Annotated in this window: 54 protein-coding genes (2 of these 54 only partly in view); 24 read left to right on the top strand and 30 right to left on the bottom strand. The window is 74.5% G+C overall.

Annotated features, from left to right (window positions below; all coding sequences use genetic code 11):
• Window positions 1-693 carry the 5' portion of a glycosyltransferase gene (locus ACWDD9_RS18655; protein ID WP_449812085.1) on the bottom strand. 528 nt of this gene lie to the left of the window's left edge, so the window shows 693 of its 1,221 coding nt (coding positions 1-693); it begins with the start codon at window positions 691-693; its stop codon lies off the left edge, out of view.
• A 210-nt stretch (window positions 694-903) separates the two neighbouring features.
• Between ACWDD9_RS18655 and ACWDD9_RS18650 the strand changes: the two genes are divergently transcribed.
• Window positions 904-1,707, top strand: coding sequence for a nucleotidyltransferase family protein (locus tag ACWDD9_RS18650; RefSeq protein ID WP_449812084.1), 804 nt, complete (start codon window positions 904-906; stop codon window positions 1,705-1,707).
• A 45-nt stretch (window positions 1,708-1,752) separates the two neighbouring features.
• Here ACWDD9_RS18650 and ACWDD9_RS18645 read toward each other — a convergent pair whose 3' ends face one another.
• Window positions 1,753-2,259: a hypothetical protein gene (locus tag ACWDD9_RS18645; RefSeq protein ID WP_449812083.1), complete on the bottom strand. Its 507-nt coding sequence runs from the start codon at window positions 2,257-2,259 to the stop codon at window positions 1,753-1,755.
• A gap of 197 nt (window positions 2,260-2,456) precedes the next feature.
• Here ACWDD9_RS18645 and ACWDD9_RS18640 point away from each other — a divergent pair, with 197 nt between their 5' ends.
• The 3 genes from ACWDD9_RS18640 to ACWDD9_RS18630 all read left to right on the top strand — a co-directional run bounded on the left by ACWDD9_RS18640 (window position 2,457) and on the right by ACWDD9_RS18630 (window position 5,007).
• Entirely contained in the window at window positions 2,457-3,122 is a 666-nt protein-coding gene (locus ACWDD9_RS18640) for a DedA family protein (protein WP_387966595.1), read from the top strand.
• 86 nt (window positions 3,123-3,208) lie between these two features.
• Complete coding sequence (locus ACWDD9_RS18635) at window positions 3,209-4,372, top strand: sensor histidine kinase (protein WP_449812082.1); 1,164 nt, start codon at window positions 3,209-3,211, stop codon at window positions 4,370-4,372.
• Window positions 4,363-5,007 carry a response regulator transcription factor gene (locus tag ACWDD9_RS18630; protein ID WP_049654400.1) on the top strand — a complete coding sequence of 215 codons (645 nt, stop codon included), beginning with the start codon at window positions 4,363-4,365 and terminating at the stop codon, window positions 5,005-5,007. Before ACWDD9_RS18635 ends, ACWDD9_RS18630 begins: the two co-directional genes overlap by 10 nt.
• 16 nt (window positions 5,008-5,023) lie before the next feature.
• Here ACWDD9_RS18630 and ACWDD9_RS18625 read toward each other — a convergent pair whose 3' ends face one another.
• Both ACWDD9_RS18625 and ACWDD9_RS18620 read right to left on the bottom strand, forming a co-directional pair.
• The gene (locus tag ACWDD9_RS18625; RefSeq protein ID WP_053112194.1) at window positions 5,024-6,850 is read right to left on the bottom strand and encodes an ABC transporter ATP-binding protein; all 1,827 of its coding nucleotides are present in this window, start codon (window positions 6,848-6,850) and stop codon (window positions 5,024-5,026) included.
• Window positions 6,851-7,084: 234 nt separating this feature from the next.
• Entirely contained in the window at window positions 7,085-7,216 is a 132-nt protein-coding gene (locus ACWDD9_RS18620) for a hypothetical protein (protein WP_255357445.1), read from the bottom strand.
• An 879-nt stretch (window positions 7,217-8,095) separates the two neighbouring features.
• On the opposite strand from ACWDD9_RS18620, the gene ACWDD9_RS18615 reads away from it, so the two are divergent.
• The 5 genes from ACWDD9_RS18615 to ACWDD9_RS18595 all read left to right on the top strand — a co-directional run bounded on the left by ACWDD9_RS18615 (window position 8,096) and on the right by ACWDD9_RS18595 (window position 13,941).
• Complete coding sequence (locus tag ACWDD9_RS18615) at window positions 8,096-11,017, top strand: nitrate- and nitrite sensing domain-containing protein (RefSeq protein ID WP_449812081.1); 2,922 nt, start codon at window positions 8,096-8,098, stop codon at window positions 11,015-11,017.
• Window positions 11,017-11,481: a roadblock/LC7 domain-containing protein gene (locus ACWDD9_RS18610; protein ID WP_049654463.1), complete on the top strand. Its 465-nt coding sequence runs from the start codon at window positions 11,017-11,019 to the stop codon at window positions 11,479-11,481. The genes ACWDD9_RS18615 and ACWDD9_RS18610 overlap by 1 nt, the downstream gene beginning before the upstream one ends.
• 5 nt (window positions 11,482-11,486) lie before the next feature.
• Window positions 11,487-12,074, top strand: coding sequence for a DUF742 domain-containing protein (locus ACWDD9_RS18605; protein WP_449812080.1), 588 nt, complete (start codon window positions 11,487-11,489; stop codon window positions 12,072-12,074).
• Window positions 12,075-12,076: 2 nt separating this feature from the next.
• On the top strand, window positions 12,077-12,667 hold the full coding sequence (locus tag ACWDD9_RS18600; RefSeq protein ID WP_074004152.1) for a GTP-binding protein: 591 nt from the start codon (window positions 12,077-12,079) through the stop codon (window positions 12,665-12,667).
• 140 nt (window positions 12,668-12,807) lie between these two features.
• Window positions 12,808-13,941: an FAD-dependent monooxygenase gene (locus ACWDD9_RS18595; RefSeq protein ID WP_387966591.1), complete on the top strand. Its 1,134-nt coding sequence runs from the start codon at window positions 12,808-12,810 to the stop codon at window positions 13,939-13,941.
• Between the two features lie 27 nt (window positions 13,942-13,968).
• On the opposite strand, the gene ACWDD9_RS18590 is transcribed toward ACWDD9_RS18595, so the two are convergent.
• From ACWDD9_RS18590 to ACWDD9_RS18570, 5 genes are all read right to left on the bottom strand, one after another.
• Window positions 13,969-14,619, bottom strand: coding sequence for a DUF4328 domain-containing protein (locus tag ACWDD9_RS18590; RefSeq protein ID WP_449812079.1), 651 nt, complete (start codon window positions 14,617-14,619; stop codon window positions 13,969-13,971).
• 30 nt (window positions 14,620-14,649) lie between these two features.
• A complete protein-coding gene (locus tag ACWDD9_RS18585) occupies window positions 14,650-15,858 on the bottom strand; it encodes a transferase (protein WP_449812078.1) in 1,209 nt (402 codons plus the stop codon).
• Between the two features lie 171 nt (window positions 15,859-16,029).
• Window positions 16,030-16,848 carry a serine hydrolase gene (locus ACWDD9_RS18580; protein WP_449812077.1) on the bottom strand — a complete coding sequence of 273 codons (819 nt, stop codon included), beginning with the start codon at window positions 16,846-16,848 and terminating at the stop codon, window positions 16,030-16,032.
• Window positions 16,849-16,932: 84 nt separating this feature from the next.
• The gene (locus tag ACWDD9_RS18575; RefSeq protein ID WP_449812076.1) at window positions 16,933-17,589 is read right to left on the bottom strand and encodes a DUF1707 SHOCT-like domain-containing protein; all 657 of its coding nucleotides are present in this window, start codon (window positions 17,587-17,589) and stop codon (window positions 16,933-16,935) included.
• Between the two features lie 122 nt (window positions 17,590-17,711).
• The gene (locus ACWDD9_RS18570; RefSeq protein WP_449812075.1) at window positions 17,712-19,115 is read right to left on the bottom strand and encodes a cytochrome P450; all 1,404 of its coding nucleotides are present in this window, start codon (window positions 19,113-19,115) and stop codon (window positions 17,712-17,714) included.
• A 318-nt stretch (window positions 19,116-19,433) separates the two neighbouring features.
• Here ACWDD9_RS18570 and ACWDD9_RS18565 point away from each other — a divergent pair, with 318 nt between their 5' ends.
• Window positions 19,434-21,113, top strand: a complete 1,680-nt coding sequence (locus ACWDD9_RS18565; protein WP_449812074.1) for a hypothetical protein — start codon at window positions 19,434-19,436, stop codon at window positions 21,111-21,113.
• A 137-nt stretch (window positions 21,114-21,250) separates the two neighbouring features.
• On the opposite strand, the gene ACWDD9_RS18560 is transcribed toward ACWDD9_RS18565, so the two are convergent.
• Window positions 21,251-21,532 (bottom strand): hypothetical protein, encoded by a 282-nt coding sequence (locus ACWDD9_RS18560; protein ID WP_449812073.1) that lies wholly within the window; start codon window positions 21,530-21,532, stop codon window positions 21,251-21,253.
• A 237-nt stretch (window positions 21,533-21,769) separates the two neighbouring features.
• Window positions 21,770-22,375: a TetR family transcriptional regulator gene (locus tag ACWDD9_RS18555; protein WP_449812072.1), complete on the bottom strand. Its 606-nt coding sequence runs from the start codon at window positions 22,373-22,375 to the stop codon at window positions 21,770-21,772.
• Window positions 22,376-22,625: 250 nt separating this feature from the next.
• Between ACWDD9_RS18555 and ACWDD9_RS18550 the strand changes: the two genes are divergently transcribed.
• Both ACWDD9_RS18550 and ACWDD9_RS18545 read left to right on the top strand, forming a co-directional pair.
• Window positions 22,626-23,786, top strand: coding sequence for an MFS transporter (locus ACWDD9_RS18550; RefSeq protein ID WP_449812099.1), 1,161 nt, complete (start codon window positions 22,626-22,628; stop codon window positions 23,784-23,786).
• An 89-nt stretch (window positions 23,787-23,875) separates the two neighbouring features.
• Window positions 23,876-24,265 (top strand): nuclear transport factor 2 family protein, encoded by a 390-nt coding sequence (locus tag ACWDD9_RS18545; RefSeq protein ID WP_049655217.1) that lies wholly within the window; start codon window positions 23,876-23,878, stop codon window positions 24,263-24,265.
• A 298-nt stretch (window positions 24,266-24,563) separates the two neighbouring features.
• Here the strand turns inward: ACWDD9_RS18545 and ACWDD9_RS18540 are convergent, their stop codons facing one another.
• The 5 genes from ACWDD9_RS18540 to ACWDD9_RS18520 all read right to left on the bottom strand — a co-directional run bounded on the left by ACWDD9_RS18540 (window position 24,564) and on the right by ACWDD9_RS18520 (window position 28,313).
• A complete protein-coding gene (locus ACWDD9_RS18540; RefSeq protein ID WP_449812071.1) occupies window positions 24,564-25,595 on the bottom strand; it encodes an aminoglycoside phosphotransferase family protein in 1,032 nt (343 codons plus the stop codon).
• A gap of 34 nt (window positions 25,596-25,629) precedes the next feature.
• Window positions 25,630-26,079: a nuclear transport factor 2 family protein gene (locus tag ACWDD9_RS18535; RefSeq protein ID WP_387966581.1), complete on the bottom strand. Its 450-nt coding sequence runs from the start codon at window positions 26,077-26,079 to the stop codon at window positions 25,630-25,632.
• Between the two features lie 146 nt (window positions 26,080-26,225).
• Window positions 26,226-26,993, bottom strand: coding sequence for an HAD hydrolase family protein (locus ACWDD9_RS18530; protein WP_449812070.1), 768 nt, complete (start codon window positions 26,991-26,993; stop codon window positions 26,226-26,228).
• A 77-nt stretch (window positions 26,994-27,070) separates the two neighbouring features.
• Window positions 27,071-27,643 carry a hypothetical protein gene (locus ACWDD9_RS18525; RefSeq protein ID WP_449812069.1) on the bottom strand — a complete coding sequence of 191 codons (573 nt, stop codon included), beginning with the start codon at window positions 27,641-27,643 and terminating at the stop codon, window positions 27,071-27,073.
• Window positions 27,644-27,773: 130 nt separating this feature from the next.
• Window positions 27,774-28,313: a CGNR zinc finger domain-containing protein gene (locus tag ACWDD9_RS18520; protein WP_449812068.1), complete on the bottom strand. Its 540-nt coding sequence runs from the start codon at window positions 28,311-28,313 to the stop codon at window positions 27,774-27,776.
• A 152-nt stretch (window positions 28,314-28,465) separates the two neighbouring features.
• Between ACWDD9_RS18520 and ACWDD9_RS18515 the strand changes: the two genes are divergently transcribed.
• On the top strand, window positions 28,466-29,704 hold the full coding sequence (locus tag ACWDD9_RS18515) for an MFS transporter (protein WP_449812067.1): 1,239 nt from the start codon (window positions 28,466-28,468) through the stop codon (window positions 29,702-29,704).
• Window positions 29,705-29,713: 9 nt separating this feature from the next.
• A complete protein-coding gene (locus ACWDD9_RS18510; RefSeq protein WP_449812066.1) occupies window positions 29,714-30,679 on the top strand; it encodes a DUF2510 domain-containing protein in 966 nt (321 codons plus the stop codon).
• A 204-nt stretch (window positions 30,680-30,883) separates the two neighbouring features.
• Here ACWDD9_RS18510 and ACWDD9_RS18505 read toward each other — a convergent pair whose 3' ends face one another.
• From ACWDD9_RS18505 to ACWDD9_RS18485, 5 genes are all read right to left on the bottom strand, one after another.
• Window positions 30,884-31,372 (bottom strand): hypothetical protein, encoded by a 489-nt coding sequence (locus ACWDD9_RS18505; protein ID WP_449812065.1) that lies wholly within the window; start codon window positions 31,370-31,372, stop codon window positions 30,884-30,886.
• Entirely contained in the window at window positions 31,369-31,914 is a 546-nt protein-coding gene (locus tag ACWDD9_RS18500; RefSeq protein ID WP_449812064.1) for a hypothetical protein, read from the bottom strand. Before ACWDD9_RS18500 ends, ACWDD9_RS18505 begins: the two co-directional genes overlap by 4 nt.
• A gap of 136 nt (window positions 31,915-32,050) precedes the next feature.
• The gene (locus tag ACWDD9_RS18495) at window positions 32,051-33,628 is read right to left on the bottom strand and encodes a hypothetical protein (protein WP_449812063.1); all 1,578 of its coding nucleotides are present in this window, start codon (window positions 33,626-33,628) and stop codon (window positions 32,051-32,053) included.
• 79 nt (window positions 33,629-33,707) lie between these two features.
• Window positions 33,708-34,523 (bottom strand): leucyl/phenylalanyl-tRNA--protein transferase, encoded by an 816-nt coding sequence (locus ACWDD9_RS18490; protein WP_449812062.1) that lies wholly within the window; start codon window positions 34,521-34,523, stop codon window positions 33,708-33,710.
• Entirely contained in the window at window positions 34,520-37,999 is a 3,480-nt protein-coding gene (locus ACWDD9_RS18485) for an amino acid adenylation domain-containing protein (RefSeq protein ID WP_449812061.1), read from the bottom strand. The genes ACWDD9_RS18490 and ACWDD9_RS18485 overlap by 4 nt, the downstream gene beginning before the upstream one ends.
• 231 nt (window positions 38,000-38,230) lie before the next feature.
• Between ACWDD9_RS18485 and ACWDD9_RS18480 the strand changes: the two genes are divergently transcribed.
• The gene (locus ACWDD9_RS18480; protein ID WP_143204623.1) at window positions 38,231-41,404 is read left to right on the top strand and encodes a putative bifunctional diguanylate cyclase/phosphodiesterase; all 3,174 of its coding nucleotides are present in this window, start codon (window positions 38,231-38,233) and stop codon (window positions 41,402-41,404) included.
• 12 nt (window positions 41,405-41,416) lie between these two features.
• Here ACWDD9_RS18480 and ACWDD9_RS18475 read toward each other — a convergent pair whose 3' ends face one another.
• A complete protein-coding gene (locus ACWDD9_RS18475; RefSeq protein WP_049650998.1) occupies window positions 41,417-41,650 on the bottom strand; it encodes a helix-turn-helix domain-containing protein in 234 nt (77 codons plus the stop codon).
• Between the two features lie 110 nt (window positions 41,651-41,760).
• Window positions 41,761-42,072 (bottom strand): ArsR/SmtB family transcription factor, encoded by a 312-nt coding sequence (locus ACWDD9_RS18470; RefSeq protein ID WP_449812060.1) that lies wholly within the window; start codon window positions 42,070-42,072, stop codon window positions 41,761-41,763.
• Window positions 42,073-42,232: 160 nt separating this feature from the next.
• On the opposite strand from ACWDD9_RS18470, the gene ACWDD9_RS18465 reads away from it, so the two are divergent.
• Window positions 42,233-43,801: an MFS transporter gene (locus ACWDD9_RS18465; protein ID WP_449812098.1), complete on the top strand. Its 1,569-nt coding sequence runs from the start codon at window positions 42,233-42,235 to the stop codon at window positions 43,799-43,801.
• A 60-nt stretch (window positions 43,802-43,861) separates the two neighbouring features.
• Here ACWDD9_RS18465 and ACWDD9_RS18460 read toward each other — a convergent pair whose 3' ends face one another.
• Both ACWDD9_RS18460 and ACWDD9_RS18455 read right to left on the bottom strand, forming a co-directional pair.
• Window positions 43,862-45,664, bottom strand: coding sequence for a CocE/NonD family hydrolase C-terminal non-catalytic domain-containing protein (locus ACWDD9_RS18460; RefSeq protein WP_449812059.1), 1,803 nt, complete (start codon window positions 45,662-45,664; stop codon window positions 43,862-43,864).
• Between the two features lie 146 nt (window positions 45,665-45,810).
• A complete protein-coding gene (locus ACWDD9_RS18455; RefSeq protein WP_369808286.1) occupies window positions 45,811-46,650 on the bottom strand; it encodes a helix-turn-helix domain-containing protein in 840 nt (279 codons plus the stop codon).
• 212 nt (window positions 46,651-46,862) lie between these two features.
• Between ACWDD9_RS18455 and ACWDD9_RS18450 the strand changes: the two genes are divergently transcribed.
• From ACWDD9_RS18450 to ACWDD9_RS18435, 4 genes are all read left to right on the top strand, one after another.
• Window positions 46,863-47,540 (top strand): CPCC family cysteine-rich protein, encoded by a 678-nt coding sequence (locus tag ACWDD9_RS18450; RefSeq protein WP_449812058.1) that lies wholly within the window; start codon window positions 46,863-46,865, stop codon window positions 47,538-47,540.
• A 107-nt stretch (window positions 47,541-47,647) separates the two neighbouring features.
• Window positions 47,648-48,739 (top strand): hypothetical protein, encoded by a 1,092-nt coding sequence (locus ACWDD9_RS18445; protein WP_449812057.1) that lies wholly within the window; start codon window positions 47,648-47,650, stop codon window positions 48,737-48,739.
• A 24-nt stretch (window positions 48,740-48,763) separates the two neighbouring features.
• The gene (locus ACWDD9_RS18440; RefSeq protein ID WP_449812056.1) at window positions 48,764-49,630 is read left to right on the top strand and encodes a DUF3592 domain-containing protein; all 867 of its coding nucleotides are present in this window, start codon (window positions 48,764-48,766) and stop codon (window positions 49,628-49,630) included.
• Between the two features lie 32 nt (window positions 49,631-49,662).
• Window positions 49,663-50,028: a hypothetical protein gene (locus ACWDD9_RS18435; protein ID WP_449812055.1), complete on the top strand. Its 366-nt coding sequence runs from the start codon at window positions 49,663-49,665 to the stop codon at window positions 50,026-50,028.
• On the opposite strand, the gene ACWDD9_RS18430 is transcribed toward ACWDD9_RS18435, so the two are convergent.
• The gene (locus ACWDD9_RS18430) at window positions 50,015-50,398 is read right to left on the bottom strand and encodes a VOC family protein (RefSeq protein WP_449812054.1); all 384 of its coding nucleotides are present in this window, start codon (window positions 50,396-50,398) and stop codon (window positions 50,015-50,017) included. The genes ACWDD9_RS18435 and ACWDD9_RS18430 overlap by 14 nt on opposite strands.
• Window positions 50,399-50,596: 198 nt before the next feature.
• Between ACWDD9_RS18430 and ACWDD9_RS18425 the strand changes: the two genes are divergently transcribed.
• The gene (locus ACWDD9_RS18425) at window positions 50,597-50,938 is read left to right on the top strand and encodes a hypothetical protein (RefSeq protein ID WP_074004125.1); all 342 of its coding nucleotides are present in this window, start codon (window positions 50,597-50,599) and stop codon (window positions 50,936-50,938) included.
• A 109-nt stretch (window positions 50,939-51,047) separates the two neighbouring features.
• Here the strand turns inward: ACWDD9_RS18425 and ACWDD9_RS18420 are convergent, their stop codons facing one another.
• From ACWDD9_RS18420 to ACWDD9_RS18405, 4 genes are read right to left on the bottom strand one after another with little or no spacing between them, the layout of a single operon-like run.
• A complete protein-coding gene (locus ACWDD9_RS18420) occupies window positions 51,048-51,545 on the bottom strand; it encodes an N-acetyltransferase family protein (protein WP_449812097.1) in 498 nt (165 codons plus the stop codon).
• 23 nt (window positions 51,546-51,568) lie between these two features.
• On the bottom strand, window positions 51,569-52,027 hold the full coding sequence (locus ACWDD9_RS18415) for an arsenate reductase ArsC (protein WP_449812053.1): 459 nt from the start codon (window positions 52,025-52,027) through the stop codon (window positions 51,569-51,571).
• Window positions 52,020-53,114: an ACR3 family arsenite efflux transporter gene (gene arsB / locus ACWDD9_RS18410; RefSeq protein WP_449812052.1), complete on the bottom strand. Its 1,095-nt coding sequence runs from the start codon at window positions 53,112-53,114 to the stop codon at window positions 52,020-52,022. The genes ACWDD9_RS18415 and arsB overlap by 8 nt, the downstream gene beginning before the upstream one ends.
• Window positions 53,111-53,491, bottom strand: a complete 381-nt coding sequence (locus ACWDD9_RS18405) for an ArsR/SmtB family transcription factor (RefSeq protein ID WP_449812051.1) — start codon at window positions 53,489-53,491, stop codon at window positions 53,111-53,113. The genes arsB and ACWDD9_RS18405 overlap by 4 nt, the downstream gene beginning before the upstream one ends.
• A gap of 88 nt (window positions 53,492-53,579) precedes the next feature.
• Here ACWDD9_RS18405 and ACWDD9_RS18400 point away from each other — a divergent pair, with 88 nt between their 5' ends.
• From ACWDD9_RS18400 to ACWDD9_RS18390, 3 genes are all read left to right on the top strand, one after another.
• Window positions 53,580-54,023 (top strand): ArsI/CadI family heavy metal resistance metalloenzyme, encoded by a 444-nt coding sequence (locus tag ACWDD9_RS18400; RefSeq protein ID WP_449812050.1) that lies wholly within the window; start codon window positions 53,580-53,582, stop codon window positions 54,021-54,023.
• A 131-nt stretch (window positions 54,024-54,154) separates the two neighbouring features.
• A complete protein-coding gene (locus tag ACWDD9_RS18395; protein ID WP_449812049.1) occupies window positions 54,155-54,817 on the top strand; it encodes a ferredoxin in 663 nt (220 codons plus the stop codon).
• Between the two features lie 172 nt (window positions 54,818-54,989).
• Window positions 54,990-55,514, top strand: partial view of a methyltransferase domain-containing protein gene (locus tag ACWDD9_RS18390; protein ID WP_449812048.1) — the 5' portion only. 318 nt of this gene lie beyond the right edge of the window; 525 of the gene's 843 nt are visible here — the first part of the coding sequence; its start codon is at window positions 54,990-54,992; its stop codon lies beyond the right edge, outside the window.

Raw genomic sequence — 55,514 nt, 5'->3', positions numbered from 1 at the left:
TTCGTCCGGCAGGATCCACGCGCCGGTCTGCACCGCCTCGGGCCAGGCCGGGTCCGCCTCCGCGGGCCGCGGCCACGGGTCGAGCAGCGGGTCGGTGGCCAGCCACGGCCGGCCGGTGAGGACGTGGTCCCGGACGTTGTCGGCCTCGGGCAGTCCGACCGCCGCCCGGCGGGAGTTGACCGCGTCGCCGAACAGCGCGTTCATCGTCCCGATGTTGAGCTCCCACAGCTCCCGGGGGTCGGTCGCCTCCGGCGGGTAGGGCAGCATCGGGTACTCGAACGGCCGGTGGTGCGGGGAGGGCAGCACGGTCGGCTGGAGGGCCACGTACACGAAGCGGGCGCCCAGTTGCTCGGCCGCCGCCTGTGCGCCGGCCGCCGCCGGGAACAGCCCGGTGGCCAGCACCGCGCCGCCCGGCTCGGCCGCCGCGAGCACCGCCGCGTGGAACTGCTCGACCAGCCGGGCGGCGCGCGCGGGCAGCTCCCCGGGCTTCGGCGGCGGACCGCTGACCAGCGCGCGCACCGACTGACCGACCGGCACCGGCTCGACTCCGGCCTCGACCAGCCGCGCCGAGAACTCCTCGTCCGGCGGCGCGCAGACCCGCACCTCGGCGCCGAGTTCCCTCAGCCGCACCGCCAGCGCGGCCATCGGCTCGACGTCCCCGCGCGACCCGTACGTCGACAACACCACTCGCACTTCGTGACTCCCCGTTTCGCGGATCTGCTTCCGTGCTTCGCGGACCTGCGTCCTCGAAGCGGTGATTCTGCGTCACCACCGGGGCCTTGCGGCAAGGCCCCCCGTGCGCTGTACGTTGAGAGTGGCGAGGAGTGGGTACGCCTCCGCGGACGCCACCACCGCATCCGAAATTCCCGGGCGGACACCGCTTCTCCTGCCAGAATCTCCTTCATGCGCGCGATCATCGAGGACATGGCCGGTCAACTCGCCCGTGTGCCGGGCGTGGTGGGAGTGATGCTCGGCGGGAGCCGGGCACGGGGCGAGGAGCGGCCGGATTCGGACTGGGACCTCGGGGTGTACTACCGGGGCGGCCCCGACCTCGACGCGCTGCGGGCGCTCGCCGGGCCGGGGACCGAGGTGGCCGGCCCGGGCGGCTGGGGCCCGTGGGTCAACGGCGGGGCGTGGCTGCGGGTCGACGGCGTCACCGTGGACTGGATCCTGCGGGACCTCGACCGGGTCGGACGGGTGTGGGCGGACTGCCGCGCGGGCCGCTACGAGGTGGGGACGCAGGCCGGCCACCCGCTCGGCTTCTGGTCGCCCTGCTACCCGGGCGAGGTCGCCCTCGGACAGCCGTTGGCCGACCCCACCGGGGAGTTGGCGCGGCTCAAGCGGCAGACCGCCGACTACCCGGAACCGCTGCGCGGGGCCCTCACCGCGGCCACCTGGGAGGCCGGCTTCCTGCTCGACACCGCCGCGAAGAGCGCCGTCCGCGCCGACGCCCTGCACGTCTCGCTCTGCCTGTCGCACGCCGTCGGCATCCTGGTCCAGGCCCTGTTCGCCCACCACCGCCGCTGGTGCCTGAACGAGAAGGGCGCGCTGGCCGTAGCCGGTCAACTGCCGGACGCCCCACCGTACTTCGGCCGGCGCGCGCACGGCCTGCTCGCCGAGCCCGGCGGGTCGGCGGCGGAGCTGACGGCCACCGTCGCCCGGGCGCGGGAGCTGACCAGGGAGACCGTGGCCGCACTGAACCGCTGAGCCGCCGAACGACTGATCGCCAACCGCCCGGCGGGCGAGGCGCGTTCAGCCCCGGTGCCAGGAGGCGGCGTTCCGGTGGTCGGCCGCCGACGCCACCTCGACGGCCGCCGCCCTCATCTCCCGCTCCCAGTCCCGCGTCACCTCGACCGGCCACGTGTCGACGCAGCCCGGGCAGCAGACCTGGTCGACCAGCTCCGCGAGCCGCCGCTCCGCCCCGGTCGTGCGCTCGTCGATCCGGGACCAGAGCATGGCGACGGCCTCAACCGGCGTGATCTCCCCGGACACCAGCCGGGCCGCGGTGTGGTGCAGGAGGCTGCGCTGGACGAAGCCGTCGTCCGGCACCGGCAGGCCCAGCTCCGCCATCGCCTGCCACAGCAGCTCCGTCAGCTCGACCGGGGGCTCGCCCCGGCCCGGCCGCCCCGCGAGGTCGCAGAGCGCGGGCGAGTCCCCGCCGATGCCCGCCGCCAGCAGCCCGGCGGCGGCCATCGGCAGGTCCTCGGGGAAGACCAGTCCGGCGGAATACTGCCAGGCCAGGGTGAATGCGTCGTCCATGGCGCCATCCTGACAAAGCGGCCACGCCAGCCGCCACCGGATTCTCCGCCCCTGCGGAAAACCACAGGGTGCGGCGGTACGGAAAACCACAGGGCGTCCGCCGGAAACCCGCATACCGGCGCTGACCTGCGGTTCCTAGCGTGGAGGGCAGAGCCGGGCGCACCAGGCGCCGGCACCGCGACCACCCTGGAGCCCGCATGCCGCACACCGTCCTCGCCATCGCCCAGCAGCCCGCCGACGGCTTCGCCGGCTGGGCGGCCGACCTGGTCGACACCCTGGGCGGCCCCGGGGCCGGCCTGGCGATCGCGCTGGAGAACCTGTTCCCGCCGCTGCCCAGCGAGGTGATCCTGCCGTTGACGGGCTTCGCCGCCGGGCAGGGCGTGATCAGCCTCGCCTCCGCGCTGACCTGGACGACCCTCGGCTCGGTCGCCGGGGCCGTCGTCCTCTACTGGCTGGGCGCCCTGTTCGGCCGGGAGCGGATGCACGCGATCTGGGCCCGGCTGCCGCTGGTCAAGGCCTCCGACCTGGAGCGCACCGAGGCCTGGTTCGCCCGGCACGGGACGAAGGCGGTGCTGCTGGGCCGGATGGTGCCGATCTTCCGCAGCCTGATCTCCGTTCCGGCCGGGGTCGAGCGGATGCCGCTGCCCGCGTTCGTCATGCTGACCACGATCGGCAGCCTGGTGTGGAACAGCGTGCTGGTGATGGCCGGGTTCCTGCTCGGGGACCGCTGGGACACGGTGGAGACGTACGTCGGCCTCTTCTCCAAGGCGGTCCTGGTGGTGGTCGCGGCGGCCGTGGCCGGGTACGTCGTGATGCGCTGGCGCGGGCGCAACAGCGCCGCCCAGCACCGCCGCGCCCGGTGACCGGCCCGGCCGGACCCACCGGCCCCGATGGCCCCGAACACCCCACCGCCTCCGAAGGCCCGGCCCGCCCCGTAAGCTCGGACCCCGTGCAGGGGGATGCAGCGGACACCACGTCATGGCCGCGCCGGGCCACCGGAGTTCTGCTCGGCTGCCCGAGCGCCGCGCTCTCCGCGCTGTACCTCCTCCTCGCGGCCGTCGTCCTCGGCCCGTTCCTGCTCTGGCCGCGCACCCGCCCGTACGCGGTGCCGGGCCTGCTGTCCGGGGTGCGCCGGCTGGCCGCACTGGAGCGGGCCCGGCGCAGCGCCTTCTTCGGCGACCGCTTCCCCCACCAGTACCGGGCGGACGACCGCCGGGTGCTGCGCTACCTGGCGGTGCGCAGCGGCGGCGGGCTCGTCGCCGGGGTGGTGCTGGGGCTGCTGGGCTTCGGGCTGGCGCTGGCCGTCCTGCTGGTCGGCGGGGTGCTGCGCGGCTCGCTGGGCTGGGAGGAGCTGGCGACCCAGGTGCTGCTCGGCGGGGTGCTGCTCTTCCTGGCCGTGCAGGGCCTGTTCTCGCTGGCCGCGCTGGACGCCCGGACCGCCCGGGAGTGCTTCGGGCCGTCCGAGGCCGAGCTGCTGCGCCGCCGGATCGCCGAACTCGCCGACAGCCGGGCCGCGGTGGTGCAGGCGGTGGACGCCGAGCGGCGGCGGATCGAGCGGGATCTGCACGACGGCGTGCAGCAGCGGGTGGTCGCGCTGGCGATGCTGATCGGCCGGGCTCGGCGCGGCCTGGACCGCCACCAGGACCCGGAGCGGACGGAGGCGCTGCTGCGCCAGGCGCACCGGGAGGCGCAGGGGGTGCTGACCGAGCTGCGCGAGGTGGCCTGGCGGGCGTACCCGTCGGCGCTGGACACCCTGGGCCTGGAGGAGGCGCTGGGCGGGGTGGCCGAGCGGTGCGCCGTCCCGCTGCGGCTCCGCTACGAGGTGGCCGGCCCGCTGCCCGAACCCGTCCGGACCGCGGCCTACTTCGTGGTGTCGGAGTGCGTCACCAACGCGGCCAAGCACTCCGCCGCCTCGGCCGTCTCGGCCCTGGTCGAGCGGACCGCCGGCGTGCTCACCGTACGGGTCGAGGACGACGGCACCGGCGGCGCGGACCCGGCGGGCAGCGGCCTGACCGGCCTGCGCGGGCGGGTCGCCGCGCTGGACGGTACCCTCCACGTCCACAGCCCCGCCGGGGGCCCGACCGTCATCACCGCGGAGCTGCCATGCGCGTGACCCTCGCCGAGGACTCGACCCTGCTGCGGGAGGGCCTGGTCCGGCTGCTCGCCGAGGAGGGGCACGAGGTGCTGGCCGCGGTCGGCGACGCGGCGGCGCTGACGGCGGCGGTGGCGGAACGGCCGCCGGACGTCGTGGTGGTGGACATCCGGATGCCGCCGACCCACACCGACGAGGGGCTGCGGGCGGCGGTGGAGATCCGCGAGCGCTGGCCGGAGGTGGGCGTGCTGGTACTCTCCCAGCACATCGAACGCGGGTACGCGGCCCGGCTGTTGGACGCGGGCGCGGAGCGGGTCGGCTACCTGCTGAAGGACCGGGTGGCGGAGGTCGACGAGTTCCTGGACGCCCTGGTGCGGGTCGCGGCGGGCGGAGCGGTGATCGACCCGGAGGTGGTGCGCCAACTGGTGGTGCGCACCACCCGCACCGACCCGCTGGCCCGGCTCACCCCGCGTGAGCGCAGCGTCCTGGAGGCGCTCGCCCAGGGCTGGACCAACGCCGCCATCGCGCAGCGGCTGCACGTCTCGATGAGCGCGGTGGAGAAGAACCTCAACGCCGTCTTCGACAAGCTGGACCTGCCCCGCACCACCGACTACAACCGCCGCATCCTGGCCGTCCTGCACTACCTCGGCGCGTAGCCGCCGCGCCGTCGGCTCAGGGCTTCCGCGGCTCCCGGCCGCGCAACGCGTCGACCGGGCTGGCGTCCGGGCGGCTGTCCGGACCGGCGGCCGGACCGGCGGTGTCCGGCGGCCGGAGGGTGAGGACGCGGTCGGCGAGGGGCAGCAGCGCCCGGTCGTGGGTGATCAGGACGGTGGTGCGCCCGGTCATCAGGCGGCGCAGCGCGGGGACGAACTGCTCGACGGTGTGCGGGTCCAGCCCGGTGGTGGGTTCGTCCAGGACCAGCACGGGGGTGTCCCGCAGGAAGGCGCGGGCGATGGCGACGCGCTGGCTCTGGCCGCCGGAGAGCTGGAAGCCGTCGGCGCCGATCACCGTGCGGTAGCCGTCCGGCAGCGCGGTGACGAAGTCGTGGGCGCCGGCGTTGCGGGCGGCGCGTTCGATGGCGGCGGGCGGGGCGTCGGGGCGGCCGTAGGCGATGTTGTCGGCGATGGTCGCGCGGAACAGCGGGGCCTGCTGGGGCAGCAGGGTGACGGCCTGGCGCAGCGAGACGAGGGTGAGGTCGCGCAGGTCCTGGCCGTCGAGGCGGACGGTGCCGGCCTGCGGGTCGAGGAAGCGGACGAGGAGCTTGGCGAGGGTGGACTTGCCGCTGCCGCTGGGCCCGACGAGGGCCAGGGTCTCACCGGGGAGCAGGTCGAGGTCCAGGTCGGTGAGGACGGGCGGCCCGGGGGTCCCGGTGGCGCCGGGGTAGCCGGCCCGGACGCCCTGGAGGGTGACCCGGCCCTGGACCGGGCCGGTGTCGCGGGCGGTGGGGCGTTCGCGCACCGGGCTGGTGAGGTCGTGCAGTTCCAGGACGCGTTCGCCCGAGGCGCAGGCCGTGCCGGCCAGCGGGACGAGGGCGGCGAGCTGCTGAGCGGGCTCGAACAGCTGGGCCATGAAGGCGGCGAAGGCGAGCAGGCCGCCCAGGCTGAGCTGCCCGTGGATGACCTCCAGCGCGCCGACGCCCACCACCGTGAGCCCGGCCAGCAGTTGCAGCACGCCGAGGAAGGGCTGGTAGAGGTCGGCGACCCGGGCGGCGGAGAGTTCGGCGTCGAGCAGGGCCTTGCCCTCCCGGTGGACCCGTTCGACCTCGCGGCTCTCCTGGCCGCAGGTCCGGGTGACGGTGGCGTTGCGCAGGGACTCCTCCAGCAGCGCGGTGACGCCGCCCGCGCGGCGCTGGACCTGCCGTTCCCGGCGCCGGATGCGGCGCCCGAACAGGCTGGTGGAGAGGACGAACAGCGGGGCGGCCAGCAGCGCGGCCACGGTGAGCGGCCAGCTCAGGTAGAAGGCGGCTCCGGTGAACAGCAGCAGGCTGACCGCGGCCACGGCGCCCTCGACCAGTCCGGTGGCCACCATCTGCTCGATCTCGGCGATGTCGAAGGTGAGCCGTGCCACCAGGTCGCCGCGCCAGCGGGTCTCCAGGGTGTCGGGCGGCAGGGTGTGCAGGTGGGCGAGGGTGTCGGTGCGCAGCCGCAGCATGTAGCGCTCGGCGGTCCTGGTGCTGGTGTAGGTGCCGCCGTAGGTGAACAGCGCGGCGGCCACGGACGCGCCGAGCATGAGGGCGGCGAGCAGCCAGAAGTCGGCGAAGTGCCGGGGCACCAGGACGTCGTCGATCAGGTCCTTGAACAGCCAGACGGAGACGACCTCGCCGAAGGCGCCGAGGACGAGCAGGACCGCGCTCACCGGGAGCCAGCGCACGTCAGGGCGCACCCACGGCCAGAACCGGCGCATCAGCTCCCGCAGCGGGACGACGGGCGGGTCCGTCACCGGCCCCGGGTCGTCGTCGTCCCGCGCCGCCCGGTCGCCCGGGGGCGTCACTTCGCGCATGGCCACGACCCGTTGCTCTCGGAGACGTCGTTCCGGTGTCCGGAAACGACCTTTCGGGGTCCGGATCCGCCGTTTCCGAGGTGGGGACCCGTCATCCGGGGCCCCGTCGTCCGGGCCCCGTCGTCCGGGACGCGTCACCCTCCGCGTGGCGGCGGTGCCGGCCCCAGGGTGAGGGGCCGGCGGTGGTACCGCCGGCCCCTGTGATGGCGCTAGTCGGGACTGTTGTGCGCAGTCCTAGCCGAAATCACCGTCACCACATGCCGAAACGGCGACGGTGGTTTCCACGACGGTTGCGGCCACGATCACGATCACGCCCACGACCACGGTCACGGTCACGGCCGTAACCACCGCCTCTGTCTCCTCCACGGCCGAAGTAACTCATCACGGCTTCTCTCTCTCGTTGCGTCGGCGCTCCTGGCGCCCGCCGAGACCTGCACCGGCGGCGCGGTCCCGGGGACCTGGAGGCCGTTGCCCGTGGTCGGACAGTTCCGGCGGCCTGTCGGCGACGCCCGGTCCGATCCGTCCCACTCCTCCAGTATCCGCCCACCGAGCGTGTTCGCAGCTCCAGAGCCGTACGGACTTCGCGACTGCCGGCCGCCACCGTGGAGGGTGTCCCGCCCGTCACGTTCGGCGACTCCCGGTACGTCATCGGAACGGCGGTTCCCACGGAGGGCGTCCGCGGCCGTGTGCCGGGTAGGCTGACCGTGGTACGCGAGTCCTCAGAGAACCTGACAAATGGGTCCGATGGCCGCCCTCCACGCCCTCCCCCTCGCCGGACGGGCCGCCACGCGGCCGGAGGGGCGGATCCGGGCCGGGCGATGGCCCGGCGGGCGTGCCGAGCGGGTCCCGGCGGGGCGTCACACAGTTTTCACACCCCGGCCATCCGTCGGCCGCGCGTCTCGTTGACACTGTGTCGGGCGAGTCCGGAAGGGCCTGCTCCGCATACGGACGGTCAACGAATGAATGACATTGTGTCCGCTCCGTGTGCAAGCACAGCCCAGGCAGCGAACGGGTTTTCACTCTAATCACACGGTATGACTAGTATCGCTTCGTCAAAAAACCGTGCCCGGACGGCCCGCCCCTCACCGGCCGGCCGCCAGCCCCAAGGAGTCAGCTCTGCGCGCGCGTGCGAATCGGCGGCCCCCGACGCCGAAGGGCCCCCGCAGGCGTCCACGCCTGTCCCTGCGGACGGCGCTGCTCGTCCTGGCCGTCGTCCCCAGCATCGCCCTGGTCGCCCTCTGGGCCGTGACCAGCGGTGAGACGGTCTTCGACTTCCAGCGGCAGGGCGCTCAGGCCCTGCTCGCCCAGAAGGCCGGACAACCGTCCAACATCGTCTACTACAACCTCCAGGAGGAGCGCCGGCTCAGCGCCGAGGCGCTCGCCCGGCCCGGCTCCAACGCCGACCAGCTGCGCCGCCAGCGGCAGCTGACCGACGACGCCGTGCGGCAGTTCCAGACCCTCTCCGGGGAGACCGCCGACAACGCGCCCGAAGAGGTGCGCACCGCCGTCGCCGAGGCACGCCAGGCGATGGGCAAGCTGGTCGAGCAGCGCGCCAACGTCGACCGCGGCTCCGTCGACCAGCAGACGGTCTACACGTACTACACCGACCTGATCGCGGTGGACCTGCGGCTGTTCACCGCGCTCAGCCGCGTCGACACCGGCGAGGTCACCTGGATCTCCAAGACCCTCGTCAACGCCTTCTGGGCCAAGGAGATGCTGGCCCGGGAGGACGCCATCCTGGCCCGCGGCTGGCCCAGCGGCCGGCTGAGCACCGCCGACTACCAGGCCGTCCAGCAGGCCATCGGCGCCCAGGACCACCTGCTCAACGTCCAGGTGCTGCCGTACATCCCGGACACCGAGGTCCAGGGCTGGCACGACCTGATGAACGGCCCGGCCTGGCAGGCCAAGGCCGCCGTCGAGCAGCAGCTGACCAGGCCCACCGCCGCCGACGCCAACGGCACCGTCAGACTGCCGGCCGCCCAGGACCAGTGGCGCCAGGCCCTCGACCAGCTCAACCCGCCGCTGGTCAAGGCGATCGAGGCCCGTACCAGCGCCATCGTCGAGGTCGGCAAGGGCGCCATCATGGGCCTGCTGACCCGCGTGGTGCTGACCGCCGTCGTCGGCCTGATCACCGTCGTCGCGGTGATCATCGTCTCCTGGCGGCTCAGCCGCTCGCTGCGCCGCCGCATCAAGGACCTGCACACCCAGGCCGAGGAGATGCAGCGCACCCTGCCCGAGGTGGTCGACCGCCTCGGCCGCGGCGAGCAGGTGGACGTCGAGGCCGAGACCCGCACCATCACGGACGGCCCGCACGGCAACGGCACCGACGAGCTGGCCCGGCTCGGCCAGGCCCTCAACCTGGCCCGCTCCGCCGCCCTGGAGTCCGCCGTCGGCCAGGCCGAGCAGCACCGCGGCTTCGAGCGGCTGCTCCAGCGCATCGCCCGCCGCACCCAGCTGCTGATCGGCCGCCAGCTGCGCAAGCTGGACGAGCTGGAGCGCAAGCACGACGACCCGGAGGTCCTGGAGGGCCTCTTCGACCTCGACCATCTCACCGCCCGCCTGCGCCGCTACGAGGAGAACCTCGTCATCATGGCCGGCGGCCAGCCGCAGCGGCGCTGGCGCAAGCCCGTCCCGCTGCTGGACGTGCTGCGCGCCGCGCAGGGCGAGGTGCAGGACTACCGGCGGATCTCGATCGACATCGAGGGCGACCCCTGGCTCTCCGAGCGGGCCGTCGGCCCGGTGGCGCACGTGCTCGCCGAGCTGATGGAGAACGCCACCACCTTCTCCAAGCCGCCCACGCCGGTCGAGGTGCGCGCCGCCGTGGTCGGCCGCGGGCTCGCGATCGAGATCGAGGACCGGGGCCTCGGCATGGACCCGGAGCAGTACGACGCGGCCAACGAGCTGATGAGCCGCCCGCCGCGCACCGACGTGCTGGCCCGGGCCGACGACATCCGCCTCGGCTTCCACGTGGTCTCCCGGCTGGCCGCCCTGCACGGGCTGCGGATCGAGTTCCGCCCGTCCGCCTTCGGCGGCACCCGGGCGGTCGTGCTCGTCCCCGACGAGCTGGTCCTGGAGGGCGACACCGGGCTGCCGGACGGCGCCGGCGGCACGTCCACCGAGCCGATCCCGCTGGTGCGCCGCTCGCGCCGGGCCGTCCGCTCGGCCTCCGACGAGACGCCCGTCCCGGTGCCGGCCGGGCCGCCGGTCTCGCCGGTGGACTCCTTCACGCAGGGCGACCACACCCCGCAGGCGGCCCCGGTGCCGCTGTCCCCGGCGGAGGCCGGGACGTGGCCGGGACCGGACGCGGGACCGGCGGCGGGATGGGGCGCGGCACCGGAGGCCACGCTCCAGGAGGTCCCGCTGCCCGCGGCCCCGTTCCAGCCGGCGGTCGTCCAGCCGCTGCCGTCGGCCCCGGACGCCCCGGACGCCCCGGCCGTCCTCCCGGCGGCTCCGTTCGAGGCGGAGTGGCCCGAGCAGCCGTACCAGGCCGGGCAGCCGTACCAGGCGGAGCAGCCGTACCCGTCCGGGCAGCCCTTCGGATCGGAGCCGTCGTACGACGCTGAACCGTCCACCGGCCCCGTGCCGTCGTACGGAGTGGAGCAGCCCGCCACGGCTGCCCGGCCCGCCCACCAGCCGGAGCAGCCGATCGAGCACACCTCCCCGGCCGACCCGGCGCCCGCCCAGGACGCCCCGGCCTACCCGGACATCGCCTACGCCCGGGTCACCGAGGCCGAGGCCCCGTACGCCGACGAGCAGTACCGCCCGGCCGACCACTACCGGCTGGCCGAGCGGCGCCAGCCCCGCGAGTACCGGACCTCGGTGCCGTTCAGCCCGGCCCAGGCCGGCCAGCCCCCGCTGCCGCAGCGCGTCCGGCAGGCCAGCCTGGCGGCCGAGCTGCGGGTGCCCCCGCCGGCCCAGCCGCAGTGGGTCGAGCGGCCCGCCGCGGACACCCCGCCCGCGGGCCCGTTCCAGCGCACCGAGCGCCCGGTACGGCGCTCGGGTGCGGCGATCGGCGCCTTCCAGCGGCAGTCCCGCGCCGCCCGGGCCCAGGACAGCGGCGAGCACCGCCTGCCCGCCACCCCGCCGGAGCCCTCCCCCGCCCCCGCGCCCGCCCCCTGGGCCCTTCCGGCCGCGGACCCCCGAACCACACGAACGGATGAGCAGTGATGAACCGCACGATCGCCACCCACCAGGACCTGGACTGGCTGCTGGACGGACTCGTCGACTCGGTGCCCGGGACCAGGAACGCCGTCCTGCTCTCCGACGACGGTCTCGTGGTCAGCCACTCCCGCACCATCGAGCGGGCCGACGCCGAGCGCCTGGCCGCCGTCGCCACCGGCCAGCAGAGCCTGGCCCGCGGGGTCGGGGCGCTGTTCGACGGCGGCCCGGTGCACCAGGTGATCGTCGAGCTCGCCGAGTGCTGGCTGTTCGTCATCGCCGCCGCCCAGGGCACCCACCTGGCCGTGGTCGCCTCCCAGGAGGTGGACGCCGAGGTGATGTCCGTCGCGATGCACACCCTGGTGCAGCAGGTCGGCCAGAAGCTCACCACCCCGGTCCGCCACGAGGAGGCCCCCGGCGCCCCCGCCGCCCCGGCCTCCTTCGACGCCTTCGCCGCCCGGAACCGGGGCTGACCAGGGTGGAACCGTACGGGAACGACGCCTGGGGGGACGGCCGCGACGACGGCCGGCAGGCCGACCCGCGACCCGGTCCGGCCTCCGGTTCGCAGCCCGGCCCGCCGTCCGGCTCTCCGTCCGGCCCGGCCTCGGGCCGGCAGTCCGGCTGGGACGACTCCTGGCGGCGCGGCACCGTACCGCACTGGAGCGAGCTGGAGGACGACGCGGAGGAGGAGACGGGCAGCATGGTGCGCCCGTACACGATCACCCGCGGCCGGACCGCGCCCGAGCGCGACGACCTCACCCTCATCACCGTGCTCACGACGGTCGAGGAGGAGGCCGACGCCGCCCTGGCACGGGGCAGCCGCGCCGGTGCCCGCGGCCTCCAGCCCGAGCACCGGCTGATCCTCGAACGCTGCCGGCGCCCGATCGCCGTCGCCGAGGTGTCGGCGGGCCTGGACCTCCCGGTCTCGGTCACCAAGATCCTGCTGGGCGACCTGGTCGCCCAGGGCCTGCTGAAGGCCCGGGCGCCGCTGTCGGTGGCCCGGGCCGCCGGGGGCGTGGACCTCGGCCTGCTCACGGCCGTACGCGAAGGACTCCGGAGACTCTGAACATGGCAACCCCCCACTCCGCCACCGACGCCCCCGCCGCCCCGGCCGCCGTCAAGATCCTGATCGCGGGCGGCTTCGGCGTGGGCAAGACCACCCTGGTCGGCTCGGTCAGCGAGGTCGCCCCGCTGCGCACCGAGGAGTACCTGACCCGGGCCAGCGTCGGCGTCGACGACCTGGCCGGCGTCGACCAGAAGACCACCACCACCGTCGCCCTCGACTTCGGCCGGATCACGGTCAGCCCCGAGCTGGTCGTCTACCTGTTCGGCACGCCCGGCCAGGAGCGCTTCTGGTTCATGTGGAACGACCTGGTCAACGGCGCCCTCGGCGGGATCGTCATCGCCGACACCCGCCGGCTGGAGACCAGCTTCGCCTCCATCGACTTCTTCGAGAGCCGGGGCATCCCGTTCGTGGTCGCGATCAACTGCTTCCACAACACCAACACCCGCACCCCCGACGAGATCCGGGCCGCGCTCGACCTCGACCCGCAGGTGCCGATGCTGCTCGGGGACGTGCGCGAGCGCGCCTTCGGACGGGACCTGCTGCTCGCCCTGGTCGACCACCTGATGGAGCTCGCCGCCACACCCGTCGGCTGAACCGGCCCCGGCCGGACCGACATCCCGGCCGACCCTTCCCCTCGACCGCCGTGCCCGCTCGGCCGGACCGGCTCCGGCCGGGCCCCGCACCGCCCCCGCACCCCCGCACCTCCTGTGAACTTCCTTTCGGAGCCCCCCTCATGAACAGACCCCTGCGCGTCCTCGTCAACGGCGGCGGCATCGGCGGCCTCACCCTCGCGACCGCCCTCGCCACGCGCGGCCACCAGGTCGACGTCGCCGAGCTGCGCGAGCAGTTGGAGGCCCTCGGCGTCGGCATCATCCAGCCGTCCAACGCCCTGCACGTGATGCGCGAGATCGGTGTCCTGGACGACTGCCTCGCCGCCGGCTTCGAGTGGGAGGTGCTGACCATCTGCGACCCGGCCGGCGCCACCCTCGCGAAGATCCCGCAGCCCCGGATGGGCGACGCCCCCTCCAACAACGGCATCCCGCGCCCCGCGCTGGCCCGCGTCCTCGCCGACGCCGCCGTCAAGGCGGGCGCCACCCTCCGCTTCGGCACCACCATCGGCACCCTGCGCGAGGACGCCCACGGCATCGAGGCCGCCCTCACCGACGGGCAGGTCGCCCGCTACGACCTGGTCGTCGGCTTCGACGGCATCGGCTCGCCGCTGCGCCGCCACCTGTACGGCGAGAAGTACGCCCCCGAGTACACCGGCTTCGCCAACTGGCGTGTGACCGTCCCGCGTTCGCCCGAGGTGCGGGGCGTGGTGATGTCCTCCGGCAACCTGAACGCGAAGGCGCTGCTCACCCCGATCAGCGCGGAGCAGATGTACCTGGGCTCGGTCTTCGCCGAAGCCGAGGACTTCCGCCCCGACCCGGAGCGCGCCCACGAGCAGCTGCGCGAGCGGCTGGCCGGCTTCGGCGGCCCGATCGCCGAGGCGCTGGCGCAGATCACCGACCCGGCCGCCGTGGTCTACTCGCGGATCTCCCAGGTCACCGTCGAGGAGCCCTGGCACGTCGGCCGGATCGTCCTGGCCGGCGACGCCGCCCACGCCTCCACCCCGCACCTCGCCCAGGGCGCCGCGATGGCCGTCGAGGACGCGCTCGTGCTCGCCCAGAGCCTGGACGCGGAGGACACCGTCCCGGCCGCCCTCACCGCCTGGGAGGCCCGCCGCCGCCCGCGCGCCATGTGGGTCCAGGCCCTGTCCCGGGCCGTCCTCAAGCAGGAGACGGGCACCGCGACCACGCCGGAGGAGGACGAGCTGCTCAAGGTCGGCATCCCCGGCGCGGCGCACGTCCTCGTGCAGCCGTACTGACGGCCGCGGTTCCGTCCGACGGCGGGTTCAGCGGCGCGCTTCGGCGCGCCGCTGGGTCTGCCAGGTACTGACGCGGTGGATGGTGTGGACGATGATCGCTCCGGCGACCACGTCGAGCACCGCGCTGGTGGTGGACAGGGTCACGAGCCGGCGCAGGTCGTCGACCGTGTCGAGCTCGTTCTTGACCAGGTTCACGTACCCGTTGCCCACGTAGGTTCCGACCAGCAGCGCTCCCCACCACACGGCGAGCCGCGCCCGGGGAGCCGACCGCCCGGGCGCACTGGCCTTCCAGACGTCCGAGACGACCTGGTACGGCACCCAGAGGTTCGCCACCGGGGTGATCCAGCCCGCGAGCGCCCAGGCCCGCGCCCGGCGCTGGCTGCCCGGACCGCCCAGTGCCTCGGCGTTGAGCCGGGCCCGCCACATCCACACGGCGAACACCGCGTAGACCGGGACGAGCAACAGGAGCCACCGCGGCCCCCTGACGGAGTCCCAGAAGTCGGCGGCCGCCGTGAACTCCGCCTCCGTCGCCTTGCCCGCGAGGGCGTCCTGGACGACCAGGTAGACGCGCCAGTCGGCCGCGGCGAGCAGTGCGTCCCACGCCACCATCGCGAGGATCAGCAGCGACGCCGCGGCACCCCATCCGACCACGGCCCTGTGCTGCTTCGACCTGTCCATGCTTCCCCCTCTTCCTGTCGGTTCACCGATTCACCACAGACCGGCCAGCTGCAGCACCCGGTAGCCGAGCCAGCCCGGCAGGGTCAGCGCGACGGCCAACCCCACGCCCGTCAAGTCCGCCTTTCTCGTCGCGAGTTGGGCTCGCCAGGTCATCGTCCGCCGGGGCCGCCACCCGGTGGCCGCCAGGGCCGTCCGGATGGCATGGGCCAGGTGCACCGTGGGCGTCTGCGGCGTGGTGAGGCCCACCCGCTCCATCCACGCCCACGGTCCCTTGCGTTCCACCACCGGGAACACCCGGGGCGTCCAGTGGCCGTCGAAGGCGATCACGGCGCCGATCCAGTCCTCACCCGTGACCGCCTCCTTCGGCAGCAGCGGGGTGGGCAGGCCCTCGTTCAACTGGTCGGCCAGGTCGGACAGTCCGCGCGGAGCCAGCAGGACGAGCTTCCCCGGCGGCTGGGTGGCCCGCGCCTCGCCGATCTCCCAGCGCAGCCCCTCGCCCTTCCCCAGGCGCAGGACGATCAGCTGGGACAGGTCCATCAGCCGCCGCACGGTGCCCTGCCAGTCGTCGAGCGGCAGGTAGAACCGGGCCGCGCCCAGGAGGGGCAGGGGTTCCCCCGGCCGCCCCACCGCGATCACCGGTCCGACGGCACCCAGCGCGGCGGCGAACTGCTCCTCCCGGCTGTGGAGGTTGATCTCCGCCCCGTCGTCCACCCGGGCGGCGGTCGCGTCGTCGTCGAAGCTGCGCAGGTAGAGCACCGGCCTGCGCCCGTCCCGCAACAGGGCCTGGGCCGCCCCGCGGGCGGCGAGCGGGCGGGTGCGGCGCAGGATCAGCAGTCCCGCCGCCCCGGCCGCCACTCCGCCGACCAGCACCCCGAACGACACCGTCAGGCCCATGCCCTCGCCCCGCTCCGAGACGGCGACGGCAGCGGTGCCGCCCCCGAACAGCAGGTACCCGGCGCCGTTGGCGATCCGGACGGCCCGCCGCCACCGTGGCTGTCGCGCGCCGAAGCGGTCGACGAGCCCGACGAGTTCGGCGACCCCGGACCGGCGCCGGTGCCGCAGCCACAGGGCGGGCCCGAGCAGGGCCAGGGCGATCGCCCCGCACCAGAGCGCACCGGCCCTGCTGGCCTCGACATCCACCCCCGTGCCGACGTTGACCAGCAGGTGCAGCGCGACGTAGGCCGCGGCGACGGCGGTCGCCGTGATCCACCGGGCGAGTATGCGTAGACGGGACGACACTTCAGCCCACCCCCGACCGCTTGAGCAGGACGCCTCAATCGGATACCGCAACCGACCGATCATCATGCGCGCACGATCGGTTACGGTTTGGCGCCGAACACCAGAACGGGGGCGGTCCGAAGCCCGACGGTGAGCGCGGCGAACGCACCGGCCACGCGGGGCCGGTGCGGATCAACCCGCCGAGCGGAGCGGCGCAGGGCCGGCCGAGGGCACCGGACGGGCCGCCGGCGCCGGGCGGCTGATCTGGTCCCGGCGGTCCCACACCGCCTTGGAGACGCGGGCGAGCAGGCGGGCCGCCGGGTCGGTGCGGTCCGTGCCGTCGGCGAGCGGGCCGGTGTAGCAGACGGCGATCAGGTAGGGCGGGCAGTCGGCCGGCTGGACGAGGCCGACGCCGAGCCGGGCGCCGGGGACCCAGCCGTTCTTGAAGGCGATCCGGGTATTGGAGGGGAGGCCGGCGGCCAGGTCCACCCGGAACTCGTTGCACTCGAGGAGGGCGAGGAGTTCGGGCTCCCCGGCGAGCGAGCGCAGCAGCCGGACCAGGTCGCGGGCCGTCACCCGGTTGTGCACGCCCTGGGCGCGCGCCGCGTAGTCCTCGATCCCGCGCGGGGTGGAGCTGTGGGTGGCGCCGGCGCGGCGCCACACCTCGGTGACGGCCTGCTGGGTGGTGCGGGCCAGGCAGATGTTGGTGGCCAGGTTGGAGGAGTGGGTGATCATCCGCTCTGCGAGCAACCGGAGCGGCACGTGGGTGCCGACCAGTTCCCAGGGCAGCGGATCGCTGTCCCAGTCCGGGTCGTTGCCGAACTCGCCGCCCACGACGGACTCGAAGCGGTTCACCACCGGCACCTCGGCGTCGAGGTTCGCCCCGCCGCGGCAGAGCGCGGCGAGCACCGCGACCTTCATCGTGCTGGCGGCGTCGTGAAGTTCGTCCGGATTGTGGACGAACACCGGCTCCGCTTTTCCCGCCCAAGGGGCGACCACCACAGAGAGCATGGAGGAAGGGTAGGGGAGGTCGGGGCCGGAGCTCGACGGTTGCGGCGTACGACACGAAACCGCCTCCGCCGCCATGACGGACCGTCAGTCGCCGGGCGGCAGGGCCAGGGGCTTCCTGAGCAGCCACTGTCCGGCCGTCCTCCGGGGCCGGCGCACGACCACGCGGCCGTGGCGCTTCCTGCCGACCAGTTCGATCCGCAGCGTGACCGGCGCACCGCGGTCCGGCGCCCGGCGGTTCCTGATCCGGCTGAACTCCAGGGCCAGGCCGTCGGCGTCGACCACGATGCCCGGCCCGGTGATCAGGGTCAGGGTCTTGCCCTCCATGTCCAGGTCGATCTGCAGGGTGTCCTGCGTGATCACCGCCTCGGTGAAGTCGAGCGTCACGTCGCACCACTCCACGAAGAGCTCCAGGCGGCGCGGCACCACCCAGCGCCCCTCCCGCCTGACCCGGCTCCACCGCTGGTCGATCGTCAGGACGTCCTTGACCTCCGCCACCACCCCGCCGGGGGCGAGCGAGACGGGCGGCAGGTCGGTGGTGAGTCCGGCCAGGTCGCCGATCGTCCGCGCGGACAGGGCGGCCTCCAGGCGCTCGTCCAGCTCCTCCGGGGTCAGCCGGCCGTCGCCCGCCGCGATGCGCAGCAGCTCGGCCACCCGGTCCCGGTCGGCGTGGGAGGCCCGCATCGCGGACTCCTGGCCGCGGGCGGCCTGCTTCCCTGCGGCGGGCACGATCTCTCCCGGCATACTTCCCGTCCTGAACTCGGCGATGGTGTTCGCGCGTTGGGGTCAGCGGCGCGGACAGGAACTCACGATATATCGCGATAGGGTTTCCCGCCAGACCGGTTCCGCGGGGCCGTTCAGCCCGTTCAGCGGGCGGGCTCGCCCGCCGCGGCCCGCGGCTCGACCAGCATGCGGATGTCGTCGGCGGCCCAGAGCACGAACCGCTCGACCGGGACCACCCGGTGGCCCGGCTCCGGCCGGAAGCGCAGCCGCTTGAGCAGCACGGCCAGCAGCACCTGGGCCTCCACCACGGCCAGGCCCTCCCCCTCGCAGGCGCGCGGCCCCAGGCCGAACGGGATCCAGGCCAGCCGGGGCCGCCCCGCCGACTCCTCGGGGGTGAACCGCTCGGGCCGGAACCGCTCCGGCTCGGGCCAGTACGCGGGGTTCAGGTGGACGGCCCGGATCGGGAGGAAGACCACCGCCCCGGCGGGGACGACGTACCCGCCGACGGCCAGCGGCCCGGTGGCCAGCCGGGCGCCGTACGGGCCGGGCGGGTACCGGCGCAGGGACTCGCGCAGGACCATCCCCAGGTACGGCAGCCGGCGCAGGTCGGCGTGGTCGGGCACCGGGCGGTCGCCGAGGACGCGGTCGAGCTCCTCGGTGACGCGCGCGGCCGCCGCCGGGTGGGCGGCGAGCAGGTGCAGGGTCCAGGAGACGGCGACGCCCGTGGTGTGGTGGGCGGCCAGCATCACCGCGAGGACGGTGTCGCGGATCCGCGCGGGGCTCTCCCCGGCCTCGACGAGGGCGCCGATCAGGTCGCTGCGGTCCCCACCGCTGCCGCCCCCACCGCTGCCGCCCCCGCCGCTCCGGCCGCCGGGGTGGCCCCGGTGGTGCGCGGCGATCACCCGGTCGACCGTCGCCCGCAGTCGGGCGAGCGCCCGGGCGGCCCGTTCGGCGCGCTGCTCCGGGGGCTGCTCGGACGGCACCCGGTAGAGGCGCTCCAACTGGTCGGTGAGCACCGCCTCGAAGGCCTCGACCACACCCTCCGGGTCCTCGATCCCCCCGTCCGGGTCCTCCGTCCCGCCGTCCAGGGCGTAGCCGCAGATCATCCGGAGGGAGAGCCCGGTGAGTTCCCGCTGGAGCTCGACGGCCTGACCGGCGGGCAGGGCGGCCCAGCGGTCGGCGAGCCCGGTCGCCAGGGCGGTGAAGCGGGCGAAGTGCCGTTCGTGCGAGGGCCGTCCGGCGAGGACGGTGAGCAGCAGCCGGCGCCACGGGCCGTGCTCCCCGGCCGGGAGCACCTGGAGGTTGCCCGCCTCGAACAGCGGGTCCAGGAACGAGAACAGCCCCGGCGGGCGCTCGTCGAGGTGGGCCACGGCCTCCAGCAGCACCGGGTCGGCGATCGACACCGCGGTCTCGGCCCCCGGCAGTTGGAACCGCACGACGGGCCCGTACTCGGCGTGCAGCCACAGCTGGTAGTCGTGCAACCCGCCCGCCCGCGCGATGGCGCCCACCCCGCCGTCCGCTCTCGGCTCGGGACCGGGGATCTGCATCGGACCTCCTGGGGTGTCTTCCGGGGATCGTTCCGCGGTGCCTTTGTACGAACCGGGGCCTTCCCGTGTTTTCCGACTCCGTACCCCGGACCGCGCAAATGCGGCGTCAATTCCTAAATCATCCATGGGCCGTAAATCGCCCACGGGTCGAACGCCCCGTCGAGCGACCGTCGAACGCCCCGGAAAAACCCGGTCCCATGACCTGCGCACGACCTGTACGCTGAACACACATTCGAACTGTGTCGAATCCGTTCGGCATTTGATGAAACTGTGGGGGAATCGGTGCGCAATCGCCGACTTGTGGTTCTCGCTGCCCTCGTGGCGGCCGGTGTCGGTCTCACCTCGTCCGGAATCGCCCAGGCGGCCACTCCCGCCGCGGCACCCTCCTCGCCCGCCTCCGGCGTCGCCGGCCTCGACGCGACGAAGAAGCTCCCGGGCAAGACCTTCAACAGCTCCGCCGACCGCACGGTCGTCTCGTCGAAGGCCGGCGAGCGGGCGGCGGCCCCGGCGCAGGGTGCGCCCGCGCAGGACGCGCCCGCCGCGCAGAGCGCCGCCAACCTCGGTGTCGACCTGCAGGCCACGGCCTTCAGCGCTCACGGCTTCAGCCTCAAGACCACGCTCTCGTCCAGCGAGACCACCACGGGCAACCTCACCATCTCCTGGGGCGACGGGACCACGAGCTCCTACCCCGTCGCCCTCACCGCCGGCGTCGCCAACCCGCACGTCGACATCCACCAGTACAAGACCGTCGGCGCCTTCGACATCACGGTCACGCTCACGAGCGGGACGGTGGTCGCCAAGAACCAGGTCCAGGTCGTCACCGCCGGCGCCGAGTTCACGCCGCACACCCCCACCCGCCTGCTGGACACCAGGGAGGGCATCGGCGCCGCCAAGGCCAAGGTCCCCGCCCGCGGCACCGTGGCCCTGAAGATCGACGGCGCCGCCCAGATCCCGAACGGGGTCGCCGCGGTGGTCCTCAACGTCACCGTCACCAACACCTCGGGCTCCGGCCACATCTCGGTGGCGCCCAGCCAGGACCTGGCCCAGAACGCCACGACGTCGAGCCTCAACTTCGTCCCCGGTCAGACCGTTCCGAACCTGGTGGTCGCCTCGGTCGGTCCGGACGGCTACGTGTACCTGTTCAACTCGGACTGGGCCCCGGTCGACCTGCTCGCCGACGTCACCGGCTACTTCACGCCCACCACCGCCAGCGGCTACAAGTCGGTGCCGCAGACCCGCATCGTCGACACCCGTGAGGGCATCGGCACCGCCCAGGGCAAGGTCCCCGCGACGTCGGGCTTCGACGTCGCCGTCGCCGGCCGCAACGGGGTGCCGTCGGGCGTCACCGCCGTGGCGCTCAACCTGACGGTCACCAACCCGCAGGCGGACGGCCACCTGATCGCCTACCCGACCGGGCAGGCCGTCCCGACCACCTCGAACGTGAACTTCACCGCCGGCCAGACGGTGGCCAACGCGGTGATCGTGCCGGTCGGCCAGGACGGCAAGATCACCGTCCGCAACGGCAGCTGGCTCCCGACGGACGCGGTGGTCGACGTGGTCGGCTACTACAGCCCCGCCAGCCGGTCCGCCCTGGTCCCGCTCGTGTCGCCGGAGCGCGTCCTCGACACCCGCGAGACCACCCCCGACCGGACGGGCGCCCCGATGCCGGGCCGCAGCTTCTTCGCGCTGGGGATGGAGGGCGACACCACCTCCCCGCAGGTCGAGGGCTGGGTGCTGAACACCACCGTCACCAACACCGCCGGGGCCGGCTTCCTCTCGGTCGACACCGACCCGAACTACTGGTCCGCCTACCGGAACGGCACCGCGGTCGTCCCGCAGCGCCCGGTCTCCTCGACGCTGAACTGGACGGCCGGCGCGACCGTCCCGAACCTCGCGCAGACCCCGGGCGGCAAGGGCGGCATCATCGACTTCTGGAACCAGAGCTGGTCGGACGCCGACCTGCTGGTCGACCTGCTCGGCTTCTACCAGTCGAACTGACCCACCGGACGACGTGAGGGCCGGGGCGGTGTTCCGTACGGAGCACCGCCCCGGCCCCTTTCCGTCGCGCGGCCGGCGGGCCGGCCCCAGTTGACGACGTACCTCAGTTGACGGAGTGCCTCAGTTGACGGAGTGCCTCAGTTGACGAAGTAGCTGAACCCGACCGTCGCCGCGGTCATCCCGGCTGCCACCTCCCGCGTCACCGTCCCCTGACAGTTCGGCGCGGAATACACGTCGACCGTCACGTTCGTGAGGTTCTCGACGACCACCGGCGACACGGTCGGGTAGCACCCCCGCGCCGGATTCTGGTGCGTCACACCGTTCACCACCAGAACCCCCGTAGCCGCCTGTGCGGGCACGGCGACTGCGAGCACTCCGGCGGCGGCCAGCATCCCGACCGCGGCAATCCGACGACGCATGACTGTTCTCCCTTCCGAGGGCGCACATCGGTTACGGCACCCTTCCGGGCCATGAATTCCCCCACCGCCCTGTCCATGTCAGAAATCCCGCCGCAAATCCCCCGAACCGAGGACAATGCCCGGCGCGGCATTCGCCCGCGGTCCGCCGGGAGTGGAAAGTCGGACCCGCCGACTTTCCGCGTCCTTCGGCGTCTTCCACGCCCTTCCGTGAAGGACGGGCCGACCGCATGGCGGGGGTTACGACTGCTCGGGGAGCCCGCCTCCGGCGGTCGGCAGCGCCCGGACGGCGGCGGCGATCTCGGTGCGCAGTCCGTCGAGGGTGTGGTCGGGGCCGAGGATCATGCGGCGGAGCTGGGGCATGGCGAGGCTCCAGCCGACCATGCCGAGCGTGAGGAACAGTCGCGCGCGGGCGTCGTCGCCGTCACCGCCGCTGTCGCCGTCGTCGCCGCTGCCCGCCGGCCGCGCCGCCCGGATCTTGTCCTGGTAGTGGCGGGTCCGGTCCGCTTCCCCCGGAACGGGCTGGTCGCCGAGTTCGAGGGCCTCCCAGAGCAGCAGCCGCAGGGCCTCCGGGTGGGCGCGGTGGTAGTCGAAGAGCCGCTCGGCGTACGCCGCCAGGTCCTCGTCGCCGGGCGGGACGGCCTGGGCGAGGTCGGCCATGAGGCGCTCCAGGACGGCGGCGAAGAGCCTGTTCTTGTCGCCGAAGTAGTCGTAGATCGCCCGCTTGTTGGCCTGGGCCTGGGCGGCGATGCGGTCCACGCGGGCGCCGGCCACGCCGTACGCGGCGAATTCGGTGGCCGCCGCCGTGAGGATCCGCTCTTTGGTTGCCGTCGAGTCGTACGCCATGGGCCGATGGTAACGAACCGGTTCGTTTGACGATCCCGCGGCGGTCTGGCACGCTCACGGCGAGCATTCGAACCATCTAGTTCGTTCGGTTGGAGTCACGATGCCCCGGATCGATCCGGCTGTCCTGCCCGAGCCCGAGCCACGCACGGCCCCCGCGCCACCCGGGCCACCCGGGCCCACGCCGCCCGCGACGCTGCCACCGGAACCCGTATCCCGGCCCGCCGCCGAGGGCCGGCGGCTGCCCCTGGTGATGGCGCTGGCCTGCGGCGTCAGCGTGGCCAACGTCTACTTCCCGCAGGCCCTCACCCCGCTCGTCGCCGACGGCCTCGGCATCGCACCGGGCACCGCGGCGAACCTCGCCACGGTCACCCAACTCGGCTACGCCGCAGGGATCTTCCTGCTCGTCCCGCTCGGCGACCGGCTCCCCCGCCGCCCGCTGATCACCGTGCTCCTGGTCGTGACGGCCTGCGCGCTGCTGGCCGCCGGGCTCGCCCCGGCCGCCGGCCCGCTGGTCGCGGCCGGCGCGGTCGTCGGCCTCGCCACGGTGGTCCCCCAGCTGCTCATCCCGCTGGCCGCCGGCCTGGTCGCACCCGACCGGCGCGGCGCCGTGATCGGCACCCTCCAGGGCGGCCTGATCGGCGGCATCCTGCTGACCCGCACCTTCGGCGGCGTCCTCGGCGAACAACTCGGCTGGCGCGCCCCCTACCTGGCCGCCGCCGCCCTCACCGCGCTGCTCGCCCTCGCCCTCGGCCTGGCCCTGCCCGCCACCCCGCCCGCCGTCCGCGACCGGTACCCGGCCCTGCTCGCCGACACCGTCCGGCTGCTGCGCACCGAACCCACCCTGCGCCGCTCCGCACTCGGCCAGGCCGCGCTCTTCGGCGGCTTCAGCGCCACCTGGACCGCGCTCGCCCTGCTGCTGACCGGCCCGTCCTACCGGCTCGGCGCCCAGGCCCTCGGCCTGCTGGCCCTGATCGGGGCGGCGAGCATGTTCTGCGCCCCGGCCGCCGGCCGCCGGGTCGACCGGCACGGCCCGGACCGGGTCAACGCCTGGTGCACCGGCGCCACCCTCGCCGCGGCCGCGGTGCTCGCCGCGGGCGGCACCGGCGGCGCGACGGGCCTCGTCGCGCTGGCCGCCGGCCTCCTCCTGCTGGACCTGGCCGTGCAGTGCGGCCAGGTCGCCAACCAGGCCCGGATCTTCGCACTGCGCCCGGAGGCCCGCAGCCGGCTCAACACCGCCTACATGACCTGCTCGTTCCTCGGCGGCAGCGCCGGCTCCTGGCTCGGCATCCGCCTCCACGCCCAGCTCGGCTGGCCGGGGGTGTGCGGCCTCGTCGCGCTCACCGCGGCCGCCGCCCTGGCCGCCCTGCGGACCGGGGTCAGGGCCGGGGTCAGGGCCGGGGCCGGTCGCTGAGCCGCTTCCAACCGCTTCCACCAGACCACCGCATCACCGCATCACCGCATCACCGCATCACCGCATCACCGCATCCCGAAGGAGTTCCCATGACGTTCCCGGCCATGCCGCCCGCCGTCCTCCAGTTCTTCCGCGCCTCCCAGGAGGGCGACGCCGACGCCTGGGCGGGGTCCTTCGCCGAGGACGGCGTCTTCCACGACCCGGTCGGCGCGCCGCCGATCACCGGCCGCCCCGCGATCCACGCCTTCATCTCCTCCGTCCTGCCCGGCTTCCGCCCCTTCCTCGGGCTGACGCCGCTGGAGGCGCACACCGTCGGCAGCCACGTCGCCGTCTCCTGGCGGGGCGCGGCCGTGGCCCTGGACGGCAAACCGGTCAACTGGTCCGGCATCAACGTCTACGAGCTGGACGACACCGGCCTCATCCGCGAGGCCCGGGCGTACTTCAACAGCGCCGTCTTCCAGGCCCAGCTCACCGGCTGACCGGCCGGGACGGACCTGATCGTGGCCGGCCCGCGATCAGGTCCGCCCCGGGAGGCCGTCCAGCCGGCGACGCGCCACCGGGCCCAGCGGCGGCTCGTCCGGGTCGTCCAGCGCGCCCTCCACGACCCACGCGGCGAACCGCCGCAGCACCCGCGGGCGGGCATCCCGGCGCCCGGCCGGTGAGGAACGGCGGGACGAGGCCCTCGGGTTCGGTCCATCCGCCCACGAGAACCAGGCCCGCCTCGGCGAGAGCGGTCCGGGGGTCTGCCGTCCACGGGTTCATCCGCCCCACCCGGCCTCAGTCGCCGAGCAGGCGCAGGGCCTGGCGCAGGTTGTGCTCGGCGATGGCGGCCATCGCCTCGCGGGCCGGGAAGGGCCCGTCGAGCAGGCGCAGCGGTCCCGCCGTCAGCGAGAGGCGCTGGGCCAGTGCGTAGAGGGCGAGCCGGTCCTCGTCGAGGCCGTCCGCCGCCAGCGGCCGGTAGTCGGCCCGGGGCAGGCGGATCCGCAGGAAGACGTGCTCCCACTCGACGTCGAAGTACATCGTGCCCTCGATGTCGATCAGCACCGGGCGGCCGTCCGCGTCCACCAGTACGTGGTCGGGCCCGAGTTCGCCGTGCACCACCGGGTACTCGGCGCGCGGGCGCACCGCTGCCGCCAGGGCCCGCAGCCGGTCCGCGCACCGGTCCCGGGCTTCCGCGATCCGGGGGTCGCGCGCGGCCGCCTCGGCGAGGTCGCGCAGCGCGCGGTCCAGCACGACGCCCTCGCAGGACGGCCCGTGCGACGCTCCTCCCCCGTCGACCACCGCCACCTTCCCGTAGCGGGGCGCCCGGTGGCCGCGCATGGCGCCCAGTGCCTCGCCGAGCCGGGCCAGGACCGGGGCGGCGGCGTGCGGGTCGCGGGCGAGCAGCTTCTCCAGGCTCTCGCCGGGGACGTCCTCGACGATCGCGAGGTCGGCCGTGCGGTCGGCCGGGTCGTCGGCCGCGGGAGCGGCCGTGCCCGGGGCACTCCCGCCGTCCCGGTGCGTGGCGCGCTCGACGAACCGGAGCGCCGGGACCCGGACGCCGAGCGCGTCCAGCCGCGCGTGCGCGGCCTCGAACAGGTCGAGTCCGAGGCCGGGCGAGAACGGGTCGGCGAGGTCGTCGTCGCCCTCGGCCGCCGGCCAGTAGTTCTCGGTCCGGTCCCAGCGGTAGGCGATCGCCGTCGTCCCGTCGTCCATCCGCAGGCGGTAGACGCCCTTCTTGCTGCCGCCCGCCAGCCGCTCGACCGCTTCCAGCCGCCGCCCGCCGCCCAGCGCGGCCCGCGCCGCACCCGCCAACCGTTCCCGCACCACTGCCCCGCCCCTCGTCGTCCCGGTCGGCGGCACCCTACCGCCGCAGGTGGCGGCTCACGTCGCCGACCAGGGTGATCCGCACCCGCCGCTCGGCGAACCGCCACCGCCCGTCCTCCCCGCGCGCGAAGCGGTCGTGGTACCGGCCCCCGGCAATGGCCTGCAGCGGAAGCCCGGGCAGTGCCTGCAGCACGGTGACGTAGGAGCGGGCGACCGCCGTCCCCGCCGGCTCGTCGACCTCGACCGCCACATTGGTGGTGACGTGCTGGGTCCGCGGTGTCCCGTCGGCGTGGATGATCACCGTCTCCCGGAACATCGCCTCGATCGCCGCGCCGCCGCGCACCGGCTCGCCGCTGCCGACGAAGACGGCGTCGGCGAGCAGGGCGCCGAGGCCCGCGAAGTCGCCGTCGTCCACGAGTTCGGCGTAGCGCGCGATCAGGTTCTCGATCGCCCGGTGGCTCGGCACCGGATCGACGGGCGCGGTCATGGTCTCCCCCGGGGCCGGACGGCGGTCATCTCCCCTGATGTTCCCACGCCTTGATCGGGCGTCGGGTCCTGATGGGGCTCGGCGGCGGCGACCACGGGAAGCACCCGGCGGCTCGCCGTGCCCGCGTGGCAAGCGGCGTCCGGCGGCTACCGGACGGGTGCCTCGGCCAGGCGGGAGATCTCGGCGGCGACGGCCTCCGGTTCGGCGGCGACGGTGACGCGGGCGACGCCGTCCAGGCCCGGGTGGCCGCCGACCCGGACGGAGTGCCGCGCGTTGCGCAGCAGGTCGAGGTCGTTGATGTCGTTGCCGAAGGCGTTGTAGGCGTCGATCCCCAACGAGGTCAGCGCCTCCCACTTGTTGGTGGTGCCCGGGGCGAAGTCGATGATCGCCTCGTCGAGGTGGTGGTTGACGGTCATCCCGAGCGCGCGGCCGGCCTCGGCGAGGGCCGCCAGGTCGGTCGCGTCGACGACCAGGAACTTGACGACGGCGGGGAGTTCGGCGAGCTCGACCCGGCGGGCGAGGCCGCCCTGGTCGACCCGGCCGCGGATCGGGTGGTCGGCCGGTCCGGTGTAGGCGTAGTCCCACGGGCCGTCGGCGAGGTAGCCGGCTCGGAAGCGCTCGACCTCGGTCAGCAGCCGCCCGAGCTCACCGGCCTCGAACGCGGCCCGCGCCCGCACCTGTCCGTCGACGGAGACCAGGCTGCCGTTCCCGCCGATCAGCGCGGCGGTGGGGAAGGCCCCGTCAAGGACGGGCAGGAGGTCGCGGACCGGCCGGGCGGAGGCGAAGACCAGCTGGTGGCCCGCCCGCTCGCAGGCGTCGAGGGCGGCGAGGATCCGGCTGTCGATCGTCCGCCCGTCGAAGCAGAGCGTGCCGTCGATGTCGAAGACCGTGGTGCGGGCGCTGGAGGAGATCATAAGACGATGCTATCCAGCCGGTGCCGTACACGATCCACCACCGGTCCCGCCCGGAAACGCCCCCACGAGCCGGGCCCCTACTGGTAGTCGTCCATCAGCTCGCGGTCCACCGTCATGGCGGCCCGGTCCAGGGCCGGCAGGCCCAGGTGCTCGCAGATCAGCGCGGTGAGCCGCTGCTCGTGGTCCGGGCTCTCGGCGAACTCGCCCCCGATGCCCAGCCCGGCCGCCGTGACGAGGGGGGCCAGCGCGTTGGGCCAGCGCTCCCCGACGTGCTCGGCGCCCTCGTAGTCGACGCATGAGGAGATCCGGCCGTCCCGGTAGTGGTACGCCTTGGGGCCGTGGGCCTTGACGATGCAGGGGTTGGGCACGAACACCACCAGTTCGGCGCCCTCGGGGCAGAGCCCGCGGTAGTCGATGTCGTCGTAGTCGTTGCGGGACGGGTTGAGCATGGGGTGCACGATCACGCCCCACTCACCGGGCACCGGCTCCTCGCCCCGGGCGAAGGGCGGACGGTGCCGCGCGGTCAGCCCGTCGGCCACGGCGGCCCGGGTGGTTCCCCGGAAGTACACCAGGACGGTCTCGTCCTCTCCGTAGCCCTGTCCTTCCAGCCAGTCGATGGGGCCCCGGTGGATCCAGTCGTAGTCGGTCATGATCGACACCGTAGCCCTCGGCACCGACACGGCCGCCGGGACGGCCCTGGGGCGGCCCTCGGAGCGGCCCTCGGAGCGGCCGGAGTGGGAAGTCGGCCCGGCCGACTTCCTGCTCCCGAGGCCGGGACGGTCACGCGCGGGCCGGGCCGTTCGCCGGCCGCGCCGCGCGGCGGTGCCGGCGGACGGCGTCGCGGTTGGCACAGCGCTGGGTGCAGTAGCGCTTGCGGCCGGTCCGGGTGGTGTCGGCGAAGACGGTGGCGCACTCGGCGACGGCGCACCGGCCGAGTCGGTGCATGCCGCGGCCCACCAGGTGGAAGGCGGTGCCGACGGCGATCAGGGTGGACAGCACGGCGCCGAACGACTGGTGGTCGTCGCGGTAGTGGAGGTGCCAGCCGCCCGTGTGGTCGGTCAGCCGGGGGTGGGCGGCGTCGGCGGCGAGCATCCGGTTGAGCCGCGCGGCCCGTTCGCGGTCGTCGGCCGCGTCGACCACCGACTCCCAGGTGTCCAGCAGGGCCAGGATGCGCGCCAGGTCCGCCGGCCGGACCGGCCCGTCGACCACCAGCCCGGCCGCGCGGCAGCGGTCCGCCAGTTCCTCGGCGGTCCCGGGGCGCCGGTTGGCCAGGGCCGCGGCCAGGTGCACGGCGCTCTCGCCGTAAGGGTTGAGGTGCATAAGACCATGACAGCAGGCTGCTGGGCATGCGTCAGCACACCGACACCGGAAAGCCTTCCGCTCCGACGACTTCCACCTCACCGACTTCCGATCCGACGACTTCCGCACCGGCGGCTCCCGGGGACACCGCCCGCCCGCTCCGGTACCGCTGGGTGGTCCTGGCCGTCGCCACCGTCACCCAGGCCGCCTCCGGCTTCTTCGTGCAGGGCATCGGGGCGATGGCCGTTCCCCTGCAGCACGCACTGGACCTCAGCACCAGCCAACTCGGCCTGCTCCTGTCGGCCTCCCAACTGGTGCCGCTGGTCGGCCTGTTGGTGGCCGGCGAGCTGCTGGACCGGTACAACGAGCGCTGGGTCGTCGGCCTCGGCGCCGCCGTGGTCGCCGCGGCCCTGCTCCTCGGCAGCCTGGCGCAGGGGTACGCCTCCCTGCTGGCCGTCCTGCTGGTCGTCGGCGCCGGGTACAGCACCGTGCAGCCGGGCGGCAGCAAATCGGTGGCCTCCTGGTTCGACCCGGCCCAGCGGGGGCTGGCCATGGGCGTCCGCCAGGCCGGACTGCCGCTGGGCGGGGCGCTCGCCGCCGCCGTACTGCCGCTGGTGGCCGTGGCGTACGGGTGGCGGGCGGCACTGGTGGTCGGCGGGCTGGTCGCGTTCCTGGGCGCCGGGCTCTTCGCGGCCCTCTACCGGCGCCCGCCGACCGCCCCGCCGGTACGCCCCGCTCCCGCCCCGGCTCGCAATACCCCGGGCCCCGTGGCACCGACGGCCTCCGTCCGCGCCCGGCTGCGGATCCTCCGTGAACCGGCCATGGCCAGGCTCCTGTTCTCCGGCCTGGCCCTGGTCTCGGTGCACAGCGGCATCGGCGTGCTCGGCGCCCTGTACCTCCACGACGTGACGGCCCTCGGCCCCGGCGCCGGCGCCGCCGTCCTGGTGGCGGTCCAGGTCGCGGGGGCGGTCGGCCGGATCGCACTGGCGGCCTGGAGCGACCGGAGCCGCGCCGGGCGGTACCGGCCCGTCCTGGTCTGCCTGGCCGCGGTGGTGGCCGGGCTGGTGGTCCTGACGACGCCGGCGGGCCGGTCCCCCACCGCGGCCGCCGTCCTGTTCACCTGGCTCGGCTTCTTCGGGATCGGCTGGTACGGCCCCTGGGTGGCCCACCTGGCGGAGTCGGCGCCGCCCGGCCGGACCGGTTTCGCCCTCGGCCTGGTCATGGCGGTCAACCAGGTGGCCGTCGTCGTGGTCCCGCCCGCCCTCGGGCTGCTCCGCGACACCACCCACGGCTTCACCGCCGCCTGGGCGGCCCTCGCCGCGACCACGGCCGTGACCCTCGCGGCCACCGCCCGCCGGGGTGCCGGTGGGCACGGCACCCCTCCCCGGCCCGGGCGGCACACCGCCGGGTAGCGTACGGCCGTGAGCAACGAGACGCCTCCCGGGTGGTACCCGGTCCCCGGCCCGGACGGCGCCCCGGGCCACGAGCGCTGGTGGGACGGCAACGCCTGGACCGGCGACGTCCGGCCGGCCCAGGGCGCCTACGGCTACCCGGGCCAGGAGGCGTACCCGGCGCAGCAGGCGTACCCGGCCTACCCGGCTCACCCGTCCCAGCAGGCCTACCCCGGCGCGGGCTACGGACAGCCCGGCCCCGGCTACCCGCCCCCGACCCCAGCTCCCAAGCGGGTCAAGCCCGGCGTGCTCATCAGCATCGCGGTCGGCGTCCTGGCGATCGGCGGCAGCGTCGCCGGGATCGCGCTCAGCCGCGGCGGCGACCCGGCGGCGGACCCGACCACCGACCCCACCGTCCCCGTCACCAGCAGCACCGGCCCGACGACCAGCCCCACCCCCGCCCCGAAGCCGTCCACGCCCAAGCCCGCCCCGGTCCTCCGGAGCACCGTCGCGGACAAGCAGCACTCGATCACCCTGCCGCTGTTCGAGGGCTGGGAGGTCTCCGCGACCGACACCCCGCAGTGGTCGGTCTACCTCGGCAGCGGCCGCTACACCTGCGCGAACGGCAAGGCCTGCATCCGCGGCCGGTTCTCGGTGGAGAAGAACACCGTCCAGGGCGACACCCCCAAGGCCGCCGCCGACGCCGCCATGCCGACGGTCGCCAAGCAGATCTTCAGCGGCATGGCCTCGCAGACCGACTACGGCTCGGGCACCATCACCGTGGCCGGCGTGGCCGGGTACGCGACCCGCTGGCACATCACCAACACCGACGGCACCCAGGGCTTCGTCCTGCTGGCCGCCCTCCCCGCCAAGGGCGGCGGCTACGTGGTCTTCGACGGCGGCGTGGACGAGGACCCGGCCGCCCCGGACGTCTCGGTGCTCGACCAGATCCTCCTGGGCGTCAAGAAGGACGACACCCCGACCAGCGGCACCTGACGCACCGCTCCGGGGCGCCGCCGGCCGCCCGGTTCCACCGCCGTGGGGCCAGGCCGCCACAGCGTTCGACGCAGGGCCGACAGCCATCCTCGTCCAGGGCCGCCGAAGCGTGGGCCCACTCGGACACCGACGCTCCGGAACCCACGACAGCCATCCGCCACGGCGGACGCCACAGGACCACCCGACGCGGGCACCCGCCTCCGGCTACGCCGGTTGATCGCCCGGGAGTTGGTCCGGCGGCGAGGGGGGCGGGAGGGGGCGCGGGCGGGCGGCGGGGCGGTCGCTGCGGCGCAGGACGAAGACCACCGGCAGGGCGATCAGGCTGGGCCCGGCGAGCAGGCCGGCCAGCCACTGGCGGCCGTCGAGGCCGACGAGCACCGAGCCGACGAGCATCCCGGCGGCGAGCACGAAGCCGGCCACCAGGCCGCCGACGTAGAGCTGGTGGGCGCGCTGGTCGCGGCGTTCCCGGGCCGCGATCCGGGCGCGCTCGGTCGCGTGCTCCTCCCTGAGGCGGACCGTTTCGAGGGACGCCCGATGGCGCTCCCTTGCCGTCTCCCGGGTGTGCTCTCGCTGGAGTTCCAATTCGAGGTGCTCCAGGGCCACCCGCAGGTGCTCGGGCGGGAGTTGGGCCCACTGGGTGGCGATCTCCAGGGCCGTCGGGCGGCGGAGGCGGCCTTCCTCGGGGGTGGTCACCGGTCGTCACCTCGGGGTGCGGGGGCGGACTGGTCGGGGCCGTGGGCGACGCCCGGCGGCGGGCCGAGGCGGAGGAACAGCCGCTCCAGGCCCGTGGCGACGGTCTCGGCGGCCGCCGGGGTCAGCGGGTCCTGGGCGTACTCGTGCAGGGGACGGTAGCGGGAGGCGGCACCGCTCCCGACGATCACCAGGTCGTCGTCCCGCCCGGTGGAGTCGATCCGCTCCGGGAGGACGGCGCTTCCGGCGACGGGGCCCTTGACGACCGGCGGGCCGGCCGGGTCCCCCATCTCCCAGACCACCGAACTCTCCGGCAGCGGGGCCGCCCGGCCGGGCGCCGACCCGGCCGCGGAGCGGGGCGCGCCCCACGAGGCGACATCCCCTCCCCGCCCGGCCCCGCTCCCCCGCCGCCGCGGCCACAGGACCGCCAGCAGCACCAGCACGGCCGGCCCCGCCGGCACGGCCGCCCACCAGCCGATCCCGGTGGCGGCGTACAGCGTCAGCGACACCGCCCACACCAGGGCGACCGAAACGCCGTAGGCCACCTGTCTGTTCCGCATCCCGCCCCCGCACCCCCTCCGACCGGTTCGAACTCAGGCCCGAGCTTCGACCCGAGCCTACCCACGACGAGGGCCCCTCGACCGGACAACCCGGTCGAGGGGCCCACGAAGTGACGTCCGATCAGCTGTGCTGCGGCGCGGGCAGCGTCGCCGATCCCCCGAGCAGCGGCCACTCCCGGTGGAAGGGCGGCAGCGGCAGCTTGCCCTCGATGATCGGGGTGCCGAAGACCTTCAGGTGGGCGAGCAGCGAGCCGTTCAGGTCGACGCCGCCGACCAGCGACCAACTGCCCTGCACCTGCGGCGGGTTGCCGGAGGAGTCGGCGACCAGCGAGCCCTCGGCCTGGGCGCGCAGGTAGGGGGCGACGGTGGCCTCCACGCCGACGGTGTCGTACAGGCCGAGGCTGATCTCGGCGCCGAGCGCGGCCCGCACGCCCGCCTTGCCGTTGAGCCGCACGTGCACCGGGGTGACCTTGGTCTCGGCGTTGGTGACCGGGGTCCAGCCCTTGCCGCCGGTGTAGTCGGCGCGGACCGCCCAGGTGCCGGTGGCGTCCTGCTCCGCCTCCAGGTGGACCTGGCCGTCGGCGCTGACCTCCAGGTAGCAGGTGAGGCCGAGGTTGACGACCACCGGCAGGCCGGCGACCGTCAGCACCGGGCTGGCCTGCAGCTTGGCGAAGGGCACCCGGATGGGCGCCGCGCCGGTGCTGCGGGCGGCGTCGCCGGTGACCTTCCACTGCGCGTGGGCGCCGAGGTCGAAGCCGATCGAGGCGGTGCGCGGACTGCCGGCCGCGGCGCCGTGGTAGGCGAAGTGGACGGCCGGGTGGAGCTGGAGCGAGCCGGAGGCGTCGAGGCTGGCGCCGTCGGGCAGCGGGACGGGGGCCTTGAGGTTCACCTCCAGGGTGCCGGAGGCGTCGGCCTGGACGCCGTTGCCGGTCAGGCCGGCGGTGGCCTTGAGGTCCTTGACCAGCGGGGTCACCGTGATGCCGTGCGGGTCGACGGGGACGTTGCCGTCGGCCTCGGTGCCGCCGAGGAGTTCGGCCAGGGTGGCCGGGCGGGTGGTCAGGGCGAGCGTGTTGCCCGCTCCGGGGCGGACGCCGGTGACGGCGACCAGTGCGCCCTGCGGTGCGGCGGCGGTGGGCGGGCTGGCGATCAGCTGCCCGGGCTGGACGGCGGCGGTGGCCGCACTGGGGGCGGCGCTCGGAGCCGCGCTCGGTACGGCGCTCGGCACGGCACTGGGAGAAGCGCCAGGAGCGGTGCCGGGGACGGCACTTGGCGAGGTCGGGGCCGTGGCGCCCGGCCCCGTCGCCGACAGCACCGCCGTCCCGCCCGCCGGGTCGTACGCCGTCAGCTGGAGGTTCTTCGTCGCCGCCGTGACGGCGCCACCGTCCTTGCCGGGGCTGCCGATCGCGGCCTGCTGGTCGCCGGCGGGCGCGGCGGTGACGGGCGCCTTGCCCGGGGTCGGACGGCCGGTGGCGGGACTGGCCGCTCTGGCGTGCGGGGTGGCACCGGCGGGCCGGGCGGCGGCGGCCGGGCTGCCCCCGGCGGCGGTCGCGGCCGGGTCGGCGACGGTGGCGGCGGCCGGTTCGGCACCGGCCTGGGTGGCGCCGGGGTCGGTCGGCCCGCACGCGGTGGCCCCGGCGAGGATGAGGGTGAGGGTGAGGACGGCGGGGCCGGAGGCCCTGCCTATGGAACTTTTGAACACGCGGCGTCATGTTACTGACGAGGAATAAGTTTGTCGAAGACAGGCCAAAAAAGCCAGCCCGATCAGGTTTAACCACAGGTCAGCGGAGGCGTGCCGATTCTCCCAGCCGCGCCGCCGGCAGCGGCGCCCCGTCCGGGACCACAGCGGAAGCCCCACCCCCGCCCGACAGCTCCGCGAGGTACCGCGAGCGCGCCATCGGCTCGGCCCCGAGGCTCCGCACGTGCGGCCCGTCCCACTGGGCGTCGAGCAGCCGCCCGCCCGCCGCGCCGAACCGCGCCCCGAGGTCGGCGACGGCGACCCGGGCGGCGTCCGGGCGGCGGTGGAACATCGAGTCCAGACTCAGCACCGGCCCGACCGCGATCCCGAACACCCCGCCGATCAGCTCCTCCCCCTCCCACACCTCCCCGCTGTGCGCCGCCCCCAGCTCGTGCAGCCGCACCAGCACCGCCGCCAACTCCTCGGTGAGCCAGGCCGGTTGACGACCCTCGGCGCACGCCGCCAGCACCCGCCCGAAGGCCCGGTCCGCGCTCGTCCACCACGTGGACCGGTTGCGCAGCCGCCGCGCCAGCCGGCTCCCGAGCCGGACGCCGTCGGGCGCGATCACCGGCCGGGGGTCGGGCGACCACCAGGCGAGCGCGTACGGGTCCGCCCCGCCGGGCAGCAGCGCCACCTCGCCCGCCTCGACGGCGTCCCCGTACACCGCCTCGTTGTACGCGCTCGCGTAGACGTCCGCCGCCGGCAGCGGGAACAGCCCGCGCCGGTACGCCGCCAGCAGCCCGCCGGGGCCGAGCGCGCCGAGCGACCCGCCGAAGGCCACCGGGCCGTCGCCGGGCCCGTGCCGCACGTCCAGCGCGCCGAGCACATCCAGTGCTTCGAGCGCCTCGGAGGGGCTCACGGCGACGCCGCCCGCAGGAAGCCCTCCCGCTCCAGCCCCGCCAGGTAGTGGTCGATCAACCCCGCCTCCACCGGCGGCAGTTCGATCCCGCTCCCGGCCAGCGCCGCGTCCGCGTTCGCCCGCTCGAACAGCGGGAACGTCGGCCGGAAGTACATCTCGCTGACCGACAGCTCCGACCCCGGCGCGCGGTCCACGAACAGCGGGACGAACGGCGCGATCGGGTGCGTCGGGTTCCCGGCGGCGAACCGGACCAGCCGCCGCACCCAGTCCCCGTACGGCAGCGGGGCGATCCGGTGGCCGCGCGCCCGCAGCCGCTCGGCGAGGTCGGCGAGGGTGCCCGGGCGCGGGGAGGTGAGGTGGTAGACCTCGCCGGCGGCGGGTGCGTGGGCGGCGATGTGCGCGATGGCCCGGGCGAAGCGGTCGGCGGGGACGAAGTCGAGCAGCAGCCGCACGTCCGGATAGGTCCCGCTGTCGGCCAAGTAGGCGATCAGCGCGCACAGTTCGGTGCCGGTGTTCATCGCCCCGGACGCGAGGTCCCCGGTGACGTCGTTGGTGCGCAGCACGGTGACCGGCAGCCCGGCGGCGGCCGCGTTGTGCAGCAGCTGTTCGGCGACCCACTTGCTCTCGACGTAGCCGACGCCGAGCCGTTCGGGGTGGGCGAGCGGGGTGCGCTCGGTGACCTTCGGGACGCCGGCCGCGCCGAAGCCGGCCAGCACGGCGAGGGTGGAGAGGTAGTGCACGGGGATGCCCCGGCTGTGCCCGGCGAGCCGGACGACCTCCCGGGTGCCGCCGACGTTGGCCGCACGCAACTGGTGGTACGGGTAGAGGAAGTTGACCTGTCCGCCGAGGTGGTGGATCGCGTCCAGGTGCCCTGCCAGCCAGTCGAATTGACGGTCCGTCAGGCCGAGCTTCGGTCGGGTGAGGTCCCCGACCAGCGGCACCACCCGCCGGTCGGCGAGGTCCTGCCGCAGGAAGCGCTGCCGCGCCGCCCGAAGCCGTTCCAGCGCGTGTTCCTCGTCGGGCGCGCGGACCAGGCAGTGGATGCGCGCCCGGGTGGTGGCGAGCAGCGCGTGCAGCAGGTGGGCGCCGCAGAAGCCGGTGGCGCCGGTGAGCAGGATCTCGGCGGGTTCGGCGCGGGAGGGCGCCGGGCTCCAGGACTGCCGGAGGTCCTCGGTGAGCCGGGCCTCCGCGAACCAGTCGACCGCGGCGTCCCGTACGGCCCCGGCGGGGGTGTCCGCGCGCGCCGCCGACAGCGCCGCCGCGAAGGCGCGCAGGACGGGCTCGCGCAGCAGCGCCCGGGTGAGCGTGCGCACCTGCCCGACGTCGATGCCGAGCAGGATCCGGGCCCGCGCCAGCATCTCCATCGCGAGCAGCGAGGTGCCGCCGAGCGCGAAGAAGTCGCCGTCCGGGCCGATGTGTTCGACGCCGAGCAGCTCCGCCCACAGCTGTCCGACGGCCGCCTCCAGCGCCCCGGCTCCGGCGGGGTCGGGTGCGGGAGCCGGCGAAGGGGTCGACGGGGGAACGGGAGCCGACGCCGGGGAGCGCACCGGCGCGTGCGGCAGCCGCCGCCGGTCGATCTTCCCCGCCGCCGTGAGCGGCATCGCCTCCAGCGGCACGAACTCGGCCGGCACCAGGTACTCCGGCAGCCGGTCGGCCAGGAACGCCCGGAGCCCCGGCGCCCCGACGGCCGTCCCGGAGGCGGGCGTGTAGTACGCGGTGAGCGTGCGGCTGCCGTCGGCCGCCTCACCGTCGGCCGCGACCCGGGCCTGTCGGACGCCCGGGTGCGCGGCCAGGACGGCCTCGACCTCGGCCGGGTCCACCCGGTGCCCGCGCACCTTCACCTGGTCGTCGAAGCGGCCGAGGATCTCCAGCTGCCCGTCCGCCCGCCACCGCCCGGCGTCGCCGGTGCGGTACATCCGCTCGCCGGGCAGCGGCGCGTACGGGTCGGGCAGGAAGGACTCGGCGGTGAGCCCGGCCTGCCGCCAGTAGCCCCGGGCCAGACCGGGCCCGCCGAGGTGGATCTGCCCCTTCTCCCCGGGCCGGACGGGGCGCAGCCGGGCGTCCAGCACGTGCACCCGCACCCCGGGCAGCGGCCGTCCGATCGGCACGGGCGCGGCCGGGGTGCCGCCCGCCCCCGCGGAGCTTCCGCCGCCCCCGTCGAGCAGCTCCGCCGTGACCTCGCAGAGCGTCGAGGTGACGGCCGCCTCGGTGACCCCGTACGCGTTGAGCAGCCGGGCGCCCGGCAGCCGCTCCAGGCAGTGCCGGCAGTCGGCGGCGTGCACGGCGTCCCCGCCGACCACCACCAGGCGCAGTCCCTGGGGGCCGGGCCCGCCAGGCGGGAGCAGGTCGAGCAGGTGGTGCCAGTAGGCGGGGGTGAGGTCGGCGACGGCCAGGCCCAGCCCGGGCAGCCGGCCGGCCAGCTCGGTGGGCGCCCAGGTGCCGCCCGCGCCGCCGCCCCCGCCGAGCACCACCGTCGCGCCCGCGAGCAGCGCGCCGAACGCCTGCTCCAGCGCGGTGTCGGAGCCCAGCGCGGCCAGGTGCAGGACGCGTTCGCCGGGGCGCAGCCGGTAGGCGTGGACGATCCGGTCGAGGGTGAACAGCAATGCGCGGTGGGTGACGGGGACGCCCTTGGGGCGGCCGGTGGTGCCGGAGGTGTAGATCAGGTAGGCGAGGTCGTCGGGGACGGCGCCGTCGTCCCCGGCGAAGAACGCCCCGGGGTTCAGGGGCTCCCCGCCGTCCTCCGGCCCGAGCACGGACACCCCGAGCACGGACGCCCCGGGGACGGACACCCCAGGGGCGGACACCCCCAGGACGGACGCCCCAGGCGCCTCCGGGAACCCGTCACCGTCCGCGACCACCACCCGCGCCCCGCAGTCCTCGACCAGCCGGGCCAGTCGCCGCGGCGGGTGGGCCGGGTCGAGCGGCAGGAAGGCCCCGCCGGCCTTGAGCACGGCCAGCCAGGCGGTGACCAGGCCCGCCCCGCGGTCCAGGCAGACCGGCACCACCTGCTCCGGGCCGGTCCCGTGCGCCCGCAGCGCGGCGGCCAACCGGTCGCTGCGCAGGTCGAGTTCGCGGTAGCTCAGCGTGGCGTCCGCGGCGATGACGGCGACCGCGTCCGGGTCGTGCGCCGCCCGCGCGCGGAACAGCCCGTGCACCGTGTCCGCGAATCCGGCGACGGTGTGCGGGAATCCGGCCGACGGGTCCGCCGATCCGGCCGTCGGGTCGGCGATTCCGCCCGCCGCCCGCCGTACCGGGGCGCCGTCGGGGAAGCCCAGCCCGGCCGGGCGCCACTCGCGCTCCACCCAGTCCCGGCAGTCGGCCCGTCCGGCCGGCCCGTGGACCTGCTGCCAGCCGGCCGGGACGGTCAAGTCGCCCGGCCAGATCGCATACTGACCGTTGCCGTTGCGGACCACGGCGTGACGGCCGGAGCTCGCATCCGTTCGTACGCCCTGTGCGCTGTCTACTGCGTCGTCCACCGGCTTGACCTCGTGCTGTGGCGGCAGAATGCTGGGGAGTGCGACATTTCCGACTATACGCACTCCTGCCCCGTCGAGGACGTCCGGTCGCACCCCCCACCGGACGCCTCGCTGCTGCGCGAAAGCGCTCATCCGCCCCACCCGGACCGGCTCCTACGCCCGGCCCGTCCCGTCCTCACCCGAACTCCCCCGCCCGACCGGCGGGGTGATGTCGTGGAGGAGGTAGCCTCGTTGACTCGCCGGCGACAACACCTGATGGTCTGTTACCTGCTCTGGATGGTGCTGTTCACCGGCATCTACTACGCGAATCCCGGCCAGCGGATCATCTGGTGGACCGGCATCGGCCTCGGCGGCGTCGCCGCCATCGTGGTCGGCGTCCGCCTCAACCGTCCCGCGCACGCGCGCTACTGGTACGTGCTGGCGCTCGCCAACCTCAGCTTCACGGTGGGCGAGGTGGTGCAGGCCGTCCAGCTGGACATCCTGCACGTGCCCAACCCGTTCCCGTCCGTCGCGGACGGCTTCTACCTCGCCGAGTACGTGCTGTACGCGGTCGGCGTGCTGGGCTTCATCCGCTGGCGCACGGCCCGTCAGGACCGCGCCGGGCTGCTCGACGCCCTCGTCCCCACCATGGGGCTGGCCCTGCTCGCCTGGATCTACCTGATCCTCCCGTACGCCCGGAACCCGGACCTCGACTGGTTCCAGAAGGCCGTCTCGATCGCCTACCCGCTCGGCGACGTGGTCGTGCTCGCCCTGCTGCTGCGGCTGCTGACCCCGCGCGGCGGCAACTCCCGCTCCCTGCAGCTGCTCGCCGTCGGCTCGCTCGGCATCATGGTCTCCGACGTGCTGTACGGGCTGATCCAGCTGCACGGCACCTGGCACATCGGCACGCCGGTCGAACTCGGCTGGGCGGCCTTCTACACCGCCTGGGGCGCGGCGGCGCTGCACCCGTCGATGGTCGAGCTGACCCGTCCGGTGCCCACCCAGCAGCCGGACCTGAGCACCGCCCGGCTGGTGCTGCTCACCCTGGCCTCGCTGATCGCCCCGGCGATCCTGATCATCGAGGCGCTGGCCGGCAACACCAGCAACGCGGGCGTGATCGGCGCCTTCTCGGCGGTGCTCTACCTGCTGGTGCTGGCCCGGCTGGCGGTGGTCGTCTCCGCCCGCAGGCAGGCCGTGGCCCGCGAGCGGGCGCTGCGCGAGGCGGGCGCCCGGCTGACCGCGGCCGTCACGGTGGGGGAGGTCGCGGACGCCGTCCAGTCCGCCGCCTCCACCCTGATGCCGGCCGAGGCCGGGCACGTCGCCCTGCTCTCCGTCGCCGAGGCCGGGGTGCTGCACGTCCGGCACGCCGGGAGCGACACCCCCCGGCCCACGCCCGGGGACACCGCGCAGTCCGACCGGGTGCTGGAGCTCGCCACCGCCCGGGAGACCGTGCTGCTGCCCGTCGGCTCCCTCGGCCTGGACCCGGCCGCCACCCCGGCCGACGGCGGACTCCTCGCCCGCCTCGGCGGCATGCCGTACGCCCTGGTCTGCCCGCTCACCCTCGCCGAGCGCCCCTCCGGCGACCCGCTGATCGGCGCGCTCGTCGTCACCGGGACGGAGCAGGAGCTGGCCGGCCTCTGGAGCTCGCTGGAGATCCTCGCCGCGCAGGCGGCCCTCGCGGTCGAGCGGGTGGTACTGAGCCGCGAGGTCACCCAGCGCAACAGCGAGCTGTACTTCCGCACCCTGGTGCAGAACGCCAGCGACGTCATCCTGATCCTCGACGCCGACGACGGCGTGCGCTACGCCTCCCCGTCCGCCGCGACGGTGCTCGGCCGCCCCGACCTGGCCGGCACCCCGCTGACCGACCTGGTCCCGCCCGAGGACAGCCGGGAGGTCGGCAAGGCGCTGGCCCGGATGCGCGGGACCGCCGAGCCGCCCCGGGGCGAGCAGCCGCGCGAGCACTGGCGGCTGCTGCGCCAGGACCGCACCCCGATCGAGGCCGAGGTCCGCTCCGACGACCTGCGCGCGGACCCGACCGTCGGCGCCCTGGTGCTCACCCTGCGCGACGTGACCGAGCAGCGGCAGATGGAGCGCGAGCTGACCCACCGGGCCTTCCACGACTCGCTGACCGGCCTGGCCAACCGGGTGCTGTTCCAGGACCGGGTCGGGCACGCGCTCTCCCGGGGCGAGCGCAGCGGGGCCGTCACCGGGGTGCTCTTCATCGACCTGGACGACTTCAAGGTGGTCAACGACACCCAGGGGCACGCGGTCGGCGACGAGCTGCTGGTCGCCGTCTCGCTGCGGATCTCCACCGCGCTGCGCGCCTCGGACACCGCCGCCCGGCTCGGCGGCGACGAGTTCGCCGTCCTGGTGGAGGACGCGAGACGGCCCGCCGACGTGGACACCATCGCGTCCGGGGTGCTGGCGGTGTTCGCCGAACCGTTCAAGCTCACGTCGGGCACGGTGCGGGTGACGGCCAGCATCGGTGTGGCGACCACCGAGGACAGCGTGGACGCGACCGAGCTGCTCACCCACGCCGACCTCGCGCTCTACTCCGCCAAGGCGGCCGGCCGCCGCCAGTGGCGCCACTACCGGCCGGCCCTCCAGACCGGCATGGTGGAGCGGCACGAGCTGAACGAGCACCTCGACTCGGCGATCGCCGAATCGGCCTTCCAGCTGTACTACCAGCCGATCGTCGACCTGCGCACGGGCGATCTGGTCGCCTTCGAGGCGCTGGTCCGCTGGCCGCACGACCGGCGCGGCATGGTGCTGCCCGACGAGTTCATCGCCCTCGCCGAGGAGAGCGGCCAGATCGTCCCGCTCGGCGCCTGGGTGCTGGAACGCGCCGCCCAGGAGGTCGCCGCCTGGCACGCCGCGAGCTCGGCGGCGCGGACGGCCGCCGGCCGGCCGCCACTGCGGGTCAACGTCAACGTCTCGGCCCGCCAGTTCCGCGACGCCGGCTTCGTGGACGTGGTCCGCCGGGCGCTGGCCGCCACCGGCATCGACCCCCACACCCTCGTCCTGGAGCTCACCGAGTCGGTGCTGATGCGCCGCGACGACCGCGTCCACGCCGACATGGCCACGCTGTCCGGACTCGGTGTCGGCATCGCCATCGACGACTTCGGGACCGGCTACTCCTCGCTGTCCTACCTGCGCGAGTTCCCGATCTCCCTGCTCAAGATCGACAAGTCCTTCATCGACGGCCTCGGCCACTCGCCCCAGCAGTACGCCCTGGTCGAGGGCATCACCCGGATCGCCGACACCCTCGGGGTCCAGGTCATCGCCGAGGGCATCGAACACCCCGACCAGCGCGACCTGCTCGCCGCCATGGGCTGCCCGCTCGGCCAGGGGTACCTCTTCGCCCACCCCATGGACTCCCCCCACGCCCGCGCCCTGGTCCGCCGGACCTCCTACGAGCCGGTCTGAAATCCTCCCCGGCTACACCTTCCGCAGGGCGCGCGACAGCACCGTGAGCAGCGCCAGCGTCGGCCTCGCATGCCCCGCCTCGACAGCCCGGACGTCGGCCTCGGCGAGGCCCGTGCGAACGGCGAGGTCGGGGAGGGTGAGACCGAGGGCGGTGCGGCGGGCCCGGACGGCGCGGGCCAGGGCGTCGGCGGGGTCGCCGTCCGGGTGGGCGGGGAAGTCCTCGATCAGGGGGCGCGCCAGATCCACCGAACTCTCCTCATCGGCCTGCGGGGCGCACAGTTTGACACGCCGTCAGCCCTGGACGGCCCCAAGCGGAGGTCAAGGTTCCTTGACCTCCGCTTGGGCCTCCCCCGCCGTCAGGAGTCGGTGCGGACCAGGTCGAGCAGCCCCGGAAAGCGCTGGTCCAGGTCCTCGCGGCGCAGCGTGGCGGCCCGGCTGTTGCCGCGGTCGACCTGGCGGATCAGGCCGGACTCGCGCAGCACCCGGAAGTGGTGGGTGAGGGTGGACTTGGAGACCGGGAGGTTGAAGGAGGCGCAGGTGCGCGCCGCCCCCTCGCCCTCCCGCAGCAGGGCCGCGACCACGCCGTAGCGCAGCGGGTCGGCGAGCGCGCCCAGGACGGTGCGCAGGTCCATCTCCCCGGTCGAGGGGTGGCCTTCGGCGTCGGGCATCGGTTCCTCCTCCGCAAGGTATGGGTTGCATCGTACCTCGGCGCCGTGACAGCTTTAGGTTCGATCAAATCCGTACCTGGCCACCCCGTGGCCGGTTCAAGCCTGGAGTCACACCCCCTTGAGCACGCAGCCCACACAGGCCGCACAGCCGACGCAGGCCATGCCGGCCGCGCCGTCAGACGCCCCCGACCAGCGGCGACGCCCCGCCCACACCCCCGTCCTCGCCGCCGTCCTCCTCGCGGTCTTCGTCGTCCCGATGTCCATCTCCGGCACCGCGGTCGCCCTCCCCCGGATCGGCGCCGGCACCCACGCCGACCTCGCCCCGCTCCAGTGGGTGGTCAACGCCTTCAACGTGGCCTTCGCCTGCTTCACCCTGGTCTGGGGCTCGGTCGCCGACGTCATCGGCCGGGCCAGGGCCTTCGCCGCCGGCGTCGCCCTCTACGCGCTCGGCTCGCTCGCCAGCGCCGTCGCCGCCGACGTGCTCTGGCTGGACGCCGCCCGCGCCCTCACCGGCATCGGCGGCGCCGCGATCTTCTCCTGCGGCGCGGCGATCCTCTCCACCGTCTTCGACGGCCCGGCCCGCGCCCGGGCCTTCGCGCTGTTCGGCACCGTCGCCGGGGCCGGCGTCGCCCTCGGCCCGTCGCTGGCCGGCGTGCTGGTGCAGGGTCTCGGCTGGCGCTGGGTGTTCGCGGTGCACGCCGTCGCCCTGGCGTTCGTCCTGCTCGCGCTGCCCGCGATCGCCCGCGCCGTGGCCGCCACATCCGCCGGCAGCGGCGGCACCGGCGAGGGGCGGATCGATGTCCCCGGCAGCGCGCTGTTCGTGCTCGCCATGGTGCTGCTCACCACCGCCATCGTCCAGGGCTCCCAGTGGGGTTGGGGCAGCGCGGGCGTGCTCGGCCTGTTCGCCGGCGCGGTCGCCGTACTCGGCGTCTTCGCGGCCGTCGAGCACCGCAGCGCCCACCCGATGCTGGACCTCGGCCTGCTGCGCGACCGCCGCTTCCTCGGCCTCTGCCTGGTGCCGGTGGCCGCCTCCTTCGGCTTCGTCACCGTGCTCACCTACCTGCCGAGCTACCTGACCGCCGTCACCGGCCGCGGCACCGGCGCCGCCGGGCTGCTGATGCTGCTGCTCACCGCACCGGTGCTGGTCCTGCCGATGCTCGCCGCCAGGCTGGTCGCCCGCGGCGTGCGCCCGCTCACGCTGGTCCTGCTCAGCCTGGCCTGCCTGGTGGCGGGCGACCTCGCCCTCACCCTGCTCTCCCCCTCCGCCACCGTGCTGCTGCTCGCCGCCCCGATGCTCATCACCGGCGCCGGAATGGGGCTGTCGGCCGGCCTGGTCGACGGCCAGGCGCTGGAGTTGGTCGACCCGGCCAAGGCCGGCATGGCGGCGGGCTTCCTCAACACCCTGCGCCTGGGCAGCGAGGCCGTCGCCGTCGCGGTGTACGGCTCCGCGCTGGCCACCGTGCTCGGCACCCGGGTCTCCGACGGCATCGGCGCGCACCCGGATGCCTCCCGGGCCGGCGAGGTCGCCGACCGGGCGGCCGGCGGGGACCTCGCGGGCGCCACCGAACTCTCCGGCGCCACCGACCACCGCGCCTTCACGGGCTTCCTCACGCACGCCTACGACTCCGCCTTCCACTCCGTGCTGTGGGGCCTGGCGGCCGTCGGCGCGCTGCTCGCCGTCCTCATCGCGCTCCTGCTGCGCGGCTCCACCGCCAGGACCACGGCCTGACGGACGCCGACCGGCCCGCCGCCACGAGGGCGACGGGCCGGGGCAGGAGCGGCGGGCGGATCAGCCCAGCGGCAGCTCCAGCCGGGACTCGTTCCCGCTCGGCGAGCCGATGGTGACGGTGCCCTGCTCCGCGGCGTAGGAGTACAGCTGGTCGCGGCTGTTGACGACCAGCGCCACCCGGTGGCCGACCGGCACGTCGTACGCGGCCGGCTGGAGCTGCCAGTCGACGGTGGTGTCCTGGCCAGGGGTCAGATCGAGCACGGTGTACGGCTCGTGGGTGATGATCCGCGCGGAGCCGTCCGGGGCCACGTCGAACAGGTACGCCACCAGCGTGGCGGCCTCCTCGGTGCTGTTCACGGTCAGCCGGACCGACGCGGCGCCCCGGATGCGGCGGGCCGTCTCGCCGCTGCCGGTCAGCGGATCGGTCGACCAGACCAGCAGGTTCTCCCGCTCGAACTCGGCCAGGACGTACTTCCGGGGGTTGCCCGTCCACTCCTTCTGGCCGGTCTTCAGGACCTCGTCCACCGCGGTGGCCTTGGTCTCCAGGCCGGCGGTGAAGCTCCGCGACCAGCCGGCGTTCTGCTTGTCGGCCAGCGCGCCGTCACCGTCGCCGTTGACACCGGTGAGGTACCAGGCCTCCGTGCCGGCGGTGACGTCCGCCCACGAGTCGTGGCCCTCCCGGCGGGCGGCCTCGGTGATCCGCTGCCCGCCGCCCAGCACCGGCTTGGTCTTGTAGGTGAACATCACCTGGCTGGTCACCTGCCGGCGGTTCGGCGCCTCGTTGTCGGCGCCCAGCAGGTGGTGGTCCAGGAACTCGTAGGCCTCCCGGAGGGGCTCCGCCAGACCGGGGAAGGGCAGGTGGGTCAGCAGGCCGGACAGGCCGGCGCCCTCGGGCGCGCCGTGGTCGCCGATCCACAGGTTCAGCTGCTTCGGCACGTTCAGCCGGTTGAACGTCTCGATCACCGAGGAGGCCGGGAAGAGGGTCTCGTGCCAGGTGTTGGAGACGAAGGTCGGGATGCCGCGCGCGTTGGTGATGTCGGCGTAGGCCTCCGGCGAGCGCTCGGTGCCCCAGGCGACCACCTCGTCGAGGTTCCGGCCGGTCGCGAAGCTGTCGAGGATCTCCTGGGTGACCGCGTCGAACTTGTCCTCCTTCTCGCCGCCGGTGAAGCCGATCAGCAGCTCGACGGCCTTCACGTGCCGGGTGCCGTTGGCGTAGAGGCTGGTGGCCAGGTTGCCCCAGGTGCTGAGCGCGACCACGGCGGCCACCCGGTTCGCCGGGTCGTGCGCGGCGACCAGCTGGCTGATCCCGGAGCCGTAGGACTCGCCGAGGAAGCCCACCCGGCTCGGCTCGAAGTGCTCCATGGCGTAGTCGATCACCGTCGACCCGTCGGCCCAGTCGTAGGGCCCGGCGACGTCGACGTGCCCCTCGGAGGTGGAGATCCACCCCGGGAAGCCGAGACCGCGAGGGGTGTAGGCGAGGACGTGGTAGCCGCGCTGCGCCAGCTTGAGGTACGCGTACACGAAGGGCAGCCAGCCGACCGGGCTCCAGCCTGCGGGCACGATCACCACGGGGCGCGGCTGGTCGCCGTTCAGCTTGATGGAGAACGCCGAGAGACGGACGCCGTCCCCCGAGGTGATCCTGGGCACGCCGATCGTGGCGATCCGCCGCACCGCGGCCACCAACTCCGCGAGCTCCGGCGGGAGCTGGACCGTCTCGTCGCCCTGGAGGGCCGCCAGCAGGCCGTTGCCGAGGTCGATGACGGCCGGGTTGACGGTGGCGGCGCCCGGGCCCCAGAGGCCGTTGTCGGCGACGGAGGCCAGCGTCGCCTCGGTGATCGACGGGGAGGAGTTCGGCTCGGTCATGCGGAATCACCCTTTCCTGAACGGATTATCGAACGGCTTCCTGATCAGAAGAGGGGTCGGCGAAACTGACGAACCGTCGGATTCGCTCGGACCGGTGATTCATGGGTGACTTCCCCCGGCAATTCCCAAACCGTGGTAAGGCGATGTCATCCGATCGAGTCCACCGCCGAGGCGATCAACTCCCGGGCCCGGTCCCCGTACACGGCCGTACCGGACAACTTCTCGAAGGCGTCCAGGTAGTGGGCGACCTCGCGGGGCCGGGTGACGGTCAGGCTCGCCGTGAGGGTCTCCACCTCCACCTGCTCCTCGTCGTAGACGCTGAAGGTCTCCAGCGGCCACACCTCCCGCTCCGCGCCCGCCGGGACGATCCCCAACGAGACGGCGGGCAGCGCGGTCGCGGCCAGCAGGTCGTCCAACTGCCCGCGCATCACCCCGGCGTCCCCGATCCGGTGGCGCAGGACCGACTCCTCCACCAGCAGGGCGAACCGCCGCCCGCCCTCCCGGACGATCCGCGAGCGCGCGAGCCGGGCGTCGACCGCGTCGGCGACGTCGTCGGGGGTGCCGTGGAAACGGGTGATGGCGGAGAGCAACGCCGTTGCGTAGCCCCGGCTTTGCAGGAACCCGGGGACGAGGGAGGAGCTGTACACCCGGAACACCCTGGTGCGCTCGAACAGCGGTACGTAGGAGTTCTGCAGCCGGGTGAGCCCGGTGCGCTGGAGCCGCCGCCACTCCACGTACATCGACTCGGCGGAGCGCGTCGCGGCGATGAGGTCGGCCGACTCCTCCTCCGCCCCGCAGAGCCGGCACCAGGTGCGGATGTCCTCGTCGGACGGCGAGGTCAGCGCGTTGATGATCCGGGAGGACTTGGAGGGGTGCCAGCCGGCCCGGAGCGCCAGCTCGCGCCCGTTGAACCCGGCGTCGCGGCACAGCTCGCGCAACCGGTCGGCGACCTCCTTGCGGACCGCCACCGCGCTGCTGGACGGCATGACTGAGGGCATGGTTCACCTGCCTGGGAATTGTCGGGGTGGACGGCGCACTCCCCGTGCGGCTCCTACCGAGAAGCGTAGCCGCGCACCGCCGCCGCCCCCGAGCCGATTGCACACAGTTGCAGCGGAGTTGGGGAGCAGAACGGAAGGCTGACGAACGGCCGCGCGAAACCGGGTCGCCACGCACCGGGACGGCGGGCCAGACTGCCGGGGTGGACACTCGTCGGCCTTGCCCCTGCTGCGGCCATCTCGTCTTCGACGTCCGGGAGGGGTGGCCCGGTTCGTCCGTCGTCTGCCCGGTCTGCTCCTGGGAGGACGACCCGACCCAGCTCCGCCGGCCGCTCCTGCCGCGCGGCGCCAACAGCGTCTCGCTGGTGCGGGCCCAGCGGAACGTCCAGGAGTACGGCGCCTGCGACCAGCGCGGCCGCCGCTTCGTCCGGCCGCCGACGCCCGACGAGCCGCTCGACCCCGCCTGGCGGCCCATCGACCTGGCCACGGACGTCTTCGAGGACCGGGCGGACGAGGAAGGCCGCCCCTGGCCCGAGGACCGGTCGGTCTGGTGCTGGTGGCTGCCGTCCTTCCCGGGCGCCACCGAGGACCCGACACCGAGCGTGCCCCGCCTCGTCACCATCGACGTCGGATCCGTCCGCGACGAGAGCGGTCTCCACGCCGTCCTGAAGCGCGAACTCGGCTTCCCGGCGTTCTACGGCAGGAACTGGAACGCCTTCTGGGACGCGATCACCGGCCTGGTCGCGATGCCCCGCGAGCTGCGCTTCACCGGCTGGGCCGAGCTGGAGCGCGAGGTCCCGTCCTCGGCCGCGCCGCTCCGCAGCCAGCTGGCCGAATTCGCCACGGCCGAACGGGACTTCACGGTCGTCTACGACGAGTAGCCGACCGAGGCCGAAGCCCGTCCGGCAGGGCCCGTCGCGAGCAACTCCCCACCGGTGACGGCACAAAGGCCTATCGGCCGGCCCCTCAGCCCGGCACAATCACCGGTATGACGATCACCCCCGGCGTGCCGCCCAGGCGCAACCTGCCGATCGCCCTCGCCCGCAGTTTCCTGACGGGTGGCGTCATCGGAGGCTCGCTCGCCGGGCTGGTCGTCGGCGTCGTCCTGGAGAATGTGCCGCTGCTCGTCGGCGGCCTGGGCGTGCCGATCGGCTACGGCCTGCTGTACCTCCTCGCCGGCTGGCCGCGGCGGGCGCGGGAGGCGGCCGTCGTCCCGCGTACCGCGCTGGCGGTGGTCGAGAGCCGGACCGTCCCCGAGGGCCAGGTGACCGACCGGGCGGTGCGGTTCGACCTCACCGTCGTACCGGACGACGGGCCCGCGTTCCGGGTGGAGCTCACCCAGGACATCAACGTCGCCGACCTCCCCGACTACGTGCCGCGCACCGTCCTGGTGGTCCGCTACCCGCCGGACCGGCCGACGGACATGCGGATCGTGAAGCGGCCGACCCCGGAGTGGGAGGAGCGGGCGGCCGGAGCCCGACTCGACTCCGCACCCGCGGCGACCAGGCTGAGCGAGCCTCCCGAGAGCCGTGCCGTCGGCTTCGTCGGGCTCCTCGGCCTGCTGCTCGCCGCCACGGCCGTCGTCTTCCTGTTCCGCGCGGACCTGTTCGAGCAGCAGCCCGCCGAACCGCCGTCCTCCTCGGCGGACCCCTCGGTCTCCTCCTCGTGGTCGGCCGAGGTGGTGACGGGCGGGTCCGGCACCGTCGTGCTCGGCGCCGGCCAGTCCTTCCTCGACGACGGCGCGTTGGGCCGGTCGATCGACTCGGTGACCCGGAACGGCGAGTACGGCCCGGTGACCACCCTCCAGGTGACGGACAACCTGCTGGCGGTGACGTTCTCCTCGGCCGGCACGAAGGCCCGCGAGTTCGACCCGAAGTCGCTGCCCTACGAGCGGTTCCCCGCCCTGGTCGAGGAGGCCAGGACCACCCTCGGCGTCCACGCCCCGCAGACCTGGAGCATCACCGTCCTCCGCACCGACGGCCCCGTCACCATCACGGTCAGCGTGACCGGGCCCGGGGGCGCCGCCGTACTGGAGGCGGACGGGCAGGGCCGGGTGCTGCGGCGCACCTCGGCGCACTGAACCACGGACAGGAACGGGACGCAGATGAACTGGCACGGAGTTCTGGCGCTGTGGTGCGGGGCGTTCGGCCTCGTCGCGCTGGTCGGGTACGGGCGGTCGCTGGCCGGCCTGACCCGGGCGCAGCGGACGGTACGGGTGACGGGGCGGATCGAACGGGTGCGGGAGCCTCGGAACGGGAGCTCCCAGGAGGACGGGATCGCGGTGGTCGTCCGCTTCCGGGATCCCTCCACCGGCGAGGAGTTCGTCGTCACGAACGACACCGGGACCGGCGACCTGATCACCACGGCCTGGGTGGGCCGGGAGGTCGGAATCCGCTACCGGCCGGGGAGACCGCACGCCTTCCGGTTCACCAACAGCCCCCAGGACGGCGGGCGCGGGCTCGGCCTGCCGAACTCCGCGGTCCTGCTGATCTACGTCGGGCTGGTGGTCGTCGCCTCGATCGACTGGGGCTGGCCGTGGGCCCTGGTCGCGGTCTGCGGGCCGCTCACCGTCCTCACCGCCTTCCATCTGCCCGGGGAGCGGCGGCGCATGAGGAAGCGTCTCGCCGAGCTGGACGCCATGGCGTCCGCGACGGGCCGCGTCATCGCCGTCCTCAGGACCGTCGAGACCGACGCGGACGGCGACCTCCGCACCAGCCGGACGCCCGTCTACTCCTTCACCACCCACGAGGGAACGGCCGTCACCGGCTACCAGCCCTCGTACCTGTCCGACACCACCGCCGCGTACGGCCAGGATGTCGTGATCCACTACGCGCCCGACAACCCGGCCGACTTCACCCCGGCCCTCGCCGCCACCCGGGGGTCCGTGGAGGCGAACCTCGGCTGCGCGGTCCTGGCCCTCGTCATCCTGGCCGCGGCGGCGGCCGCGGGAGCGGTCCTGCTCTCCCGGTAGCCCCCGGCACCCCGGCCCCCGTCGCCGCCGGAGTGGGAAGTCGGCGCAACGGCGCGCCCTGGGCCCTGGTCTGGCTCGAACGGCACGGCGTCGACTTCACCGCCGTCCTCGCCCTGGCCGGGCTCGCCATGGCCTGCGCCCTCGCTTGGCCATGGGGACGGCGCCTCCCGCGCCGGCCGCTGCTCGCCCTGGCCTGCGCGGGGACGCTGCTGGTCCCGTACGGCCTGCTCACCGCGCTGCTCGCCCTCACCGGGGAGGGCGGCGGCGCGGCGGCGCCGATCACCGGGTGGGTGGCGCCGGCCGGGGTCGGGGCCTTCCTGGGGATCGGGACGGCCCTGGGCGTCGGGGCCTGGTCGCGGCTCCGGCCGCGGCGGCGCACGGGCGTCAGGGGTTCGTGACGGCCCGGTCGGAGTCGCTGCGCAGCACGCAGAACTCGTTGCCCTCGGGGTCGGAGAGGACGGCCCACCCCGAACCGTCGGGGTTCCGGTGGTCGCCGACGAAGGTGGCGCCGAGGCCGAGCAGCCGCTCCACCTCCTGGTCGCGCGAGGTCTCGGGCCGCAGGCACAGGTGGACCCGGTTCTTGACCGTCTTCGCCTCGGGCACCTGGTTGAAGTACAGCACCGGCCCCTCCGCCAGCAGCACCTGCGTCTCCCGGTCCCCCGGCCGGCAGTCGGGGTCCAACGGCCGACCGGTCACACCACTCCAGAACCGCGCCAGCTCATAGGCGTCCGCACAGTCGATCGCCACGTTCTGCAACACCGAAACCATGCGCGCGAGTCTCCCCGATCCCCGCGCCGGACGCCACCGGGTCGCGCCCGCTCCCCGCACCCCCGCCGAGGGCGGGACCGGCCCGTGAGGAGCGGGCCCGCCGACGGCCCTGACCTGCGGCGATACGGCCCGGGTGCAGGCCCTCACGGACGTGCCTACGGTGGAGGGAGTAGCCCAGAGCATCCAGGAGGTTACGTTATGACTTCCGACAAGAAGCCCGTCCAGCTCACGGCACGCACGGTGAGCGGCCACGTGGTCGCCAACGCACCGATCAGCGGCGACTTCGAGGCCACGCTGACCGACACGGACGGCAAGCCGATCGTGGGGCGGCAGATCACCTTCTACAGCACCGCGAGCGGCCAGCGCGTCGGCTCCGCGACCACCGACCAGAGCGGGATCGCCAAGCTGAACTCCGGCTCCAAGATCCTCGATCCGGTCATCGTCGCCAGCACCCTCACCACCGGCTGCGAAGCACGGTTCGAGGGCGACGACGAGTACCAGGCGGCCTCCGCCCACGCCGGCACCGCGGTCGGCGTGTAGTCGGCGCCGTACCCGGACACGTGCGGAGTGGGAAGTCGGCCCGGCCGACTTCCCACTCCGCGCCACCCGCCGGACGGCTCTTCGGACGGCGATTCGGTCAGCGATGTGCTCAACCGACCGTAGGACTGCGGCGTTCGAGGAGGACCACGTCGCGCCACCGGCCGTCGCGCCGGCCGATGCGCTCCCGCGTCCCGACGACCCGGAACCCGGCCCTGGCGTGCAGGGCGAGACTGGCCGTGTTCTCCGGGAAGATCCCCGACTGGATCGTCCAGATCCCGGCCCGCTCGGTGGAGGCGATCAGCGCCTCCAGCAACGCGGCGCCCACGCCCCGCCCCCGCGCTTCGGGGTGGACGTAGACGGAGTGTTCGACCACACCCGCGTACGCGCACCGGTCCGACACCCGGGCCACGGCGGCCCAGCCGAGCACCCGGCCAGGCCTGTCCCCGTCTCCGTCCCCATCCCCGTCGAGGGCGACGAAGCGGTGCTCGGCCAGGCGCGCGGCGTCGAACGCCTCCCAGCTCGGCGCGGCGGTCTCGAAGGTGGCGTCGCCGCCGTCGATCCCGAACCGGTAGATCGCCAGGACCTGCTCGGCGTGCGCCGCCGTCATCGCGACGACGGTCACGTCCCCGTTCACGCCCCCGCCCCCACGCCCAGCTCGGCGAGAAGAGCGCGGACCCGCCGCTCGATCTCGTCACGGGTCGGGCGCACGGCGTCGACGCCCTGGCCGGCCGGGTCCGCCAACTGCCAGTCCAGGTAGCGCTTTCCGGGGAAGTACGGGCAGGCGTCGCCGCAGCCCATGGTGATCACCACGTCCGAGGCCCGGACCGCCTCGACGGTGAGGACCTTGGGCGTCTCGGCGGAGAGGTCGATCCCCACCTCGGCCATCGCCCGGACCACGGCCGGGTTGACGGTGTCGGCGGGCGCGGAGCCGGCCGACCGGACCTCGACCCGGTCGCCGCCGAGGTGGCTGAGGAAGGCGGCGGCCATCTGGGAACGGCCGGCGTTGTGCACGCAGACGAACAGCACGGACGGCTTGGACGGCCCGGACGGCAACACGGCTGCGGGCACGGGCGGCTGAGGCTCAGACACGGGCGGACCCTTCGACGGCGGTGGCGGGCTGGGGGAAGTAGCGGCGGGCGGCGAGGGCCACGTGGACGAGGCCGATGAGCACCGGCACCTCGATCAGCGGCCCGACGACTCCGGCGAGGGCCTGGCCGCTGGTGGCGCCGAAGGTGGCGATGGCGACGGCGATGGCCAGTTCGAAGTTGTTGCCCGCGGCGGTGAACGCCAGGGTGGTGGCGCGCGGGTGGTCCAGGCCCACCGCGCGGCCCAGCGCCAGGGAACCGGCCCACATGACGGCGAAGTACACCAGCAGCGGCAGCGCGATCCGGGCGACGTCGAGGGGCTGCGAGGTGATCGCACGGCCCTGGAGCGCGAACAGGACGACGATCGTGAACAGCAGCCCGTACAGCGCGAACGGGCCGATCCGCGGCAGCAGCCTGTTCTCGTACCAGGTGCGGCCGCGGGCCTTCTCGCCCAGGCGGCGGGTGAGGTAGCCGGCGGCGAGCGGGATGCCGAGGAAGACCAGCACGCTGCGGGCGATCTCCCAGGCCGACACGTCGAGCGCCGCCTGTTCCAGGCCGAGCCACCCGGGCAGCACGGACAGGTAGAACCACCCCAGCGCGCCGAACGCGACCACCTGGAAGACGGAGTTCAGGGCGACGAGCACGGCGGCGGCCTCCCGGTCGCCGCAGGCCAGGTCGTTCCAGATGATCACCATGGCGATGCAGCGGGCGAGGCCGACGATGATCAGCCCGGTGCGGTACTCCGGCAGGTCGGGCAGCAGCAGCCAGGCGAGGGCGAACATCACGGCGGGCCCGACCAGCCAGTTGAGCACCAGGGAGGGGATCAGCAGGCGGCGGTTCCGGGTGACGGTGTCGAGCCGGTCGTAGCGGACCTTGGCGAGCACCGGGTACATCATCACCAGCAGGCCGAGCGCGATCGGCAGCGAGACGCCGGTGACGGTCACCTTCGCGAGCGCGTCGCCCAGGCCCGGGACGAGCCGGCCGAGGCCGATGCCGAGGGCCATCGCGGCGAGGATCCAGAGCGCGAGGTAGCGGTCGACGAACGACAGCCGGCCGGCGACGGGGGCGGGCGCCCCGGTTGCGGCGCTCACTCGGCGGCTCCGAGCGGCGCCGGGCGGGTGAGGACGCCCGCGAGGCGGTCGGTGGTCTCGGGGACCAGCCGGTAGTACACCCAGGTGCCCCGGCGCTCGGAGTCGATCAGCCCGGCCTGCCGCAGCAGCTTCAGGTGGTGGGAGATCGTCGGCTGGGACAGGTCGAAGGCCGGGGTCAGGTCGCAGACGCACACCTCGCCGCCGGCGCCGGAGGCGATCATCGACAGCAGCCGCAGCCGCACCGGATCGCCCAGGGCCTTGAACAGCGGCGCCAGTTCGGCGGCCTGCCCTTCGTCCAGCGGGGCGCTCAGCAGCCCGGGGCAGCAGCCGTCCGCGCCGTCGTCCTGGCCCAGCACTCGGAGTTCCTGTTTCGACATGCTTCTATATTGACGAACGCCGATCCAGTCCGCAAGCTTGCATCGACGGATATCAATCCAGGCTCGATCCAGCCTGTTGGAGGCCACCATGTCCCGTGTCCAGCTCGCCCTGCGCGTCGCCGACCTCGAAGGCTCCATCGCCTTCTACGCCAAGCTCTTCGGCACCGAGCCCGCCAAGCGCCGCCCCGGCTACGCGAACTTCGCCATCACCGAGCCCCCGCTGAAGCTCGTCCTCATCGAGGGCGAGCCGGGCGAGGACACCCGCCTGGACCACCTCGGCGTCGAGGTCGCCTCCACCGAGCAGGTCACCGCCGCCACCACCCGCCTCCGGGACGCCGGCCTCGCCGCCTTCGAGGAGAACGACACCTCCTGCTGCTACGCCGTCCAGGACAAGGTCTGGGTGACCGCCCCCGGCAAGGAGCCCTGGGAGGTCTACGTGGTCAAGGCCGACGCCGACACCCTCGGCAAGAGCGCCGCCGGCGCCCCCGAGGCCTGCTGCACGGGCACCGCCACCGGCGAGCCGTCCGCCTGAGCCGGCGTGCGCGGGAAGTCGGCCCGGCCGACTTCCCGCGCACCGGAGCCGCCAGGGCGCGTCCGACGCCGAATGAGGCGGCCGCCACTTCACCGAGGCCCTTCGCCCGAGCAGGTCCTAGGCTGGGCCGCATGAGAAAGACGCAGGTGGGCGGGGTGATCGGCCGGTGGATCCGGTCGCTGAACCGGGGGCAGGAGCTCTCGCACGAGGCGGCGCTGCGGCAGGCCGCAGCCCGGATGCGCGGGCGGCTGCTCCTCCACCCGGTGGAGGGGCCGTGGCAGGAGCTCGCCTACTGGGACCCGCTGCCGACCGCCCGGGAGATGGCCGACTCGGTGGGCCGCGGCCGTTGGGAGCAGCGCGGTTGGCTGAACGTGCCCGGCCCGTTCTACGCCGGCGAGACCGACAGCGGGCTGAACGGCCCGTACTACCTCCCCGAGCACGTGCTCTCCGACGACAGGCACTGCGAGTTCGTCCACCGCCAGCCCGTCAACCCGCGTGAAGTGGCCGCCCTGGTCGAGATCGCCCACGACGAGCCCCTGGGCGGCTACGCCTGGGACGGCGACCGGCACTGGACCCCGCAGGCGGTACGCGACTGGTGGGCCCGCCGGGACGAGGTCCGCGCCTGGATCACGGACGAACTGCGACTGGGCGACGACAGCCGGAACGAACCGGACGCCCTGCGCCAGTACGCCGCCTACCTGGACGACGGGCTGGAGGCCTACCTGCGCGGCTACCTGTTCTGGCTCACCGAGCACCGCGAACCCCGCGTCGGCGAGGCACTGCCGGAACTCTGACCCGCGGCGGCGGGCACGAGGAGCGGAAAGCCGGCCGGACCCGCCATACCAGGGCCCCTGCCGGTCGGCAGGGGGCGGACCGCCGTCCCGGACGAGCCGTGCCGTGCCGTGCCGCGAGGAGCACGGGCGGGATGTCGCCGATGGACCGTCATGTCCGTTTAGGGTGGCGCCCATGACCGACCCGCGCCCCACCTCGGCCTTCCACCGCGCCAACGCCGACCCGGCGAAAACCGACCGCTTGGTCGCCGCGCTGGACGCCCAGGCCGCCAACCCCGGGGTACGGCGCCTGCGCGCGTGGGCGCACGAGCGGCTCGCCGTACGCCCTGGCGAGCGCGCGCTGGACGTCGGCGCCGGCACCGGTTCGGAGACCCGGGTGCTCGCGGCGGCGGTCAGCCCGGAGGGCGGTGCGGCCGGCGGCAGCACGGGAAGCGCGATCGGCGTCGAACCGCACCCCGGTCTGCGGGCCGTCGCCGAGCGGCGCACCACCGAGGCCGGCAGCCCGGCCCGCTTCCTGGACGGCGACGCGCAGGCGCTGCCGCTGCCCGACGGCGAGCTGGACGCGGTCTGGTGCGAGCGCGTTCTCCAGCACCTCACCGACCCGGCGAAGGCCGTCGCCGAGATGGCCCGGGTGCTGCGCCCGGGCGGCCGGGTCGCGCTGCTGGACACCGACTGGTCGACCTTCCTGCTGCACCCGGTG

The organism is Kitasatospora sp. NPDC001119 (assembly GCF_053598475.1).
The sequence above is the reverse complement of the archived record's forward strand: the minus strand, read 5'-3'. Positions and strand labels throughout refer to the sequence as shown.

Excerpts from the sequence above, each read along its gene's own strand:
- ACWDD9_RS18650 (WP_449812084.1), top strand. The coding sequence starts at position 904 with ATGCGCGCGATCATCGAGGACATGGCCGGTCAACTCGCCCGTGTGCCG.
- ACWDD9_RS18645 (WP_449812083.1), bottom strand. The coding sequence starts at position 2,259 with ATGGACGACGCATTCACCCTGGCCTGGCAGTATTCCGCCGGACTGGTC.
- ACWDD9_RS18640 (WP_387966595.1), top strand. The coding sequence starts at position 2,457 with ATGCCGCACACCGTCCTCGCCATCGCCCAGCAGCCCGCCGACGGCTTC.
- ACWDD9_RS18630 (WP_049654400.1), top strand. The coding sequence starts at position 4,363 with ATGCGCGTGACCCTCGCCGAGGACTCGACCCTGCTGCGGGAGGGCCTG.
- ACWDD9_RS18625 (WP_053112194.1), bottom strand. The coding sequence starts at position 6,850 with ATGCGCGAAGTGACGCCCCCGGGCGACCGGGCGGCGCGGGACGACGAC.
- ACWDD9_RS18610 (WP_049654463.1), top strand. The coding sequence starts at position 11,017 with ATGAACCGCACGATCGCCACCCACCAGGACCTGGACTGGCTGCTGGAC.
- ACWDD9_RS18600 (WP_074004152.1), top strand. The coding sequence starts at position 12,077 with ATGGCAACCCCCCACTCCGCCACCGACGCCCCCGCCGCCCCGGCCGCC.
- ACWDD9_RS18595 (WP_387966591.1), top strand. The coding sequence starts at position 12,808 with ATGAACAGACCCCTGCGCGTCCTCGTCAACGGCGGCGGCATCGGCGGC.
- ACWDD9_RS18590 (WP_449812079.1), bottom strand. The coding sequence starts at position 14,619 with ATGGACAGGTCGAAGCAGCACAGGGCCGTGGTCGGATGGGGTGCCGCG.
- ACWDD9_RS18580 (WP_449812077.1), bottom strand. The coding sequence starts at position 16,848 with ATGCTCTCTGTGGTGGTCGCCCCTTGGGCGGGAAAAGCGGAGCCGGTG.
- ACWDD9_RS18575 (WP_449812076.1), bottom strand. The coding sequence starts at position 17,589 with ATGCCGGGAGAGATCGTGCCCGCCGCAGGGAAGCAGGCCGCCCGCGGC.
- ACWDD9_RS18570 (WP_449812075.1), bottom strand. The coding sequence starts at position 19,115 with ATGCAGATCCCCGGTCCCGAGCCGAGAGCGGACGGCGGGGTGGGCGCC.
- ACWDD9_RS18560 (WP_449812073.1), bottom strand. The coding sequence starts at position 21,532 with ATGCGTCGTCGGATTGCCGCGGTCGGGATGCTGGCCGCCGCCGGAGTG.
- ACWDD9_RS18555 (WP_449812072.1), bottom strand. The coding sequence starts at position 22,375 with ATGGCGTACGACTCGACGGCAACCAAAGAGCGGATCCTCACGGCGGCG.
- ACWDD9_RS18550 (WP_449812099.1), top strand. The coding sequence starts at position 22,626 with ATGGCGCTGGCCTGCGGCGTCAGCGTGGCCAACGTCTACTTCCCGCAG.
- ACWDD9_RS18545 (WP_049655217.1), top strand. The coding sequence starts at position 23,876 with ATGACGTTCCCGGCCATGCCGCCCGCCGTCCTCCAGTTCTTCCGCGCC.
- ACWDD9_RS18535 (WP_387966581.1), bottom strand. The coding sequence starts at position 26,079 with ATGACCGCGCCCGTCGATCCGGTGCCGAGCCACCGGGCGATCGAGAAC.
- ACWDD9_RS18530 (WP_449812070.1), bottom strand. The coding sequence starts at position 26,993 with ATGATCTCCTCCAGCGCCCGCACCACGGTCTTCGACATCGACGGCACG.
- ACWDD9_RS18525 (WP_449812069.1), bottom strand. The coding sequence starts at position 27,643 with ATGACCGACTACGACTGGATCCACCGGGGCCCCATCGACTGGCTGGAA.
- ACWDD9_RS18520 (WP_449812068.1), bottom strand. The coding sequence starts at position 28,313 with ATGCACCTCAACCCTTACGGCGAGAGCGCCGTGCACCTGGCCGCGGCC.
- ACWDD9_RS18470 (WP_449812060.1), bottom strand. The coding sequence starts at position 42,072 with ATGCCCGACGCCGAAGGCCACCCCTCGACCGGGGAGATGGACCTGCGC.
- ACWDD9_RS18465 (WP_449812098.1), top strand. The coding sequence starts at position 42,233 with ATGCCGGCCGCGCCGTCAGACGCCCCCGACCAGCGGCGACGCCCCGCC.
- ACWDD9_RS18460 (WP_449812059.1), bottom strand. The coding sequence starts at position 45,664 with ATGACCGAGCCGAACTCCTCCCCGTCGATCACCGAGGCGACGCTGGCC.
- ACWDD9_RS18455 (WP_369808286.1), bottom strand. The coding sequence starts at position 46,650 with ATGCCGTCCAGCAGCGCGGTGGCGGTCCGCAAGGAGGTCGCCGACCGG.
- ACWDD9_RS18445 (WP_449812057.1), top strand. The coding sequence starts at position 47,648 with ATGACGATCACCCCCGGCGTGCCGCCCAGGCGCAACCTGCCGATCGCC.
- ACWDD9_RS18440 (WP_449812056.1), top strand. The coding sequence starts at position 48,764 with ATGAACTGGCACGGAGTTCTGGCGCTGTGGTGCGGGGCGTTCGGCCTC.
- ACWDD9_RS18430 (WP_449812054.1), bottom strand. The coding sequence starts at position 50,398 with ATGGTTTCGGTGTTGCAGAACGTGGCGATCGACTGTGCGGACGCCTAT.
- ACWDD9_RS18425 (WP_074004125.1), top strand. The coding sequence starts at position 50,597 with ATGACTTCCGACAAGAAGCCCGTCCAGCTCACGGCACGCACGGTGAGC.
- ACWDD9_RS18420 (WP_449812097.1), bottom strand. The coding sequence starts at position 51,545 with ATGACGGCGGCGCACGCCGAGCAGGTCCTGGCGATCTACCGGTTCGGG.
- ACWDD9_RS18405 (WP_449812051.1), bottom strand. The coding sequence starts at position 53,491 with ATGTCGAAACAGGAACTCCGAGTGCTGGGCCAGGACGACGGCGCGGAC.
- ACWDD9_RS18400 (WP_449812050.1), top strand. The coding sequence starts at position 53,580 with ATGTCCCGTGTCCAGCTCGCCCTGCGCGTCGCCGACCTCGAAGGCTCC.
- ACWDD9_RS18395 (WP_449812049.1), top strand. The coding sequence starts at position 54,155 with ATGAGAAAGACGCAGGTGGGCGGGGTGATCGGCCGGTGGATCCGGTCG.